The organism is Pseudomonas sp. PSB11 (genome assembly GCF_014596605.1).
Taxonomy (GTDB): domain Bacteria; phylum Pseudomonadota; class Gammaproteobacteria; order Pseudomonadales; family Pseudomonadaceae; genus Aquipseudomonas; species Aquipseudomonas umsongensis.
The window spans coordinates 115,071-169,893 of record NZ_NOIO01000011.1 but is presented as its reverse complement, the minus strand read 5'-3'; the positions used below and the strand labels follow the sequence as shown (position 1 = coordinate 169,893).

The window sequence follows — 54,823 nt, the reverse complement described above, 5'->3', positions numbered from 1 at the left end:
CCAGCAGGTCGTCGATGATCCGCGCCTGGCTGGCGACCGCATCGCAGATGGTGTTCACGGCTTTGATGGCCGGCCCGGCGGATTTGGTCATCGGCAGGCGCCGCAGCAGTTCGGCATTGAGCTGGATGAGATTGAGCGGGTGCTTGAGTTCGTGGGACATCACGGCAAAGAACTCGTCCTTGAGGTGACTGCTGGTCTGGGTCTCGGCCAGTTGCTGGCTTTGTTGGTCGTGCATGCGCTTGTGACCGGTGAGGTCGCGGGCAATCTTCACGTAGCCCTGCAGGTTCTCGCCCTTGAGCAGCGTGACTTCGCCGCTGCAATAGAAGCGGCTGCCGTCCTTGCGCAAGTGCCAGCGTTCGTCTTCGCCGCGGCCTTGCTCACGGGTCAGGCGTAGTTCGGTTTCCGGCACGCCCTCGGCGCGGTCCTCGGGGGTAAAGATCAGGTCGTAATAGGCGCCGAGCACTTCGTCCTTGGCGTAACCGAAAATCAGCTGCGCGCCGGTGTTCCAGTCGGTAATCACGCCATGCTCGTCGAGAATGATGATCGCAAAATCGTGGGTGCTTTCGGCAACCAGGCGCATGCGCTCGTTATTCAAGCGCAACTCATCCTCCGCCGCTCGCCGCTTGGTGATGTCGATAAAGGTCAGCACCGTGCCGTCGATATGATCCTCGCTGGAACGATAGGGCAGCAATCGGGCGATGTACCAGCGTTGGTCGTTGCTGCTGATCTCGCGCTCGATCATGTTCAGCGAGCCGAAAACCGTCTCCGCATCCTCGACCATTTCCGGATAATCGAGACGGTGGGTGATGTCCATCAACGAGCGCCCGGTGTCGACCGGCAGCATGCTGAAGATGTCCGTGGCCCGGGGGGTGAACCAGCGGATGCGCATGTTGCGATCGACGAACACCGTGGCGATGTCGGTGGAGGTAATCAGGTTGGAAAGGTAGTCGTTGATCTTGTCGGTTTCTTCAACCTTGGTCTTGAGCTCGTAGTTGACCGTCAGCAGCTCCTCGTTGATCGACTGCAACTCTTCCTTGCTGGTCTCCAGCTCTTCGGTGGCCGAACGCAGCTCTTCATTGATGGCCTGCATTTCTTCGTTCGAAGCCTTGAGTTCTTCACTGGAGACTTCCGATTGCTCGATGGTTTCCTGCAAGTGCATCTTGGTGCGCTGCAGTTCATGCTCGAGGCTGGCCAGCAGTTGGTTGTCGCTCTCGTTCGAGGCAACATCCAACTGTAGATTCGCAACGATTTCCTGCTCCTCGAGGATCACCAGCACGTACTCGCTGTCGGTCTCTTCATCCTTGTACGGGTGCGCGCTCAGATCCACCTGGTAATACCGCTGTTCGCGTTGGATACGGACCTTGTTCGAGGTGACGGCAGCGCCTGTTTGATGAACCTGGTAGAGCATCGTGCGCAGCTCCAGTCGCAATTCTGGAAGTGCGAGTGCCAGTAAGCTGCGGGTCAGCTCTCCTGCCACATACCGCAGGAAGCGCCCGGCGCCTTCACTCAGGTGCAGGATGTTGCCGTTGACGTCGACAATGATGCTCGGTGGTGCGGTCTTTTCCAGCGCGCGCAGATGGATATCGGCGAAGGAAATCTTGCGATTCGTCTGGGTTTCAAGGGGGCGGGCGCTGATGGCGGTTCGCGCATAGCCGTCGTGAGGCAGGGCCGGGGCGCGCCGAGGCGTGGTCGCAGGGCTCTTGGCGCGGAAGATGCGATTGCGTTTGTCCACCGGGGTAAACAGGTCCGGGCAGCCATCGGCAAATTCGGATGCCCCCAAAAACAGGAAACCGCCCGGCCGCAAGGCAAAATGAAACATCTCGTAGAGGGTGCGTTGTACGTCGCGGTCCAGGTAAATCAACAGGTTCCTGCAGACAATCAGGTCCATCTGCGAGAACGGTGGGTCCTGTAACAGGCTGTGCTTGGCGAACAGCACCTTGTCACGGATCTCCTTGTGCACCCTGAAGTTCTGGCCCTCCTTGATGAAATGCTGACGCAGGCGCTGGGGAGGGACATCGGTGATGATCGCCCCGGGATAAAGGCCCCTGCGTCCAATGGCGATGGCGCGCTCATCGATGTCCGTGGCAAATACCTGCACTTTGGCCGCTGTAGCCTCTAGCGCCAATTGGTCACTGATCAGAATGGCCACGCTGTAGGCTTCCTCACCTGTCGAACAACCGGCGGACCAGATGCGAATTTCCTCACGGTGCGGCTGGGAGTCGCGTAACGATTTCACCAGGTTGGGCACCACTTCGCGTTCCAGCGCTTCGAAGGCTTCGCGGTCGCGGAAAAAGTTGGTCACGCCGATCAGCATATCGCCCAGCAGGGCGTTGTTTTCTTCCGGGTGCGTTTGCAGGTAGTCGTAGTAGGCGGCCAGGTTTGGCTGGGCGGTCACTTGCAAGCGTCGCTCTATCCGGCGCAGGACCGTGGCGCGCTTGTAGTGCTTGAAATCGTGGCCGGTATGGGTGCGCAAGTGCAACAGGATGTCCTGCAGGATACGCTCGGTCTTTGCTGCATCCCGTTCCTCGGGAAGGGCCGTCTTGAGGCCTGGATCATTGGCGCCGGGCAGGGTGATGGTCTGTGCGTTGTGCCAAAGCTCCAGGAGCTTTTGTGGGATTTGCGCTACGGGCATCACCAGGTCGACCATCCGCGTGTCGATGGCCGCGCGCGGCATGCTGTCGAACTCGGCCTCTTCGGGCGTCTGGACCAGGGTGACGCCCCCTTGCTCCTTGATTCGCGACAGACCGACCGCGCCATCGGAGCCGGCGCCGGAAAGCACCACGCAAAAAGCGCGCTCCTTGTGCACATCCGCCAAATCCCTGAAGAACAGATCGATAGCAATGTGGCTTCCCGCCGAGCGCTGTGCAGGAGCGACCGACAGGTAGCCGTCATTCATGATCAGAGCATGGGCCGGCGAAATGACGTAGACGCAGTTTTTCTCGATCGGGATCGTCTCGGTCACCTGGCGCACCGGCATTTGCGTGACGCCCTGAATGATCCGGTCGGCAATGCTTTCATGGTCTGGCGCCAAATGAAGAATGACCACGAAGGCCATGCCATTGTCATTGGGCATGTGTTCAAAAAACGATTTTACCGCGTTGAGGCCGCCAGCGGAGGCGCCAATCCCGACCACCGGAAATGCAAGGTTGCTGGGGGTCAGTTCCTTTCGTTGCGGAACATTGGGTGAGCGGCTGGGAGTAGTTCTCATAGGAGGCACCTTGATCTCCGGGGCAAGCTCTGCCTACAGCTGCCCAGGGTAAACCGCGATTCCGGTCCCTGGCGTGGATATCGGCGGATGACAGCGATTTACAATTTAACGTCGAGTCGAATCAAGCTTGGACCATCTTGTCGTTCTATGTAAACCGCAACGCGGTCGCCAATTCGTTGAAAGCCAAGATCGACGCTGTGTTCATTGATCTGGAGTGTCCGCACTTCCAGACGGTCAATACCAATGGGCAGTCGAGGTTGCCTGATGATCACTCGACAGTCAGCAGCGTCAATGCTGATCCCCAGGCATGCCTGCAAGAGCATGAAAATGGAGCCTGCTGCCCAGGCTTGAGGCAAACAGGCGACTGGATAGGCAACCGGTGCCTCACCCGGACCACGCTTGAACCCGCAGAACAGTTCGGGTAACCGCATCCCGAAAAACGTCGCGGCTTCGAACATCCCGCTGAGGACACGAACGACGCCCGTATACTCGCCATATCGGGCCATACCTGCTGCGCACAGGGCAACGTCATGCGGCCAAACCGAACCGTTGTGATAAGACATGGGGTTGAACCGCACGGCCCCGGTTTCAAGTGTTCGAACGCCCCAGCCGTTATTGAAGATGTTGGTCAGAAATTGCCGGGCAACCGTTTTTCCCCGTTCAGGCATGGGTAATCCGGTGAACAGCAGGTGACCTGCGTTCGAGGCCTTCACCTCGCAACGCTGGCCATTGCCATCGAGCGCCAGTGCGTAAAATTGCTGATCCTCCATCCAGAAGCATTTTTCAACCGCCCGGCGCAGGTTTTCTGCGATGCCTTGCCATCGAACCGCAGCTTGCTCATTGCCTCGTTGCCTGGCCAAGGTGCTCATGCTCAAGAATGCGCGCCAGGCGTAGCCTTGCACTTCTATCAATGCGATGGGCCCAACCGGGGTGCGGCCATCGCGATGAAAAATGGCGTCATGACTGTCTTTCCAGCCTTGATTGGCCAAGCCGGTGACTTCCCCTCGCTGGTAGCTGATAAAGCCTTCGGCATTCTTCGAGGCATTGGTCTCCATCCAGAGCGTGGCCAGTTCCAGTGCCGGCCAAAGTGCTTCAATGAACGCCCGATCGTTGGTGCGTTTTGCATAGGCGCCGGCCAGCATCACGAACAAGGGGGTCGTATCGACGCCTCCGTAATAACGGGCAAAGGGTAATTCGTTGAGTTTCGACATTTCACCCTGACGCGTCTCATGCATGATTTTTCCCGGCTCAGCATCGCTGAAGGTCGAAATCTCCGTGGCCTGATGAGCAGCCAGGTAGGCGAGCACACCTCGGGCAAGGCACGGGTTGAGCCAGAGTGATTGATAGGCTGTGATAATCGCATCGCGGCCAAAAGGTGTGGAGTACCAAGGAACGCCGGCATAGGGGTAGGGGCCGGAGGGAAGATCGGCAGTCAATAAGGCCAGGTCAGCCCGGGATTTGTTTATCCAACCCTGAAACAGCCGGCCGGAAGCCTTGATCCGAGCCCCTCGCTGCTCTTTCCTGCGCATGGCCCGGCAAGCTTGCGCGGCGGCGGACCGATAGCGCGTGCGGCCAGGACTGACAATGCTGGAGCCTACTTCAACATACAACTCGCGGCGCTCGTGAGCGCCGATATCGATCTGAAAACTCGCACTGTCGCCGCTGATGTGTTCTGGCAATCGGGAAAAACTGATCGCCATGCAGCGTCGCTGATGGTCCAGTCCCTGGTAATGAAGCATCACGCCCTGGTCGAGTACTTCAGGTTTGGTCAGCGTGCCACGCAATGGCCGTTTTTGACCACGAACTTCGAACATGTCGAGGAAGTCTCCCCGGAACCGCAGTTCAACCGGTAGTTTGCCGGGTTGCTCGCTGTAGTTGAAAAAGCAGATGCGCTCGAACATTCGCTCTTCCCAAAGAAAGCGTTTGCGCTCGATATGGATGACGCCTTGCGGTGTGTCCTCTTCTCCCAGTACCGGTAGCGGATGGTTGGTCAAATGTGAGCGGAAGTACACGTTGTCGCGGCTGACCGCCGCCGAGAGCAGCGACGGACGCCGACCCGCCACGGTCAATTGATATTCGGATAACAAACGCGTGTCGTGGTAGAACATGCCCACGGCACCGCCGTCGATATCACCGAATGCATTGGCCACCAGGTACGTATTGTGATCGACCAGCACATACAAGGTATGCGCAACGGGTTCGTTCGCACCGGGTTTTGGTTGAGGCTGTTCAGGATTGCTGGACGATGTATTCATGGGCTATGTCCGGCACTGTGTAATCAGACCTGTCGGTGAGTTTCCGATAGAGGTCAACATAATGTTGCGCCATCACCTTGGCTGAAAAACGTCTGACGAATACGTCACGTATCACTTGTCGATCAAGCTCAAGTACCTGACGGGCAGCGAGCACCGCCTCTTGTTCGCTATTGATTATGAAGCCGGTTACACCATGATCAACCACTTCGGGGACAGAACCGCAGCGCCAGGCGATGACCGGCGTACCGCAGGCCATGGCCTCGATCATCACCAGGCCGAAGGGTTCGGGCCAATCAATGGGAAAGAGCAGCGCCCGGGCGTTGCCCAGGAACGCGGATTTGTCGGCATCGCCAATCTCGCCGATGAACTCGACGCCTGGCAGTGTCAGCAAAGGGCGAATCTGCCGTTCGAAGTATTCGCGATCGGCGGCGTCGACCTTGGCGGCGATTTTTAGTGGCAAGCCGGCAGCGTGCGCAATGCGGATAGCCCGGTCGGGACGCTTTTCCGGAGAAATACGCCCCAGGAAGGCGAGGTAGTCACCCGGTCTTGAATGGAACGTCAGACTGGACTGCGGTAAACCGTGATAAACGGTGTCGATCCAATTGGCGTTCGGTAATGGCTGGCGCTGATGTTGCGAAATTGAAACCAGGGGATAGTGAGACCATCGAGAATAGGCTCCCTCCAGATCCTTGATATCAAGGCGACCATGAATAGTGGTCAAGACCTTATGCGCCATGTCTTCGAAAAATGGAAAATGCAACAGGTCTATATGAAAGTGCAGCACATCGAACGCTGCCGCCCGATGTCGCAACTCATACAGCAAACTCAAGTGACTCGCCAACTCGGACTTCAACGGACTACTGTCCAGTCGCAACGCCTGATCCCGGGCTGCGACCAGGTTTGCACAAGTGCGCGATCCCTCGGCGGCAAAAAGGGTGACGTCATGTCCCAGTCCGACTAAAGCATCCGTTAGATGAGCTACGACTCTTTCGGTTCCTCCATAGAGACAAGGGGGCACGGATTCATACAGCGGGGCTATTTGTGCGATTTTCATAGCCGCGATCTCTAAGTAATCAGCGTTTATGGAAAAGACCTGCCGTCAAGTTTTTCGACCTGACCGTAAAGACATTGGATTTATTGCCACGACAAGCGGTTAATTCATAGAGGAAAGCTAAATGTGCAGCGACAGTGATATTGCAAATATATAGTTTTGGGAATGATTTTCGTGGAGGAAATCGTCCGACAAGTGGCGGGTTTCAGTAAGTTGACGCTGTAGATTTGTCGTACTAAATATTTCGTATTGCGTTGGTTTTCATCGAAATTCAAACAAGAGGGAGGCCACGAAGATGATGCGCAGAGGTTCCACGTATTGGCTCTGGGCGGACTGCGAGTTGCATTGTCGATCCCACGATGAATTGCAAAATGATGGCACTCTCATTGATGTTCAAACAAGAGTTTCCAGAAAGGGTAGAACGCAGCTATTCATCGGTGTCTACGACAAAAACGGTTCGCCTTTATTTGAAGAGGCCCACGACTGTTTGCCCCACGATACGATGACCACGGCACTGGCATGGGGGGTATCTCGTGCGCGGGAGATTGCCTCGGGAAACCTGGTAATGAATGCTCAGAGTGACACAAACCACATCGCAGCCAGCGATTCTCAACGAACAACCTTGGGTTGAATCCCCCGTCGAACGCCAGCGCCGCGCCAATCAAGCGCAGGCGCTGGCTGCTTGCGCTAGTTGGGTATTGGAATAGTGATGCCTTCCTTCTCCAAATCTTCGCGTACCGATTGGAACTTCTGGTACTTGGACAATTCGATCGGGCCGTCATAGCTCATGCTTTGCAGTTTGCGAGGAGGGTACTGAACGTAGGTTTTCATCAGCTGGGTGATTGCCATGCTGATTGGCACCATTGTCCAGGTGCGCTCGGTGTAGTTGTTCATGAAAATGTCATAGCGCTCCTGCGGATCCTGCAGCAAGTCGAACACCTGCGGTACGGTCGCTACATACTTGGACGGGCCTTTCCAGCCTTGGTTGCTGTCGACGGCCAGGCCACCGGTCACGGCGCCGTTGTCGCCACGCAGGTTGAACACCGCCTTGTAATTGCCGACACGGGCAGCGCCCGGGGAGAGTTCGTTCTCGGTGAAGTAGAACCACTCCTTGCGCGGATCAGGGCCGGTGCCGAGCAACACAGGGGTCATGTCATAGCTGTCGAACATGATCGGTTTTCCTTCGCGATCCTTGTCCGGCAGCTTGATCCCGGCAACCGAGGCGAACGTCGCCATCAGGTCCAGTCCGCCGATGATGTCGTGGTTTTTTGCGTCCGGCTTGATCTTGCCGGGCCAGGACATGATCGCCGGCACCCGGTTGCCCCCTTCACGCACGGTGCCTTTGGTGCCACGGAAGGGCGTGTAGCCAGCGTCCGGATAAACGTCCTGCCAGGCGCCGTTATCGGTGGTGTAGACCACCAGGGTGTTCTTATCCAGGCCCAGCGCCTTGAGCTTGTCGAGGATGCGGCCAATGTGGGTATCGAGCTCAACCACGGAGTCGGCGTACTTGGTCTTGGAGATCGACTTGTGGACGAACTCCGGCGCTGGCAGGTTGGGCTGGTGAACCTTCATGAAGTTGACGTTGATAAAGAACGGCTTGCCGGATTTGGCCGCGGTGTCGAGAAACTCCAGCGCCGCCTTTTCCACATAGTTGTCGAAGAACGGAATGCCCACGACACCGGGCTTGCCATCCACTACCGGGGTGTCGACGTACTGGCCGTTGATCTTGAACTCTTCAACGGCTTTTTCCCCGGCCTTGCCCGACAACGCGCCCTGGGTCACCTTGGCGAACATGGCACGGGTTTCTTCATCCATGTCCGGGAACCAGGTAGGGTCGGCATAGGTGTAGGCGTTGAGATGATAGAGGCCAACGTACTTCATCACGTCGTAGCCCTGGGCATTGGGCAGTGCGTAATCAGCCTCGCCCAGGTGCCACTTGCCGGTGAAGTAAGTCTCATAGCCGCCGGTTTTCAGCACCGATGCCAATGTCCATTCAGCCGCCGGCAAACCGCCGCCCTGGCCCTGGAACGCCACCGTGGTCATGCCGCTGCGATTGGGGATGCGCCCGGTCTGCATGGCGGCGCGGCCTGGGGTGCAGCTTGGTTGGGCATAGAAGGAGTAGAAGGTGGTGCCCTCTGCGGCGAGCCGGTCGATGCTCGGCGTTGGCATCCCTCGACCCACGCCGCCGCCGTAGGGGCCCAGGTCACCGTAGCCGGTGTCGTCGGAGACGATGAAAAGGATATTGGGTTTTTCGGTTTGGGCAGCTTGGGCAAAGTTGATTGCCATCAACAATGAACAGGCGAGGTAAAACCTGGGGCGGTGCGCGAACTCGTTCATAAGGTTTCCTTTCTCAAGTCCGATACTCGTTGCGGGCCGCTCAAGCATCGAGCGCAAAACAACAAGCATGATCGTTAGTAACCCCCAACGTTTAGCCTGGACAGTTCAAGGTAGCCATCAAACAACGCGATGACATTTCCATTCACTGCTCAAGGCAGTCGTGCAAGATTAGTTCGACAATTCGCGCCCCGCGTGGTCGTAGCTCGTGGATTAGATGTCGTTCGTCGATTATTTGCACTTCGACCATCGATGTTTTTTATTGAACAGGTCATGAAGGTCTCCACTCCATCGCTCTAATCCGGGCCTTGTGCCGCCAATGTCGTAAAACTGTAATGGCAGGAAGAATCGCTTGAACATTACCGGCACGCCTTACGCCAACCTTGACCTGGTAACCGCCAGCCCTGAGCTGTCTGACCTGCAGTCAAAGCTCGAGAGCAAGTTCAAGGTCGACAAGCTGCGCAAGCTGCTGGTGGAACTGTCCGAGTATCCATTCCTGCGGTAACGGCGATTTGTGGTTTCAATTTATTTATATAGCGAGTGAGCCTGTAGGAGCGAGCCTGCTCGCGAAGAAGGTCCTGACAACGTATTCATCCAGACAGGGCGCGTTATCGTTAACGTCCATCGCGAGCATGCTCGCTCCTACAGGGGATTGGGGGGTATCCGCAAAAGACTGGTCGGCTGCCAGGCCGCTCGTTATTGCTGTTTATCCTCAGTGCTCAAATCCGCTTTGCGCCGATCGTTGCCGTTCGGGTTGCCGACGTTGATCAGCCTTCTTTCCAGCAAGATGTTTTGCAACGCTTCGCGGTCTGACGGGGACATTTGGTGTTCTCGCTCCTTGAGTTCAAGCAGGATCGGGCTGGACCACTGGCGGTAGGTTTGCTCGGCATTACGAGTGGATGACATCGCTTCCTCCATGGGGTGATTTCTGCCAATCAACACGCCTTGGTTCTATACGCAAAATGACCCTAGCCGAGGAAGGCCATTGTCGCCAATGCCTCACATCGGAAGGGTTCAGGCGCGTGCTGTAGCGGTGCGTCGGACATTGTTGCGAAAGACCCGGGGGGATGCGTCGATTGTCAGGAACGGGCCGATCAGATCGACCCGATCCTCGTGCCTCTAGACGAAGCCCTGGCCATGAAAGCCCCGTGGCAGCCGTTGCATTCCTGCCATGGCGGTCAGTCGCTCGGTCCAGGCCTGGCGCCAGTCATTGACCACGTGAGCGGTTTTTGCCTTGCGTGCGGCGCGGCGTGCAGCGTTGCGCTCGGTTTTGCGCGCCTCTTTGTAAGCGTCGGTGTTTCGACAGCTTCTGCATTTCACCCGATTCAGTTCCCGGGTGGAGGTGAGGTTGCTGCCCTTGTGACCGCAGGCAAGGTGCCCGCCGATTTTGAAGTGGGTGACCATCAGAACGCCTCCTTCGTAACGAAGTAATCGTTAGACAACCCTGTGTTAGTGATGTTCGCCGCTTGCGGTCGCAAAAAAACCAGCGCCCGGCTGGTTTGAGGGACAAGAATCAGGCAAGCACTCGCTCGGCGACGATAGCGTCGCCGATCATGCGTCCTGCATCAGGTCGTGCCTGCGTATCGGTATCCCGATCTGGATCATCTGAACCGTGGCAGAGGCCGGTCGACTGGCTTGAGCGACGACAGTGTATTGCGGATCAGGGGTGTATCCTTCTCGATGTCGTTCAGACGATCACGGATTCTGAGCGCAGTCGGGTGTCCGCCTTGATGATCGACCCAGTCGGCGATTTCCTTGCACGCGGCGGCCAGGCGAACCTGACGGGAGTCGAGCAGGGTGAGCAGGGTGGTGATGGACTCTTTTTCGGACATGGGGAACACCTCCGTTTAAGAACCTGAAGATTGGCAGTAAAAAGCCCGCCGCAAGCGAGCTTTGTACCGATGGGCGCTGATCCTTCAGCACTTTGTCAGTATAGACCCGCGAATGTTTGTCAGCCTTGCCGGACCATCACTTGTGACCGGGCGTTGAGCTGTCGGCATACCCGCTGGGCATCGTATTCATGATCGTAGCCGTCACCGATGAAACCATTGGTGCGGGTATCGGCGATGCGGTACCAGACGGCGGCTTCAGCGGGTTGATGCACGGTTTCTCCAGCCCGGCGTCCATGAATGATGATCTTGTTGCAGCGCTTGACGACGAAAATGTCTTCCATGGCTTCACCGCAGCTGATTGGCGTACAGATCAACTATAGAAGCCATTTGCAATCGTGCAAAAAATAGGCAGGTCAGTTCGTCGCCTCGGACGCCATTTTCTCCAGCAGCATCGCCAGTGCGACTTCCTCCGCCCGCAGGCCTTTACGAACCCTCGGCTTTGGCAGTTGCGCCAGGGCGCCGAGCAGGAAACCATCGAGTACCGCCGGGTGGATGTAGCACTTGCGGCACACCGCCGGAGTGTTGCCCAACTGTCTGGCGACGTCCTTGACCATCGCCACCACGTGCTGTTTTGCCTGGGACTCGGGTTGCCACTCGAGCTCGCGCAGAACCGCCAGGGCCAGGGCGCTGCCGGCCCAGGTGCGGTAGTCCTTGGCGGTGAAGTCGGCGCCGGTCAGGGTTTGCAGGTAGGCGTTGACGTCGGCGGAAGTGATCGTGTGTCGCTCGCCGTTTTCATCGAGGTATTGAAAAAGGTTTTGCCCGGGAATGTCCTGGCAACGCTTGATGATACGCGCCAGGCGCCGGTCCTTCACGGTGATCTGGTGCTCGACGCCACTCTTGCCGCGAAACTGGAACTGGATCGCACTGCCGTTGACCTCGACATGGCGGTTGCGCAGGGTGGTCAGGCCGTAGGAGCGGTTGTCTCGGGCGTACTGGGTATTGCCGACACGGATCAGCGTTGCGTCGAGCAAGGTGATGACGGTGGCCATGACCTTGTCGCGACTCAAACCCGGCGCCTCCAGCAAGGTTTCCAGTTGTTTGCGCAGCTTGGGCAGGGCCAGGCCGAAATCCCTCAGCCGCGAGTATTTGTCGCTGTCGCGCACCTCGCGCCAGCGCGGGTGATAGCGGTACTGCTTGCGCCCGCGGGCGTCGCGACCGGTGGCCTGCAGGTGCCCGCGCGGGTCGCTGCAGATCCACACGTCGGTATAGGCCGGGGGTACCGCCAGGGCGTTGATGCGCTGGATTTCTTGCGGGTCGACGATGCGCTGGCCAGTGGGGTCGAAATAGCAGAATTTGCCGCGCAGTTTGCGGCGGGTGATGCCGGGCTGGGTGTCATCGACGTAGTGCAGGTCACGGGGCAGTGCATCGGGCATGGCGATTGTCCTGGGCGAGGGATCGAGGGGCCGTTACAGCCATTGACCCCGCGCCGCGCCAGTCGTGCCCACGGCGTTACGCCAGCACGGCCACGGCCTTGATCTGCGCCCAGAGACGTTGGCCCGGGTGCAGGTGCAGGTGGTCCCGGGAATAGCGGGTGATACGTGCAAGCAAAGGGCTGCCCTCGGCGTCCAGGCGCACCAGCACATGGGCGTTGTTGTCGGCGGGCATTTCGCTGACCACCGTCACGGGCAGGCGATTGAGGATGCTGCTTTGGTAATCGCCGAGCAGGCTGAGGCTGACATCCCGCGCCTGGACCTTGCAACGTAACGCCTGGCCCATCGCCATCGGCGTGTGGGTCACGCGAATGTTCAGGTCCGTATCGGGCAGTTGCAGCGTCAACAACTGGTAGTCGGCGTCATAAGCGGCGACATGCCCTTGGATCACTACGCCGGCGTTGTCACCCAGCGCCAGCGGCAAGTCGAGGCGTGCGAGGGTCTGGCCGATGGGGCCGCTGGCGAGCGCCTTGCCGTCGCTGAGCAGCACCAGGTGATCGGCCAGTTGCGCGACTTCATCCTGGGAGTGGCTGACATAGAGCACCGGGATGTCCAGTTCATCGTGCAGCCGTTGCAGGTAAGGCAGGATCTCGCTTTTGCGTTGCGCGTCCAGTGCTGCCAGCGGTTCGTCCATCAACAGCAGTGTCGGGCTGGTGAGCAGGGCGCGCGCCATGCCGACACGCTGCCGTTCGCCGCCGGAAAGGTGCTGCGGATGGCGGTCGAGCAGATGACTGATACCCAGCAGTTCGGTCGCGTGTGCCATGTCGACCCGGCGCTGAGGCTTGGGGATGCGCTTGAGGCCAAATTGCAGGTTGGCCAGCACCGACAGATGAGGGAACAGGCTGGCTTCCTGGAACACGTAACCCAGTGCGCGCTTGTGCGGCGGGACGAAAACCCCCTTGGCGCTGTCTTGCCACACTTCATCGTTGACTTGGATAAATCCCTCGTCGGCGCGTTCCAGCCCGGCGATGCAGCGCAGGCAGGTGGTCTTGCCAGACCCGGAGTGTCCAAACAGCGCCGTTACCCCGCGGCCGGGCAACTGCAGATCGACATCGAGGGCGAACCCCGGATAACTCAGTTTCAGACGCATTTGAATCATCGATCAGCTCCAGCCTGTTTTGGTTTTACGGCTGGAGTACAGCGCCAGCAACACTGCAAATGAGAACACCAGCATGACCCCGGCCAGCCAATGGGCCTGGGCATATTCCATGGCTTCGACGTGATCGTAGATCTGCACCGAGACCACTCGGGTCTTGTCGGGGATGTTGCCGCCGATCATCAGCACCACGCCGAATTCCCCGACGGTGTGGGCAAAGCCGAGGATGGCCGCGGTGAAGAAACCGGGCCTGGCCAGGGGCAGGGTGACGCTGAAAAATGTGTCCCAGGGACCGGCGCGCAGGGTGGCGGCCACTTCCAGCGGACGGGTGCCAATGGCGGAAAAAGCGTTTTGCAGCGGCTGGACCACGAACGGCATCGAATACAGCACCGACCCGATCACCAACCCTGCAAAACTGAAGGTGAGGGTGCCAAGTCCAAGGGATTGGGTTAACTGGCCGACAAACCCGTGGGGGCCGAGCGCCAGCAACAGATAGAAACCGATCACCGTGGGCGGCAGCACCAGGGGCAGGGCGACGATCGCCCCGACCGGGCCGCGCAGCCAGGATTGGGTGCGCGAGAGCCATAACGCCAGTGGAGTACCGACCAGCAAAAGAATGACGGTCGTCAGGGACGCCAGTTTCAGGGTCAGCCAGATGGCGGAAAAATCGGCACTCGATAGCGACATTTAGATCTGGTAACCGTAGGACTTGATGATGGCAGCGGCTTTTGGCCCCTTGAGGTACTCGACCAGTGCCTTGGCGGCTGGATTATCCTTGCCCTTGTTGAGGATGACCGCGTCTTGCTTGATCGGGTCATGCAGGTCGGCCGGGACGATCCACGCCGAGCCGCTGGTGATCTTGCCGTCCTTGTAGATCTGCGACAAGGCAACGAAGCCGAGTTCGGCATTGCCCGTGGACACGAACTGGTAGGCCTGGGTGATGTTCTGTCCTTCGACGAGCTTGTCCTTGACCTTGTCGGCCAGGCCTTTTTTGGCCAGCACCTGGGTCGCTGCAAGGCCGTAAGGCGCGGCTTTCGGGTTGGCGATGGACAGATGCTGATAGGTGTTATCGCCCAGGACGTTGCCCTTGGCATCGACGTAGCCTGCCTTGGCCGACCACAGGGCCAGCGTGCCGATGGCGTAGGTGAAGCGCGAGCCCTTGACGGTGTCGCCTTCGGCTTCAAGTTTTTGCGCGGTGGTGTCGTCTGCCGAGAGGAACACCTCGAACGGCGCGCCATTCTTGATCTGGGTATAGAACTGCCCGGTTGCACCGAAGGCCGTGACCAGTTTGTGCCCGGTGTCCTTCTCGAAGTCAGCGGCGATGGCCTGGATCGGCGCGGTGAAGTTGGCAGCGACAGCGACCTGGACCTCGTCTGCCTGGGCAGAGCCGAAGGCGAACACGGCGAGCAGGCTCGCCAGGCAAGTGGGGGCAAAACGTGAGGCACGAATGGTCATGAAACGGCTCCGTCACAGGCAAGTGCTGCAAGATGGGTGAATCGCTATATATCGGAATATATAGCGAAATGCCGGTAAACGGAATGTGTTGCAGCGCTAACCGTGTTCCCCGCCACCACGGTCAGCGCCGGAGCAACTTCGCCAACCCTTCCTCGGCCAGGCGTCGGGTCAATTCGGCGGTGCCCGACTCAACCCCCAGGGTGAATGCCTGTCCGGCCCAGAGGTTGCTGAAGTCTGCCTCGCCTTTGGCACGCAACGGCAGCAATGCACCGCCTGCGAGGGGAAAACGCGGCGCATGGTCGCTCATCGGCCCGAGCTCGCGCATTACCCGATTGAGTATCCCCCGTGCCGGGCGACCGGTGAAAATGTTGGTGACCGCGGTCTCGCTTTCCCTGGCGGTCCGCAAGGCCTGGTGATGCGCGGCACTGACCTTGGCCTCTGGCGTGAACAGGTACGCCGTGCCCACTTGCACCGCCGAAGCCCCCAGCATGAACGCCGCCGCCACACCCCGCGCATCGGCAATGCCGCCAGCGGCAATCACCGGTACGTTCACGGCATCGACCACTTGGGGCACCAGGGCGAAGGTGCCGACCTGGCTGCTCAGGTCATCACTGAGAAACATACCCCGATGCCCGCCCGCTTCAAGACCCATGGCGATGATCGCGTCGCAACCCTGCTGCTCGAGCCAGATGGCCTCTTCGACGGTGGTGGCCGAGGACAGTACCTTTGCCCCGGTGGCCTTGACCCGATCCAGCAGGGATTTTTCCGGCAGGCCAAAGTGGAAACTCACGACTTCGGGGCGCAATTGTTCGACCACTTCGCAGGCGCCCTGGTCGAACGGCGCGCGATTGGACACCGGTGTCGGTGCATCGAAATCGATACCCAGTTCGCGGTAATAGGGCTGCAGCAGGTTTTTCCAGTCCTGGGCGCGTTGCTCGTCGGCCGCCGGCGGCTGATGGCAGAAGAAGTTGACGTTGATCGGGCGCTGGCACTGTTGGCGAATGCCCTTGAGCTCGTCACGCAATTGCTCGACGCTCAGCATGGCGGCAGGCATCGAGCCGAGGCCGCCGGCGTTGCTTGCCGCAATGACCATGGCAGCGGTGGTGGCGCCGGCCATGGGGGCCTGGATAATCGGGAGCTCGATTCCGAGCAGGTCAAGAATGCGCGTATCTGGCCATTGACTCATTTCAGTTTGTACTCCGACGTTGGAACCGGGCAGGGCTCGATTTTTAACAGCAATGCCTGCGGTTATGCCAGTCATGTTTGCCACAGGCGAATTGGCTTAAAGTCCAATAGGGTAATATTTTGCGAAATGGTATTTAAATCACACCACAACAGGTGATCTCACCAGGAGGCAGCAATGTTCCAAGGTATTTTGATCGACAAAGACGAAAGCGGTTACCGGGCCACACTGCAACAGATCGATGATGACCAGCTGCCCGAGGGCGATGTGACGGTGCGTGTGGCGTACAGCACGCTGAATTTCAAGGATGGCCTGGCGATCACCGGCAGCAGCCCGGTGGTGCGCAAATTCCCGATGGTGCCGGGGATCGACCTGGCGGGGACTGTCGAGATCAGCACGCATCCGGACTACAAGGCGGGTGACAAAGTCCTGCTCAATGGCTGGGGCGTGGGCGAAGGGCATTGGGGTGGCCTGGCGCAAAAGGCACGTCTCAAGGGCGAATGGCTGATTGCGTTGCCCGAGGCCTTCACTGAAGCCCAGGCCATGGCCATCGGCACGGCAGGCTACACGGCGATGCTGTGCATCATGGCGCTGGAGCGCAACGGTGTGACGCCCGACCAAGGCGAGGTTCTGGTCACCGGGGCCAACGGCGGCGTGGGCAGTTTCGCCATCGCATTGCTGAGCAAGCTAGGCTATCGGGTCGTCGCTTCCACGGGTCGCCTGTCGGAACACGAATACCTCAAGCAACTGGGCGCCAGTGAAATCATCGATCGCGCCACCTTATCCGAGCCCGGCAAGCCGCTGGCCAAGGAACGTTGGGCAGCGGTCATCGACTCGGTGGGTAGTCACACCCTGGCCAACGCCTGTGCCAGTACCCGCTCCGAAGGCACCGTCGCCGCTTGTGGGCTGGCCCAGGGCATGGACTTTCCGGCTTCCGTCGCGCCCTTTATCCTGCGCGGCGTGACGCTGGCCGGGATTAACAGCGTGACCCAGCCTAAAGCCAGGCGTGTAGAGGCCTGGAGTCGATTGGCCAAGGATCTGGACTTTAACTTGTTGCCGTTGATCAGCCATGAAATCGCTTTGAGCGAAGCGATCGAAGCCGCCCCGCGCTTGCTGGCCGGACAGCTGCGCGGGCGAGTGGTGGTGGATGTGAATCGCTGATCGACTGTAGGAGCGAGCCTGCTCGCGAAAAACCTGAGAGCGGCGGGGGGGGGGGGCAGGTGCCCAGCGTTATCGTTGACGACCAGCGTCGGAACGCCGCCCGGAGCCTGCTCGCTTCTACAGGGGTTTTTCCCGTTCCAGCAATTGCCGCTTGCGCTCCACGCCCCAGCGATACCCCGACAGGTTGCCGTCGCTGCGTACCACGCGGTGACAGGGGATCGCGACTGCCAGGCTGTTCGCGCCGCAAGCTTGCGCCACTGCGCGCACCGCTTTGGGGTTGCCGATGCGTTGGGCGATGTCGGCGTAGCTGGCGGTGCTGCCGACGGGGATGTCCCGCAGGGCTTGCCAGACCCGCTCCTGAAACGCGGTGCCGCGCACATCCAGTGGCAAGTCCAGCCCAAGAGCCGGGGCTTCGATGAAGCCCACGACCCTGGCGATCAACTGTTCGAAGGCCTGATCGGCACCGATCAGTGTGGCGCGGCGAAACTTGTCCTGCAGGTCGCAAACCAGTTGCTGCGGATCGTCGCCGAGGAGAATCGCGCAGACCCCACGCTCGCTTTGCGCCACCAGGATCGCGCCGAGGGAACACTGGCCAACCGCAAAACGAATGTCATTGTTTTGCCCCGCGGCACGGTAATCAGTGGGTTTCATCCCCAACACCTTATCCGCCGCTTCATAGAAACGGCTGTTGGAGTTGAAGCCGGCGTCGTACAGCGCATCGGTGACCGAGCGGCCATCCGCCAGCCGTTCGCGCATTCGGCGCGAACGATGGGCCGCGGCGTAGCCTTTGGGCGTCAGGCCGGTAACGGACTTGAACACCCGATGGAAATGAAAGCTGCTCAGTCCTGCCGCTTGCGCCAGCTCGTTCAGCGCGGGCAGCGCCTCGGCGGTTTCGATCTGGCGACACGCGGCGGCCACGGTGGCGGCATGTTGCGCGGCGACCGCGCTTTGATCCTTTGCCGCGCGCTTGCTTGGGCGATAACCGGCGGCCTGGGCAAGTTCGGCGCTGTCGAAGAATTCGACGTTCTGCGGTTTCGGCAAGCGCGAGAGGCTGCTGGGGTTGCAGTAGATCCCGGTGGTTTTCACCGCATAGACAAACTGCCCGTCCGCCTGTGGATCGCGGGCGACCACCGCGGCCCAGCGTGGATCGTTTTCGGTGCTGCTTGTTGTCGATTGGCTTGTCATGGCTTTACATCCGTTGACCCGTTTGCCGCAGATTAACCAGCGGCCCGTAGGCCCACACTCCGGCGCTTGCGGTCAAACTCCACGGTCTCACCGCGCGGTACGAAACGTGAAGTTGATCCGCTGCTCGCCCAGGCGTGGGTGGTGGCCATTCTTGATCGGCAGCACACCGTGATAACGCAAGCGATCCACGCCGCCCCAGACCACGATGTCGCCATGCAGCAACGGCACCCGTTGGCTTTTGTCGCTGCGCGCGAAGCCGCCGAACAGAAACATTGCGGGTAACCCCAGCGATACTGAAACGATGGGTGCAGCGTAGGATTTTTCGTCCTTGTCCTGATGCAAGGACATTTTCGCCCCGGGCACATAGCGATTGATCAGGCAGGAGTCCGGCACGAAATCGGCAAATCCTGCTTCCCGTGCCGCCGCCTGCGCCAATTGCAAAAACACCTCGGGCATGGGGGGCCAAGGCAGGCCGGTCCGGGGATCCTCGCGGGTGTAGCGATAACCGCTGCGGTCGGTGGTCCAGCCCCAGGTCCCGCAACTGCTCAGGCCCACCGACATGGTGAAGCCGCCAGGGGTGACCATTTGCCGGAACGGTGCGGCCGCCAGCACGGTCTCCAGTGCCGGTAACAAGCGCGCAAGCCAGGGCAGGGCAAAGCCCCTGAGGACGTAGGACTGTTCGCCGATCTGCTCGCGTCGGCGTTCCTGCTCGGGCTCTACATCGGCAAACAAGTCCAGGGTGGTCGGTTTCATGGTGCTCATGATGCGTCGTGAAAGATGATCCCAAGAGTATGCCGTTTTCCACTGTGCAAGCGACTGACGCCGTGGCGCAGGGTGACCCTGTAGGAGCTGGCTTGCCAGCGAAGGCGTCCTGAAGACCTGCGCAATGTTTAAGCAAACCTTCGCCGGCAAGCCGGGCTCCTACAGGCGACTCGCCGGCCTCATTAATTGTAACCGGGGGCAGGCAGTTGTAATGCTGTGTCCCGTATTGGAGCAACAAAGGCGTCGGACGCTATTGGCCGGCGGCATGACAGCGCTCGAGGAAGGTGGCGTGGCTGTCGGGAAATGTTGTTGCTCCAAACGATGTTACAGCGCTTTGCTGACGCTGATGTCGCTGATGACGTCTTCGCTCTGGCCATGAAGCGCGTCCAGCGCGGCTTTGGCTTCTTCTGCCGTGCCGTTTTCCAGCTGGGCAAATTCGAAGCGGCGTTCGCCATTGAGTTTGTACTTGATGACGTATTTGGTCGTCTGGGCCACGGTCATACCTGTCTGTCTGTGTATTAAGGCGCTGCTCAGCTCAGTTTCGAGTTGGAGCGGCGGATGATCTTGATCGAATGTGTCAGGGTCGGCTTGCGCGTCACACTGATCGGCCGGCGGTTGACCGTATCGATGGTGATGTTCCAGAACCCGGTGCTCGGCGCCGTGATACGGGCCGGGAAGGTGTCGAACGCGCCGCCGTGATAGGTGTGACGACCGCCATTCTTGAAGCTGCGGAAGTTGGCGTCGTTCATCAAGCGAATGTTGCACGTTTGCGAGCATTGAATGACGACGATGTCGTCTTCGTTGAGGTGCTCGCGCTGGTGGATAAATTTCATGAGGCGCCTCCAGAAGGGCTTTTTCTACAAAATCAAAACGATAGCATGGTCGATTGGCGCAGTTTATCAGCCCCGGGGCGTTATTATCCGGCTCTCCGGGCCCGGCTGGACAATAAAAATGCATATATCGCGTGCCGGGGAAGAAAAAAGCAGTCAAGCCCGGAGAAAACCCTTATTTGTGCTGTCCGAGGGTCTTTATTGGAGATTTCATATGAAGTGGGGCATGTTTGGCTTGCCGTGGGTTCTGGCAGTCGGTGGTTGTGCAAGTGTCTCGGACATCAACCAGACGCTGCCGACCATGAATGTGATTTCCGGCAAGAAGCCCCTTGAGTACGCCCAGTGCCTGAGCGAAAAACTCGCCGACAGCCGTGGCGCCTTGCAGGTCGAGAAGCAGAAAGACGGGGTGCGGGTGATCGTGCCGCAGAAGCTTACCTCGGGGCCGGCCGCGGTGTTTGATATCGAACAGCGCTCGGGTGGCAGCAGCATCAAGCTGCACGAGCGCATCTCCAATGTGCCGATACGTCCCTTCGATGTACGCGATGCCGCCACGGCGTGCATTTCCGGCTGATAGACTGTCGACCGTCAGCACCAATGCCGTCAAAGCGCGCCTTTGCCGGCATTGTCATTTCTGGAGTCGAACATGAAGCGAGAGCGGGTACGGGAGCGGCATGCAGAGGGCCAAATCTGCGCCACCCATGTGATTCAGAACCCGGCGAATCCGGGGGAGTGGATCGTTTTTTTCAAGAAAAGCGCCGGGCGCAGTTTTTTCCTTGTAGATGAAAGCGACGAAGTCGAGTCCTTCAGCAGTCTCGACGAACTGGTCGAGACCGTACGCGGCCTGGGGATCAAGTTCGCCGAAATCCACATGTAGGGCACGATGCCCCTATTTGCAGACCACCACGACGCTACGATTCTTGTAGTTGCCAACGTCGACGCCAAGGGTCTTGTCGCTTTCTTTGGGGGCGGGTGAGCCGTCAGTGCCAACGATCCGGTAGCCGGTGCCAGCGCAAGACGCATCGGCCTTTTCGTAGCAGGTCGCCCAGGAATTGGCCTCGCCGGAGCAGTCAATGGCCAGGCCTTGTTCGCCATTGTTCAGGTAAGTGGTTTCGGAGGTGGCGCAGCCACTGAGGGCCAGGACCGCAATCAGCGGCAAAAATTTGGTCATGTCGTTGTCGTCGTCAGGATAAGGGGCAAAGCCTGTGACAGCGCGGTAGGCAAAAGGTTATAGCCAAAGGCCACTTCTTGCGGATATTTGCAAAAAAGCCCTGCACAAGGGCAGGGCGTCAGGCCTGGATCAATTCTTGTCCTTGCCCCGTCGTTTCGGTGCCGGGTGTTCCAGTTGCAACACCGATGCCACTTCGATCGCCATGGCTTCGGAGGGGAAAGGTCCGGCAATATTTTCACCGCCAACGCCGGCTACCCACCACTGGCCATCTTTGGCCTTGTTGATCAAGTACCCGTTGACGCTTTTTGCTTCTGACATCTATTTGCCTCGTTGGCTGGTTCAAGGGCGCCATGATACCGCCAAATGCACCGTTCGGGTGCCGCTGGGCGCGGGTTGGTGCACTTGGCCATGGGTTGACTTGGCGTGCAAACCTGGCGGACTCTGCTATCAATAACAGGCTGCCGGTCCATTCGCGGTGCTCGCTGCGGAACTAACGGCGAGAATATTTCTCTATGATGGCATCGGTTAGCCAGTGCGGGGCATTGTAAGGTGTACGCCGCCTGATTAGACTGCGCCGAAACCCGTACACACAGCCCTTTCAAGGACTTATATGATCAAGAAATGCTTGTTTCCAGCAGCCGGTTACGGCACTCGCTTCCTCCCAGCGACCAAAGCCATGCCTAAAGAAATGCTGCCGGTGGTAAACAAGCCACTGATCCAGTACGGCGTCGAAGAAGCACTGGACGCTGGCTTGACGGAAATCTCTATCGTCACCGGTCGTGGCAAGCGCGCCCTGGAAGACCATTTCGACATCAGCTACGAGCTGGAAAACCAGATCAAGGGCACTGACAAGGAAAAGTACCTGGTCGGCATCCGCAAGCTGCTCGACAATTGCTCGTTCTCCTACACCCGCCAGACCGAAATGAAAGGCCTGGGCCACGCGATCCTGACCGGCCGTCCGCTGATCGGCGACGAACCCTTCGCCGTGGTGCTGGCAGACGACCTGTGCGTCAACCTCGAAGGCGACGGCGTACTGACCCAGATGGTCAAGCTGTACAAGCAGTTCCGCTGCTCGATCGTGGCCATCCAGGAAGTCGACCCGCAAGAGACCAACAAGTACGGCGTGATCGCCGGCGAGATGATCCGCGACGACATCTACCGCGTGCACAGCATGGTGGAAAAACCAAAACCTGAAGATGCGCCATCGAACCTGGCCATCATCGGTCGCTACATCCTGACCCCGGACATCTTCGACCTGATCGAACAGACCGAGCCAGGCAAGGGCGGCGAAATCCAGATCACCGACGCCCTGATGAAACAGGCCCAGAACGGCTGCGTGATGGCCTACAAGTTCAAGGGCAAGCGTTTCGACTGCGGCGGCGCGGAAGGCTACATCGACGCGACGAACTTCTGCTTCGAGAATTTCTACAAGACGGGCAAGGCTTACTGATAGCGCCTCAGCGGCTTGTATCGAAAGCGATCTTCATAAGCATGTAATCATGTTGACGAAGGCCTAAACAAACGCCCCGACTTGTTCGGGGCGTTTGTTTTTGCGCGTTGAAAGAAACCTTTCAAATATTGATTTCGCCCACCGCGCAAGGCGGAAACCTCGCTAGATAAAATAATCTAAGCTAATAAAATTGGTACTGTCCAATATTTATGGCTGAATTTATTTTGTAAGGAGTGCGTCCAGTAGATTATTTGTTCTGTTGAGTACGCGTGTCCGCATAATTGAGAATTGGTATTGCTGAAATATCAATTTCATTTATGGTATTTTTTGTTGTTCTCCTCCTGTTGTCTGAAGGCTTGTTCCTACATTCTGCATATACTTATGTCAATTTGTAACGTGGAAATATCATGAAATAATTCGCATATTGAATTGCGATGTGACGAAGCCTTAGAAATAAATTGTTTCCTGATTAATAATTTATTTCTCCGTTGCTGGTGACGGTTTGAGGTGTACATGGAATTCGATGTTATTGTCGTGGGTGCAGGAGCAATTGGTGGGTCAATTGCATATGAGCTATCAACACGAGGATTAAGTGTATGTCGCGTTGGTGAGACTGATCGCACAAATGCAGCGTCAAAAGCCGCGGGAGCTATGAATGGATGTTTCGGGGAGGTAACAAGCGGGTTACTTTCGAGCGATTATGGTCGATTGAAACTAGATATGGACCGACAAGCCCAACACCTGTGGTCAAGCTGGGCGCAGCGGTTGGCAACTTCTTCAGGTAACTCTAGTTCGTTATTTACCGCTATTGGGACCCATGTGCTGCTTAATACCGCCGGCATGGATGAGGTGGACAGCGTTAACTACGACACCATCGAAAATACCCTTCGTGAGTATGGCGAACCGTTCGAAATTGTTGATCCACGCAAGATGGAGTGGCTTAAGCCCAACCATCTGGTTCGTCCTCTAAGGGGGTTGTACATACCAAACGAACATTCGGTGAATTCTCACCTTTTACTGGAAAAACTGGATGCTGCATTTGTCGCCGAAGGCGGCACTCTGAAAAATGAGAATGCTAAGCGAGTGTTGGCTGAGGGTGGGGTAGCAACGGGTGTCGAGTTGTGCAGTGGGGAGGTTCTCTGGGCAAAGAAGGTTGTGGTTGCCGCAGGCGTTCAATCTCTGGATTTGCTCAGTGATTTCGACGAACTTGTAAAGAAAATTCCACCGCTGTTCAGTGGTTATGGCGTTTCCATTCTCGTAAAGATGCCAGAAGGGGTCGATTTACCAAGTTCGGTCATACGGACGCCAAATCGTGCCTTTGCATGCGGCTTACACTGCGTCCCTCGTGGGGATGGTGTCTTGTATCTGGGCGCAACTAACATTATTTCGGAGCGGCCAAAGCAAAACGCTCTCATATCAGATGTTCAGTTTTTACTTGATTGTGCTGTTGATCAATTGAATCTGGACCTTCATGGCGCTGAAATAATTTCCATACAAGTTGGCAACAGACCAATTCCAGCAGATGGTTTCCCATTGATTGGCGAGTGCTGCATCAAAGGTCTTTGGCTCGCAACAGGTACCTACCGAGATGGCCTGCACCAATCACCATTGTTGGCGCGCTATATAGCTGATTGCCTAACCGATGTAGAGACTCCTGATCTGGATCTCAGCCCTTTCAAACCAGTCCGTGCTCCGTTATCTGGGTTTGCCCGCGAGCATACAGTCAGGGAAACGGTACAGCAGATGTTTGCCACAGGATATGAATATCGTTGGGATATAAAACCTTATTGGTTTCCTCTTCTGGATGAAGGGCTGTCGCGTAATTATGACGAGCTGATAAATGACTTGCATCCGTCATTTACGCCCCCGCCGGAATTGGTGGCGTTCTCTTATCTTTATGAGTCGATCTTGAAAAGACTTTCGCAGTATTACAAGGAGTGGTCATGAGTCTTACTGATCGTGAGTATCTTGCTATTAGTCAAGCGCGGGCCATGTTGCAGGAATCTGGTATCTGGGACTTGGAAGAAGATTTGAGTTGTCTTATAGATCGCTATATCGAACGGGTGGATAAAGGCCGTGCGATCGAAGAATTTATGTTGGCGGTTCAAGAACGCTGTAACCGAATTCCTCTCGGGCATATTGTTGGCATGGTGGAGTTTGACGAAATGCCGCTTGTGGTAGGTACCGGCGTGTTTATCCCCCGTCCTCACAGCCAAATCATTCACAAGTGGCTGGAGACCAACGCTGCGCTGCGATCGGGAGCGAGTGTTCTCGATTTGTGTGCTGGAAGCGGCGCGATTGGCCTGGCGATCGCACGGCGCAGACCAGATCTGAAAGTGACATGCGTGGAGTTTGATGAGATAGCGGTGCAGTACCTCAAGCGCAACATCGACAGGCTTGCCTGCAAGGGTATACGGGTCAATCACTTGCAGGCAGACATTCGCGACGAAAAGGCATTTACGCGATTCACACATGAAGTTGGTTTGATTGTCGCTAATCCTCCGTACGTCCCACAGTCTCAAGAGTTGCTGCCTGAATGGAGTGATCACCATCCACAGGCGTCAGTCTATTCCGGGGTCGATGGTCTTGAACTGATACGGCAAATCATCTCGCTCGCGAACCAGTTACTAAGTCGCGAAGGTTGGTTAGTCATTGAGCATGGCGAGTCGCAGGCCCAAGCGGTACGCGAACTGTTTAAGCAGAGTCAGTTGACGAATATAAAGACGTTAATCGACAAGGAAACGTCCGACGCGTCGGGCAGTTCAGTAATGACCATCGGATGTAAATCTCGTTGATTTTCATAAAGGAGTTTTAGTAATGAATGCGCAAACTAAACAAGACTGGATGAGCGTTCGTCGCGGTAACACTACTGGGGCGCTGGCGAAGGCTTACGAGGAAGGACTGACAGGTTTTACCGTTGCAAGTCGTGTGGGTAAGAACATTACCTTGCAAGATGGAGGTACGTTCACTGAGTTCGTTTCCTGTTCATACTTGGGCTTAGAAACCCATTCGGCATTGATCGACGCCGCACACCGCGCAATGGAAACTTCCGGACTGCACCTGTCGTCTTCTCGAAGTGCAATGCGCCCGAGTTACCTGCCTCAACTGGAAGAGTTGCTTAGTCAGGTTTACAGAGGTAGTGGCGTCGCGGTGTTTACCTCTACCAGCAGTGTCCATTTAGGTGTTTTACCGTTGCTGGGGAGTGGTTCGTTGAGTAGGTATCCGGTCAAAAAACGAATCCACTGGCTAATGGACAAAACCGCCCATGCTTCGATGCAGGTGCTTAGGGGGATTTTGGAGCAGTTCGGTTCTGTTTCTAGAGTTGAGTCCACCAATCCTGAATCGCTGACCACAGTCCTGAAAGACTGCACCGACAAAGGTGAGACTCCTGTGCTTTTGATCGATGGAATTGGGTCGATGAGTGGTCTTGTACCCATCGCCGAGCTCTCTCGGCAGCTAGAGTCGGCGCGGGGATACCTTTACGTAGATGATGCTCATGGTATTTCGATCGTTGGACGTCATGGTGCGGGATATGCCTTTTCAACGGTTGATCACTCGTTACCAGCAAATATTATTCTGGCGGGGTCTCTCTCAAAGGCCTTTGGTGGCTCGGGTGGTTTTGTCGTGGTTTCAGATCCACGGGATATTGAAGTTATCCGAACCCTGGCGAATCCACTGATATTTGGTCATTCCATTATGTTGCCCATGCTGGCGGCCAACGTTGCCTCGGCGAGAATTCATCTCAGTGAAGAACTCGATGTGCTGCAACAGCGACTTTGGGAAAACGTCAGCCTTTTAGATTCCCTCACCGATAACCGGTTGCTCAACGCACGTATTCAGTCACCTGTCAGAGGAGCGTTCTTTGAAACAGAGGAGGCCGGTTTGCAGGCTGCAAGAACCCTACGTGACCAAGGCATGCTGCTCTTCCCGGTGTTTTATCCAATTATTGCTAAAGGAAAAGCGATGTTGCGTTTTGCGGTATCAGCAAGCCACAGCGACAAAGACGTCAGGCTATTAGGGGGGGCTTTGGAGGCTATGACGAGCAATGGGCTATGGACGCCTGCTATCAACGAGCTGGATCACGCCTGACTGACAAGTTTTTTCCAGAAATTGGCTAACGGAGGTGCAAAAGATGAAGCGACACGGACAGTTATCACAGACAGGCACGTCTAGCATTTTGCAGCCGCAGCGGGAGCGGCTTGACTTGATAAATTTGCAAGTTGTCGACCTGCTTTCTGAGCGAATGAAGGTGTGTATGGACATTGCCGAGCTCAAAGCCGTCCATGGCATTGCGATGATGCAACCCGGACGAATTTCCTACGTGCTCGATATGATTAAGACTAGATCGGCGGCGGTGGGATTGAGGCCAGAATACACCGAGTCGATATTCAAACTGATTATAGAAGAGACCTGTATCCAGGAAGACGTCCTGATCAATCAGTGTCTGGCCCCGAGGCAACCCTCATGAAAATATTGCTGATTGATAACTTCGACTCCTTCACCCAGAACATTGCTCAGTATTTGTATGAGGTGACAGGCATTTGCGCAGATGTAGTCAAAAATACCATTCGGTATGATGCATTGGGCATCGAAAAATACGACGCTGTAGTGCTGTCGCCTGGCCCAGGGCACCCCGGAGATGAGGGGGATTTCGGTGTTTGCGGTGACGTCATCCTCCATTCCCCTGTCCCGCTGCTCGGTATTTGTCTGGGACACCAAGGTATCGCTCAATTTCTTGGGGGGACCGTGGGGCACGCTCCCCACCCTGTGCATGGCTATCGCAGTCGTATTACTCATTCAGGTAAAGGGCTCTTTCGCGATTTGCCGGATCAGTTCGAAGTGGTCAGATACCATTCGTTGATGTGTACAAGCCTACCAGCAGAGCTCCAATGTACGGCCTGGACGTCTGAAGGTGTGGTTATGGCAATCGAACACGTCACCAGACCGGTTTGGGGGGTCCAGTTTCACCCTGAATCCATCGATTCAGAATATGGCCATGCGCTATTTAGCAATTTCATACGCATGGCGCTAGAACATAACGACAGCATTAGAACTCGCTTAGAGTCCGGCATGGAATGTACGTCGTCAAAAAACGCATACGTCGCAGTAGGGGGGATGCTGAATATGCAGCTTGCCTATCGCGAGTTTTCCGAATGCACGGATCCACAATCAGTATTTTCGTCGCTCTATGCAGATGATCATTATGCTTTTTGGCTAGACAGCGAGAAGTCGGAAAGACCTAATGCCCGCTACTCGATCATGGGTAGTGGGGAGGCTCAAGGAGCGATAAGGCTTGAGTACGATGTCAACGATGAGTGCCTGAAGCTTGAGGGCCCCAAAGGTAAAAAAAGTATCAAAGGAGACTTTTTTACGCTGACTGCACAGATCTTCGAAGCCGTGCAGGTGGCAACCCCTCAGTACTTGCCGTTTGTTTTCAAGGGTGGTTTTGTCGGCTACCTCGGTTACGAGTTGAAAGCACTGGCGGGTGGACACAAAACCTATCGTTCGGTTTATCCGGATGCTTCATTCATGTTTGCACCGCATTTCTTTGTCTTTGATCATCATGAAGACAAGACCTATGAATGCATGATGACTGCGACTGGCGATGCTGTTGTTTGGCCGTCCTTACCTGATTTTCTTGATCGTAATGATGAGTCAAATGGTCATTGCAGTACGTTTATTCCAGGTGCTGTAGATCAGCTGAAGCTCTCGCTCGAGGATGGGCCAGGTGATTACATCAGTAAGATCAATCAATCTCTCAAGTACATCACTGATGGAGAGTCGTATGAGATCTGTCTGACCAACAGGGCAAAAATGGCGTACGGTGGTGCGCCTTTGGGTGCTTATCGGCGAATGCGCCAGGCCAGCCCAGTCCCCTACGGCGCCTACCTCTCGTTTGCAGGATTTTCAGTATTGAGCGCTTCGCCCGAAACCTTTCTCAGAATTGACGACAGCGGATTGATAGAGTCCAGACCGATCAAGGGGACCAGGCCGCGTAGTGAACAATTCACAGAGGACCAAATACTGCGGGAAGAGCTATGCAGTTCGGCCAAGGACAGGGCCGAAAACCTGATGATTGTCGATTTGGTGCGCCATGATTTGAATCAAGTGTGTCGTCCAGGGAGCGTTCATGTTCCTGAGATTTTCTCAGTGGAAAGCTTTTCTTCGGTTCACCAACTGGTCTCAACGGTTCGTGGGCACCTTCGCTCGGATGTTTCAACGATCGAAGCTATTCGAGCCTGTTTCCCGGGCGGCTCAATGACGGGAGCTCCGAAGAAACGCACGATGGAAATCATTGACGTATTGGAGTCTTCTGCCCGCGGTGTCTATTCAGGTGCATTAGGCTGGTTATCTTTTAGTGGTGGAGCAGAACTGAGTATCGTCATCCGAACAGCAGTGCTGCAGGGTAGCGAGGCGAAATTTGGAATTGGTGGCGCAATTGTTGCCCACTCCGATCCACAGCAAGAGCTTGAAGAAACTTTGGTCAAAGCTAGCGTGCCTTATTACAGTTTTGTCGCAGGGAGCGAATCATGATGAGCGAAACGGTTGTTGTATTGGGTGGGGCGGGTTTGGTTGGTTCGTTGATCAGCCGCATTCTTATGCAATATGGATACGATATTCGGGTGGTGGATCGCAGGCCTTCGGAACAGGAAATTGGCTTCTATGAAGTTGATGTCACAAGCCCGTTCAGCAACACCGAGCACATCTTCCAAGGGGCAGTTGCAGTGGTCTTTGCGCTGCCCGAAAGCGTGGCTATACGGGCAATACCATGGGTAGTTGGTTCCGTTTCGAGCGATGTTGTGTTCATACCGACTTGCTCTGTTCAGGAGCCATTTTACAGAGCATTGAAGGATACCTCGTCTCAGCAGCCTTTCGTCGGTGTCAATCCGATGTTTTCACCTAAGCTCTCCGTTCAGGGGCGCACCGTCGCAATTTGCCTAGAAGACGGCGACTCGCCTTCGACCTTCATTGAGCAACACCTGATGGGGGCTGGGATGAAGGTAAAACGAATGACGCCGGTGGCCCATGATGAACTCATGGCGCTCTGTCAGGCGCTGCCCCATGCCGCAATTCTCGGGTTCGGTTTAGCGTTGGCAAGGTCTTCGCTAGATCTGGAAAGCGCTCTTGAGGTGATGCCGCCTCCAATGCGCACAATGATGGCGTTATTGTCCCGGGTTCTGGTGAATCCACCTGAAGTCTACTGGGACATACAGTTAGAAAATGACCAGGCCAGCCATCAACGCGCTGCGCTGATGGAGGGGATGGAACGCTTGATGAAAAATGTCCGTAATCAGGATTACGACGAGTTCAGACGTGACCTACAAGGCGTTTCAAGTACATTGGGCAGTCGTTTGAATTCTGGATCCGTCGATTGTCAGCACATTTTTTCATTGCTGAACTGATTAAATCCTCGCCAAGGAAGTGCGTAGGAAACGCTTCACGGGTGCAACGAAAAATGTCCCGTGAATTTTTTGTGTGCAGTAAGGAGTTTTACTCATGGCATTAATAAATGAGGCGGCTCACCGCGGAGCGAGATCAAAGCGTTGGCTAGGCCTAAGCGTGCTGATGCTGCCTGTTTTGCTGGTGACAGTTGACAATACGGTGCTTGGATTTGCGCTGCCAAAGATTGCCGGGGCCCTGCGTCCGAGCGCTAGCCAGCAGTTGTGGATGATCGATGCTTATTCGCTGGTATTGGCGGGGTTGCTGGTGTCGATGGGTAGTCTGGGAGATCGAGTCGGTCATCGTAAGTTGTTGCTGGCCGGGTCCTTGGGTTTTGCGATTGTGTCGGTGCTAACAGCGTATTCCGATACCTCCATGCAACTGATTGCCGGGCGAGCTTGTATGGGCGTTTTCGGTGCGATGTTGATGCCCTCAACGTTAGCGTTGATACGATCGGTGTTCGAGGACCGAGAAGAACGCAGACTGGCAGTCGCGATCTGGGCAACGACATTGACGGTCGGTTCGGCACTCGGTCCTTTGGTGGGTGGAGTGTTGCTGGAATTCTTCAGTTGGGGGTCGATTTTTCTGTTGGCGGTGCCCGTGTTGGTGCCATTGCTGGTGTTGGGGCCACTGTTGTTGCCCGAATCCGGGCGAGATGCTTCAGGACCGTTGGATCCGATAAGCATCCTGCAATCGATGTTCGCGCTTGGTGCCATTGTTTATGGCATCAAACACAGCGCCAGTAATGGCATCGACTGGATGGCGCTGACCGCATTTGCAGTAGGCTCAGTAGCGGGCTGGATGTTTGTGCGTCGACAGTTAAGTCTGCCAATGCCGCTGATGGACCTGAGTCTGTTCCGCAGTGGCACCTTTAGCGGCTCTGTCGCGATCAATTTGATGAGTCTCGCGTTCCTCGTTGGCTTCGTATTCTTTACCACTCAGTTCTTGCAGATCGTACTTCAGATGTCGCCCTTGAGTGCCAGTCTCGCGTTGGTTCCTGGTCAGGTCGTGGCGATTGTCGTGGGGATGGCGGTCGTGCCTGTCGCGCAGCGAATACAAGTGCATGTGCTGATACCAATTTTGATGGCGTTTGCTGGGTCGGCGTTTTTGCTGGTCGCCATCATGGGCAGTAGCCTGACCGTTCTAGTGGTGGCTTTTGCCTTGCTGAACATTGGCGTGGGCGCGATCGCGACGGTGTCCAATGATGTGATTTTGTCAGCTGCACCACCGGCGAAGGCGGGCGCCGCGTCGGCCATTAGCGAAACGGCCTATGAAGTGGGCGTAGTTTTGGGGACGACAGTGCTCGGCGGTGTCGTCACCGCCTACTATCGTGATGCACTGCAGCTTCCGGGGTTCCTGAGCGAAGTGCAGATGCTGCTGGCAAGTGAGACGCTGTCTGGCGCTTATCATGTGGCGGCACACTTGTCGGCTGATCAAGCAAGGGAATTGATGGCGCAGGCGGGAAGGGCATTCGAAGGTGGAATCGGTTTGATTTCGTGGGTGACCTTCGGCTTGGCACTTATGGCCATTTTGATTGCTTGGCGCACTCTGCGAACAGCGAAAACGCAATCTGCAGAGGGGTATGGATCGAAAACGTAGTAAGAGTTAATGATTAAGTTGCGGAGAGTACGTCATGGACAGAAAGGCATTTTTTTTTTGGATGGTTCAGGAAGGTGATTTACCCCCACCGAAGGCTGCTGAAACACTAGGAATAAAAGTATTGAATATTGATGAGAGCGAAGGAAGTATTGAGCTCTCGCTTGAGGCTACCGAGGCCTTTACTAACCCCGTGGGCAATGTACAAGGTGGGTTTCTCGCGGCGATGCTTGATGACACGATGGGTCCAGCGCTAGCCGCAACGCTTAAAGAAGGTGAGTTTGCGCCAACCTTGAGCCTAAACGTGAATTTTCATGCTCCAGCGAAGGTTGGGGTGCTTATTGGTAGGGGGTGTGTGGTTAGGCGGGGAGGGCAGGTTTGCTTTCTCTCTGGTGAGCTTGAGCAGGGTGGACATGTTATTGCGACCGCGACTGCAACTGCTCTGGTCCGAAAACCGTAGGAGTTCCAGAAGATTCCAGGCGTTGGCAAATACCCGGATCACAGCAATTAATTGAAAATCAGGTCGGAGGGCGGATCGCTGGAGTATTTTTTCAATTTCGGCCTCAGATCCAACGCAGCACTTGCCCCGGGAGTGTCTATGGGTATGCTGTTTGCCTGCCGAGGAGATTGAAAATGGCCTACGATTTTGACCTTTATGTGATTGGCGCTGGTTCTGGCGGTGTGCGGGCGGCCCGGTTTGCGGCCGGCTTCGGCGCGAAAGTGGCGGTAGCCGAGAGTCGCTACCTGGGCGGTACTTGCGTAAACGTCGGCTGCGTGCCGAAAAAGCTGCTGGTGTACGGCGCGCATTTCGCCGAGGACTTCGAGCAGGCTTCGGGTTTTGGCTGGAGCCTGGACGAGGCGCAGTTCGACTGGGCGACGCTGATCGCCAACAAGGATCGCGAGATCAATCGCCTCAACGGCATTTACCGCAACCTGCTGGTCAACAGTGGCGTGACGCTGCACGAAGGCCACGCCAAGATCGTCGACCCGCATACGGTCGAGATCAATGGCGAGCGCCACACGGCTAAAAACATTCTGATCGCAACCGGTGGCTGGCCGCAGATTCCGGAGATTCCGGGGCACGAGCACGCAATCAGTTCCAACCAGGCGTTCTTCCTCAAGGAACTGCCCAAGCGTGTGCTGGTGGTGGGCGGTGGTTACATTGCCGTCGAATTCGCCGGCATTTTCCACGGCCTGGGTGCGCAGACCACGTTGTTGTATCGCGGTGAACTGTTCCTGCGGGGCTTTGACGGTTCCGTGCGCAAGCATCTGCAGGAAGAGCTGACCAAGCGCGGCATGGACCTGCAATTCAATGCCGACATCGAGCGTATCGACAAGCAAGCCGATGGCAGCTTGAAAGTGACGCTCAAGGATGGCCGTCAGTTGGAGGCCGATTGCGTGTTCTATGCCACCGGTCGACGTCCGATGCTGGACAATCTGGGGCTGGAAAATACCGCGGTGAGGCTCGACAACAAAGGCTTCGTCGAGGTGGACGACCTGTACCAGACGGCCGAGCCTTCGATCCTGGCCCTGGGCGATGTGATCGGCCGGGTGCAGCTGACGCCAGTGGCGCTGGCTGAAGGCATGGCGGTGGCGCGGCGCTTGTTCAAGCCTGAACAGTATCGCCCGGTGGACTACAAGATGATCCCAACGGCGGTGTTCAGCCTGCCCAATATCGGCACGGTCGGCCTGACCGAGGAAGAAGCGCGTGAGGCCGGCCACGAGGTGCAGATCTTCGAAAGCCGCTTCCGGCCGATGAAGCTGACCCTGACCGAATGCCAGGAGCGCACGCTGATGAAGCTGGTGGTGGATGCCCAGACCGACAAGGTACTGGGCTGCCACATGGTGGGGCCGGAAGCTGGCGAAATCGTCCAGGGCCTGGCTATCGCCTTGAAGGCCGGCGCCACCAAGCGCCACTTCGACGAAACCATCGGTGTGCACCCGACGGCCGCCGAAGAGTTTGTCACCCTGCGTACACCGGTCGGCGCTTAATCGACCCTGGCGACGTCTGGCGCTGCTGCATTGGCAGCGACCAGGCGTAGGCTTTTTTCGAGGTCGGCCCGGGCTTTCTGCAGTTCGATTTCCAGCGCCTTGTTGAGCTGCGCTTGTTCCTCGACGCTCTGCTTGAGCGCCTGGCTTTCCAGCATGGCTACGCGCAGGCGTTCCTGGAGGAGGGTGCGTTCGCTGTCGACACGCGTGGCCTGGTCGAGTAGTTGATCCTGGCGGGTGTTGCTTTGCTTGAGCTGCTCTTGCAGCAGGCTCAGCTCGCGCAGCGTGCCGCGATTTTCCGTCAGCAGGCGTTCGTTGTCGCGGTGCAGCTGGGTAATTTCGTCTTGGCGCACCAAGGCGCTTTGCTGGGCTTGGCGCAACTCCATCTGCAGTTGCTGTACCTGGCCTTCGTGGCGGCTTTGCTCTTGCTCGCGCTGCTCGTTGATCGCGTTGCGGTAGTGCTCCAGGGCATCACGACTGTGCAGGTGTTTCTCTTCGAGCGAGCGAATCTGCTCGTCTTTGTCCTGCAGGCGCAGCTCAAAATCAGCCAGTGCCTGAGTCTGCCCGGCGTTGCGCGTTTGTTCACCCTGCAGCAGGATGCGCGTGCTTTGCAGTGCCTCGGATTCCTGGGCCAGTGCCAGGCTCTGCAGCTCGTAGTGTTGCTGCAGTTGCGTATTGGCTTGTTCGGCTTGCTGCAGTTGCGTTTCCAGCGCCTTGCGTTGTTGCTCGTACTGTTCGCGGGCCTGGTCAATGGGTTCCTGCGCCTGCTCTTTAAGGCGCTGCGCGAGGCGTGTTACCAGCGCCAGCAACTCTTCGTCGATCGGCTCGGAAGGGGCTTCGTCAGGGCCCGGGGTGCTATCATCGAGCTCCTTCATGTAGCGATGGATCGTGGTTTTCGAGCCGGTATTGCCCATTTCGATCCGAACGGCATCGATGCTGGGGTTTTCGCCGCGGGCCAGGATCGCCAATCGCGCCGCTTGCACCACTTGTTTGTTCACGCCGCCACGGGCCATGGGATCTCCTGCTGTTTTGCTGTGTGGTACGTACCACGAAAAAACGCATTCTAGCATTTGTCCGGGGTAAATTCGGTTTTCTTCTATCAATACAGTCGGCTAATAGCGAAAGCCAATCAGCGGCATGAGGTTTGCCAATGAGCCAACCGTCCGTCGAGTGGGTAAAGTTCTCTCCATCAACTTCTTAACCCCTGACGGAGAGTCAACGATGCCTATCATCAACAGCCAAGTTAAACCGTTCAAAGCTGACGCATTCAAAAATGGCGATTTCGTAAAAGTCTCGGACGCTGACCTCAAAGGCAAGTGGTCGGTGGTGTTCTTCTACCCGGCCGACTTCACCTTCGTCTGCCCGACCGAGCTGGAAGACCTCGCTGACAACTACGAGGCATTCCAGAAGCTGGGCGTCGAGATCTACAGCGTTTCCACTGACACCCATTTCGCCCACGCTGCCTGGCACAACACTTCGCCAGCCATCGGCAAGATCCAGTACACCATGATCGGCGACCCGACCCACGCCATCTCCCGCAACTTCGACGTACTGATCGAAGAAGCAGGCCTGGCTGACCGTGGCACCTTCGTGATCAACCCTGAAGGCCAGATCAAGATCGTTGAACTGAACGACGGCGGTGTAGGCCGTGACGCCAGCGAGTTGCTGCGCAAGATCAAGGCTGCCCAATACGTCGCCGCTCACCCAGGCCAGGTTTGCCCGGCCAAGTGGAAGGAAGGCGAGGCCACTCTGGCGCCGTCCCTGGACCTGGTTGGCAAGATCTAAGTCTGTGACGCGCTTCATCAGGGCGGACTTCCGCACCTTCTAAGCAAGCTGCACCGCCCAATAAAAACGCCCGGGCGAGATTCGCTCGGGCGTTTTTTTATGTCTTCGTCTCTTCACCAAACAGCATGGAAATCGCCCGTATGTTGGACGCCAATCTTAAAGCCCAGTTGAAATCGTACCTGGAACGGGTCACCCAGCCGATCGAGATCGTTGCCTCCCTCGACGACGGTGCGAAATCCCAGGAAATGCTCGCACTGCTCAAAGACGTTGCCAGTCTTTCCAGCCAGATTACCTTGCTCGATAACGGTGACGATGCACGCAAGCCATCGTTCTCGATCAACCGCCCCGGCGCGGATATCAGCCTGCGTTTCGCTGGCATCCCCATGGGCCATGAATTCACCTCCCTGGTGCTGGCCTTGCTGCAAGTCGGCGGCCACCCCTCCAAGGCCAGTGTCGAAGTGATCGAACAGATCCGTTCGCTCAAGGGCGAATTCAACTTCGAGACGTATTTCTCGCTGTCCTGCCAGAACTGCCCGGACGTGGTCCAGGCGTTGAACCTGATGGCAGTACTCAACCCCAATATTCGCCATGTCGCCATCGACGGCGCGCTGTTCCAGGCTGAAGTCGATGAGCGCCAGATCATGGCGGTACCGAGCATCTACCTCAACGGCGTGAACTTCGGCCAGGGCCGCATGGGCCTGGAAGAAATCCTCGGCAAAATCGACACCAGCGGCATCGAGCGTCAGGCCGAGAAGATCAGCGCCAAGGAAGCCTTTGACGTACTGGTGGTGGGTGGTGGCCCGGCCGGTGCTGCAGCGGCCATCTATGCCGCGCGCAAAGGCATTCGCACCGGTGTTGCTGCCGAACGCTTTGGTGGCCAGGTGCTGGATACCATGGCCATCGAAAACTTCATCTCCGTGCAGGAAACCGAAGGGCCAAAACTGGCGGTCGCGCTGGAAGAGCACGTCAAGCAGTACGACGTGGACATCATGAACCTGCAGCGCGCCGACAAACTGCTGCCGGGCAAAGACGGCGAGCTGCACGAAGTCCACTTCGCCAGCGGCGCGAAACTCAAAGCCAGGACGGTGATTGTGGCCACGGGTGCACGCTGGCGCGAAATGAACGTGCCCGGTGAGCAGGAATATCGCAACAAGGGCGTGGCCTACTGCCCGCACTGCGATGGCCCGTTGTTCAAAGGCAAGCGTGTGGCGGTGATCGGCGGCGGTAACTCTGGCGTCGAAGCGGCCATCGACCTGGCCGGTATCGTGGCCCATGTCACCCTGCTGGAGTTCGATGTGCAACTGCGTGCCGATGCGGTATTGCAGCGCAAGTTGCACAGCCTGCCGAACGTGACCGTGATCACCCATGCGCAAACCACTGAAGTGATGGGCGATGGGCAGAAGGTCAACGGCTTGCGCTACAAGGATCGCCAGAGTGACGAAGTGCGCAGCGTGGAACTGGAAGGGATCTTTGTGCAGATCGGACTGTTGCCCAACACCGATTGGCTCAAGGGCACCATCGAGCTGTCGCCGCGTGGCGAGATCATCGTCGATGCTCGTGGCGAGACATCGATACCGGGCGTGTTTGCGGCAGGCGATGTGACCACCGTGCCCTACAAGCAGATCGTGATCGCGGTGGGCGAGGGCGCCAAGGCTTCCCTCAGCGCATTCGACCACTTGATTCGCACCTCGGCCCCGGCGTAAACCGGGCGCTGAAAACACAAAACCCCATGAATGATCATGGGGTTTTTTTTTGCTGATCGTTACCACGCGGAGCTTGGGAACGATCAAGCCAGATTTTTTACAGTGGGGCTGGCTGGATGATTTCGACCCAGTACCCATCCGGGTCCTTGATAAATGCCAGGCTCTTCATGCGGCCATCGTTCAGGCGCTTCTGGAAATCGCAGCCCAGCGCTTCGAAGCGTTCGCACGCAGCCACGATGTCCGGCACCGAGATGCAGATGTGGCCGAATCCGCGCGGGTCGGTATTGCCGTTGTGATAGGCGAAGTCCGCATCGTTCTCGGTGCCGTGGTTATGGGTCAGTTCCAGAATGCCCGGAATCGACTTCATCCATTGCGTGCGCTCGGCGGCATCGGCCGGAATCTGACGCTTGTCGACCAGGGCGAGGAAGTACAGGCTGAATTCGGCTTCCGGAAAATCGCGTTTCTCCACCAGCGAGAAGCCGAGAACGCGCGTGTAGAAGTCCAGGGACTTGGTGATGTCCTTGACCCGCAACATGGTGTGGTTGAAGACAAATTTCTGGGTGGCGGTGTCAGGCTGTGCGGTCACGCCGGGGAAGGTGTTCAGATCTTGCAGGCTCATGGGCCCTCCGGAAATTAAATGGGGATGCCGACAATGATACGCATGGCTTGCGACATCACCAAACCCAAAGCGTCTGCTATTGCCTGACCGCCGGCCGAAGATCAAACTTCAGGGCTAACTGGCTGAGTGTTGATGGCAATGATTCGATTGTGCAGGTCGTTGATTATCCTGAGTGGTGTGCTTTCTGTGTTGGCCCGGGCTCACGCCGATGAGCCCGTCGTGACGTGGCCGCCGGGCTGGGAGGTCGAAGCCGTTGCCCAAGGCGAAGCCGGCTCTGGTGTCAGTCGCCAGCGCGCGGTCAAGAACGATGCGCAAGGCATGCCGTTGATGGTGATGGAATTGACCGTGAGCCGGGTGCAGGCCGGTCACCAGGTGAACCTGGAAGCTGTGTTGCTGGAGATGCGCAAATCAGTGCAGAAAGACTTTTTCCGGGGTGGTTATCAAAGTGTTTGCAACCGGATTCACGCGGCCACCTTGAGTCGCTTGCCGGCGCTGGAAACCACTTGCACCATCACGCAAAACGGCCGGCATGTGCTGTCTCAAACATTGGTTGCCGCGGTGGATGCCGATAAGGCCTACGTATTTTCCTACGCCGGGCAGGCCGAAGCTTATAAGGCCAGTCAGAATGAAATAGAGGCGGCTCGTAACGGCTTGAAACTTTAGTTGAGGCCTTCAATGGGCACCGATTTCATGTCTGTGCCGACAGCGTTAGATAGCCAAAAGGATTAAGCACAAAGTTGCCGGGAAAGTGCCGGTCAGCCTTGCCTTTAGATGCCATCAATGAAAAAAAAGCCCTGCAGGTGCAGGGCTTGGTTTTTCAGTGCGAGGGTTTAGCTGCGCAGCCAGGAGTCAACGGTAGCGGCACCGTATTGTTCCTTCCAGGCCTTCAGTCCACGGTGGTTGCCGCCCTTGGTTTCAATCAGCTCGCCGGTATGCGGGTTCTGATAAACCTTGACCACGCGGGCGCGGCGGGTCTTTGGAGCGGCCTGTTGCAGACCGGATTTTGCCGGGTTCGGGTCGAGGATGGCGATGATGTCGCGCAGGCTCTTGCCGTAGGTTTTCATCAGCCCCTGGAGCTTTTCTTCGAATTCGATTTCTTTCTTGAGCCCGGCATCGTTCTTCAGGGATTCAAGCTGCTTGAGCTGCTCTTGAAGGGCCTTTTCAGCTGCACGAAATTCAGCGAGTCTGGACAATATCTTTACTCCAATAGTGTGTTTGGCTGATACCAACCGCAAACAAAGCTATAAGCCAAGAGCCTTGAAGCGACTCGGGGATTAGATGGCTCACCTGCCAATCTGATGCAGGCATGAAAAATTGTAGTAGTTAATGGGTCAAGAGTAAATCATGACTTTTTGTTCATGTAACAAGAGTTGTACTTGATTCAAATGGAGGAGTGCGGTGTGTCGTTGAATTGCTGCTAAAGGCCACTAGTTAATCATCACTTAATGCATTAATGAATTCGGCGGCGGGCATCGGCCGACCAAACAGATAACCTTGCAGGTAGTTCACGTTGTGGGCCGCCAGGTAGTCACTTTGCTCCTGGGTTTCCACACCTTCGGCAACCATTGCCAGGTCGAGCTTGGCCGCCAGCTCGATGATGCTTTCCAGAATGTGGCTGGAGAGGGTATCGATGCCGATCATGGCGACGAAGCTCTGGTCGATTTTCAGGAAATCCACGTTGAACTGGCGCAGATAACCGAGGCTTGAGTGGCCGGTGCCGAAGTCGTCGATGGCGATCATCACGCCAAGCTCATGCAGTTGCTCGAACAGTTGAAGGGTGATGGCCGAGGGCTCGATCAGTTTGCGCTCGGTCAATTCCAGCACCAGGTGAATGGAGCCCGGGGCAAAGGCGGCGAGGAATTGCCGGCAATCCTCGACCAGCGCAAGATCCTGGCAATGATTGGCGGTAATATTGATGCCCACATGGAACGGCTCATCGAACGACGCCGACTTCGGTGCCAACAGCCTGGCGGTTTGTTGCATGATCGAGCGCGTCATCGGCACGATCAGCCCGCTGTGTTCGGCAAACGGAATGAACAGATCAGCGCTGACCAAACCTTCCTTGGGATGGTTCCAGCGCATCAGTACCTCGACCCCCGTGCATTTTTTGCTCAGCGCATGCACCACTGGCTGGAAGTACGGAACGAACTCAGCCGCGTCCAGTGCGCGCTGCATCTCAAGGGTTGGCGACGAGGAACGCTTCTGTATGGCGTGCCCGATAAAACCGGCAATCACGCCGAAGAACAGCAACAAACTGAACAGTGGCGGATATTCACTGCTCATGTAGCGCCACACTTCGCCTTCGGGGAAACCGGCCGTTACGCTGAAGGGATAACGCGAAGATGCCAACGTGTTTTGTGCGACGGGGAACTCGGGTGGATCGCCTTCGTGATAACTGCCGTCTGCGGACAACCAGTGCGGCCCGACTTGCAACAACAACAATGTCTGGTGCCCGATCAGGCGCAGGAGATTACTCAGGTGGTACCCGTCCAGCGTGCTCATGGCGCCCCGTTTACCGTCGCTGAGTCGATAAACCAACAACGCGGTGTCGGGCGTCACCGGGTTGCCCTTCATCAGCAACAACTGGCCGTTGGCAAAATCTCCGGAAGCCATTTTTTCGTGATAGTCACCGAACAGGGAACTGCAATAGACAGTGTCGTCCCATAGCAGGTTGGTCGAGCGCACGAATGGACGCCGTGTCACCTGCTCGCGCAACGCCAGGTTGACGTCAATGCAACTCTGGCCAGCCAACGGCAGCAACTCTCGCGCCGCCTGGGCGGTGTTGTCGAGCATCAGTTCGAATTGGCGAGTCGCTTCTTCGGCGGTGTGCTGGCTGCTGAGCCTGAGTACGCGTTCGGCCTGCATGTACAGAATGACGAAACCCAGCAGGATCGGCAGCAGTCCACTCAACAAGGTTACAGCGAGCTTGATGCCTCTGGGGTGGGCGTTGGTTTTCAGTGGCATTCGCGAAACCTGTATCGCTGGAGTGGGGCTCTCAACGCCTGGCGGGAAGTGATGCCTGCCATCGAGCGTTCAAGCAAGAGGCAGGATAGTTGGCCCTTGGCACTTGTGCCGAGGGATCATTCCGGGGGGGATTTTCTTGTGTAACAAAGCCCTTGCGCGCCATGGGGAAAAGGGGATTTGATACAGAAGGCGGACAAATTGATTTACGCTGTGTAGAATCAGGTTACGCATACAATAATAATCGTCTTCTGGCAGCAGAAGCCTCGCCCTCAGAGCCTTGGGTCGACAATGAAGATATTCGGGTTTCAATTGATCTACGGTGATTTCCTCGCCCGCAGCGTGCGGGGCATCTCCTGTGCGCCACCCACCGCTCTCAGCATTGCTAGCAACTAACGCTCGTTAATTTCAGCGGTTAATTCTTAAAGCATGATGAGGCGCCAACCATGGCAGATTTATACGAAAACCCAATGGGCCTGATGGGCTTCGAGTTCATCGAACTTGCATCGCCGACCCCCAATACCCTGGAGCCGATCTTCGAGATCATGGGCTTCACCAAGGTCGCGACCCATCGTTCCAAGGACGTGCACCTGTATCGCCAGGGCGCGATCAACCTGATCCTCAACAACGAACCCCACAGCGTCGCCTCGTATTTTGCCGCCGAGCACGGTCCATCGGTGTGCGGCATGGCGTTTCGCGTCAAGGATTCGCAAAAGGCCTACAAGCGTGCCCTGGAACTCGGCGCCCAGCCGATCCACATCGAGACTGGCCCGATGGAGCTGAACCTGCCGGCGATCAAGGGCATCGGCGGTGCGCCGCTGTACCTGATCGACCGTTTCGGTGAAGGCAGCTCGATCTACGACATCGACTTCGTGTTCCTCGACGGCGTTGACCGTCACCCGGTCGGGGCTGGCCTGAAGATCATCGATCACCTGACCCACAACGTGTACCGCGGTCGCATGGCCTACTGGGCGAACTTCTACGAGAAACTGTTCAACTTCCGCGAAATCCGCTACTTCGACATCAAGGGCGAATACACCGGCCTGACCTCCAAGGCCATGACCGCGCCAGACGGCATGATCCGCATTCCGCTGAACGAAGAATCGTCCAAGGGCGCCGGGCAGATCGAAGAATTCCTGATGCAGTTCAACGGCGAGGGCATCCAGCACGTGGCCTTCCTCAGCGATGACCTGATCAAGACCTGGGATCACCTGAAAAGCATCGGCATGCGCTTCATGACCGCGCCGCCGGACACCTACTACGAAATGCTCGAAGGCCGTCTGCCCAACCACGGGGAGCCGGTAGGCGAGTTGCAGGCGCGCGGCATTCTGCTGGACGGTTCGTCCGAGTCGGGCGACAAGCGCCTGCTGCTGCAGATATTCTCGGAAACCCTGATGGGGCCGGTGTTCTTCGAATTCATCCAGCGCAAGGGTGATGACGGCTTCGGTGAAGGCAACTTCAAGGCGCTGTTCGAATCGATCGAGCGCGACCAGGTTCGTCGTGGTGTGTTGTCCACTGACTGATTGGTTGTAAAGATCAAAAGATCGCAGCCTGCGGCAGCTCCTACACGGTCCACCTGTAGGAGCTGCCGCAGGCTGCGATCTTTTACTTTCAAGGGCGGCGATGGCGCACCAGGTGCTTGAACCCTTCAAACACCAGCACCAGTACCGCCATCCAGATCGGAATATAGGTCAGCCATTCACCGGGCTTGATGCTTTCCCCCAGCAACAACGCCACGCCCAGCAACAGCACCGGCTCGACGTAGCTCAACAACCCGAACAGGCTGAACGGCAGCAAGCGACTGGCGATGATGTAGACAACCAGCGCCGACGCGCTGATCAAGCCAAGCAGGGGAATCAGCCAGGTCAATGCCGGGTGCTGCTCGAAGACCCCAAAGCCCTGCTCACCACTGCTCACGAACCAGAATGCGATCGGCAGCATCAGGGTCATGTCGACCCACAGTCCGCCGAGGTTGTCAGTCTTCAGCCATTTGCGCACCACGAAATACAGCGGATAACCCACGACCACCACCAAGGTCGCCCAGGAGAAGCCGCCGACCTGGTACAGCTCATTGACCACACCCAAGCTTGCAAAGAACACCGCGATCTTTTGCAAGTACGACAGGCGTTCACCGTAGGCGATGCGCCCTGTCAGCACCATGGCCAGCGGCAACAGGAAGTAGCCCAGCGACACATCGAGGCTGTAGCCGTTGAGTGGTGCCCACATGAACAGCCAAAGCTGGACGCCCAGCAGCGCCGCCGAGACGAACAGGATGCCGATCAATCTGGGTTGGGTGCTGAACCGACGCAACAAGTCGGCCACGCGCCGCCATTCTCCCGACACCAGCATGAACAGGGTCATGCACGGCACGGTCAACAGCATGCGCCAGCCGAAAATCTCCACACCGCTCAACGGCTTGAGCAGTGAAGTGTAGTAATACATGACGGCAAACAGCACCGAGGCTGAAACCGATAAAGCGATACCTTTTGACAAGCTGTCCTCGCGAGGTTGAACGTGAAACGGGGTGCGGAGGATACGTGGTTTTACTGTCGAATATTGTCCAATCGATCAATAAAGATCCCCTGTAGCAGCGAGCATGCTCCGGGCGGCGTTCCGACGATGAACGACTAGACACCGCGGGCATTCAGGCACCCCGCGTTATCGTTGACCACCATCGTCGGAACGCCGCCCGGAGCATGCTCGCTCCTACAGAGGGGTGTGTTCATTCAGTTACGCGTTTTACGGCCGGACACGAAATGGCTCACATCATTGAACCCCGGCGTCGATGCATGTCCCGGCGTCACCAACGAATCGATGAAGGCTTCATCCTCAATGCTGATCTTCACCGCCTGCGCCCTGGTGTAGGCATCCCACTGTTCTTCGGTGCGCGGGCCGACGATGGCCGAGGTCACGGCGCTGTTGTTCAGCACCCAGGCAATGGCGAACTCGACGATGCCCACGCCGCGTTCCTGGGTGTATCGCTGGATCTGCTGGGCGATGCGCAAGGACTCGACACGCCATTCGGTTTCCAGAATGCGTTTGTCGGCACGTCCCGCGCGGCTGTTGGCATCCGGCTTGACGTCCGGCGCGTACTTGCCGCTGAGCACGCCGCGGGCCAACGGACTGTAGGGCACCACACCCAGGCCATAATTCTGCGCGGCAGTGATCTGCTCGGTTTCGGCCTGGCGGTTGACGATGTTGTACAGTGGCTGGCTGATCACCGGCCGGTCGACACCGAGCTTGTCGGCCACGCGAATCACCTCGGCGATACGCCAGCCCCGGTAATTCGACAGGCCCCAATAGCGGATCTTGCCTTGGCGAATCAGGTCGCCAATGGCCGACACCGTGACCTCAAGCGGCGTGTTGTGGTCTTCGCGGTGCAGGTAATAAATATCGATATAGTCAGTGCCCAGGCGCGTAAGGCTGGCATCGATACCGTTGAAGATGTGCTTGCGGCTCAGGCCGCTGCGGTTCGGCACACCGTCCACCGGGCCAAAACCGACCTTGGTCGCCAGTACCCATTCGTGGCGGTTACCGGCAATCGCTTCGCCGACGATTTCTTCAGAACGGCCATTGGTGTAGACGTCGGCGGTGTCGATGAAATTGATGCCCTGGTCCCAGGCCTTGTCGATGATCCGCAGGGAATCTTCGGTGTTGGTCTGCTCGCCAAACATCATGGTGCCCAGGGTCAGGGTCGACACCTGCAGGCCCGAGTGACCCAGCGTGCGGTAGCTCATGAGGAAATCCTTTTGCCGGTGGGAAAGGCTCAATCAAATACCACAATGGCACAGCGGGGCAAAAGCTCTGTGACAGGCAAGTTCGCTTTATCATGATTTCTGGCGATGCAAAGGGTAACGTTGATCGACCTGTGAGTCTCGACCACCCCGTTTCAAGGAACCCCGTTATGTTCGAACTCGATCACGACCTGGCCCAGGACATCGTCGACCGGGCAATGGCCATCCTGCCTTACAACGTCAACGTCATGGACAGCCAGGGCCTGATCCTCGGCAGTGGCGAGCCGGAGCGGGTCAACACCCGGCATGAAGGCGCGCAACTGGTGTTGGCCAACAGCCGCGTGGTGGAGATCGACGCACAGACCGCGATCCACCTCAAGGGCGTGCAGCCGGGCATCAACCTGCCGTTGATGCTCGACCAGCGCTTGATCGGCGTGCTGGGCATCACCGGCGATCCCGAACAATTGCGCACTTACGCGCAGCTTGTGCGCATGACCGCCGAGATGCTGGTGGGCCAGCGCAACCAACAGGCCGAGAAACAGTGGCGCAGCCAGCGTTGCGATGACCTGCTGGCCTTGCTGCTCAGTGATGGCGGCCACTCGCCGCGCTTGATCGACGAAGCGCAACAGCTTGGGCTTAAACCGCAATTGACGCGGGTGCCTTACCTGTTCGAACTGGGCCAGGAGCAGGGGCCGGGGCACTCCGTCGAAGCGCTCAGTGCCTGGCTGACCAGTCGTTACCCGGACAGTTGGTGCGTGAGTTCGGCCAAGTCTTCGTTGCTGTGGTGCCGACCGACGAACCAGGCCGTCGACAACGAGCGATTGCTGGAAAAACTCGACGGCCTGGGCTGGAACATCCTGCGCATGGCCGTGGGCGGGCAGGCGGATGGGCTGACAGGATTGTGCCGCGGCTATCGTCGGGTCGGCGACTTGCTGGCCTATGGGCGCGAGGTGTTGCCTCAATCCCGTTTGCTGACGCTTAACCGCTATCGGCTACCGGTGTTGCTGTGGCGCCATCGCAACGACGATGCACTGGACGAGCTGCTCGACCCGTTGCGTAAAGTCATTGCCAGGGACAACAACGGCCAGTTACTGGCGACCCTGCGCAGTTGGTGCGAACACGATGGCCAGAGCCAGGCCTGCGCCGATGCGCTGGGCATCCATCGCAACAGCCTGCGTTACCGGATGGAGCGGATTGCAGAACTCAGTGGCGTTGATCCGTTGCGCCTGGACGGCATGCTCGCCCTTTACCTGGGCGTACAGCTGTTCTGCGAAACCGCTCCAACTCCCTGACCAAGACCCGCCCCCCTGTAGGAGCTGCCGCAGGCTGCGATCTTTTGACTTTGCTTTTCAAGGTCAAGATCAAAAGATCGCAGCCCGCGGCAGGTCCTACATGGAAAGTATAAGATTTGTGGGAATGAACAATAATCCTCGATGCCCGTTGTGCAGCGGCCCGGCGTTATTGTTCATGCCGGCTGGCAGCATGGATAGCATTGGAACTGGAGAATCCCCATGAAAATCGTCATCGCCCCCGACTCGTTCAAGGACAGCCTCAGCGCTCAAGGCGTGGCCGACGCCATTGCCCTCGGTCTGGCAGAGGTGTGGCCCGATGCGCAATTGATCAAATGCCCGATGGCCGACGGCGGGGAAGGGACGGTCGAGTCGGTGCTTGCCGCGTGTGCTGGCGAGCTGCGTCGCACGACGGTTCGCGGGCCGCTCGGCGTAGCCGTCGATGCTGCCTGGGGCTGGTTGCCCCACAGCCACACGGCGATCATCGAAATGGCCGAAGCCAGTGGTTTGCAGCTGGTTCCGGTCGAGCGCCGCGATGCCTGCATCAGCAGCACTTTCGGCACCGGTGAATTGATTCGCGCTGCCCTCGATGCCGGGGCCCAGCGCATCATTCTGGCCATCGGCGGCAGCGCGACCAATGACGCCGGCGCAGGGGCGATGCAAGCCTTGGGCGTGAAGTTGCTGGACGCGCAGGGGCAAATCCTCGCTCCGGGCGGCTTGGCACTGGCACGGCTGGCCCGCATCGATATGAGCGATATCGACCCTCGCCTGGCCGAGGTGCGCTTCGACATCGCCGCCGACGTGAACAATCCACTGTGCGGGGCTCACGGCGCGTCGGCCATTTTCGGCCCGCAAAAAGGCGCGACGCCTGCGCAGGTCGAACAACTGGATCTTGCCCTCGGGCACTTTGCCGATCACTGCGCAAGCGCCTTGAACAAAGACGTGCGCGATGAGCCTGGCAGCGGCGCAGCAGGCGGCCTGGGGTTTGCCGCCAAGGCGTTCCTGGGGACGCAGTTCAAAGCCGGGGTGGAAGTGGTCGCCGAGCTGGTGGGGCTGGCCGATGCGGTTGCCGGTGCTGATCTGGTGATCACTGGCGAAGGCCGCTTCGATGCACAGACATTGCGCGGCAAGACGCCCTTTGGCGTGGCGCGCATTGCTCGTGATCGCGGTGTTCCGGTCATCGTCATTGCCGGCACGTTGGGCGAGGGCTATCAAGCCTTGTATGCCCATGGGATCGACGCCGCGTTTGCCCTGACGAGCGGACCGATGACATTGGCGCAGGCGTGCAGCGAAGCGCCGCGTCTGTTGCGTGAGCGGGCGGGTGATGTGGCGCGGGTTTGGCGGACGGCAACGACGTCTTTATCGTCCTGACCGACTCCGCCTAGAGGTGTCTCCCCATCCCAAAAAATGCGCAACACCTGTCAACTTTGACAGTATCACGTTTTGAGAAACCGGCGCTTAATCTGCCCAGGTCTTTTGACCGGGCAGAACGACAGGGTGCTCTGCAGTGTTGAGCCATGGGTTGGACTGCCAAATAAGTTTTGCAAGCCATGAAGCTGCTCATGGCTTAACTGAAACGGATTTGGAGAGACAAGCAATGGCAAGTTCATACCAGAAGCTGACTGCTGAGCAGGTGCGGGCTCGATACCATCAACGGTTCCTGGCAGACGATCTGCAGCCCCCTCGGATCGTGGATGCCCTTGATGCTGACGGCTTGATACACAGCAGCAAGCGTGATGCACCGTTGAAAGTGCATATTCCATTGTGGGATGGGCGCCCACCATTTCCAGGTGCGGATCCAAATGTACTGAGGATGGAGTGGAGGCCTTCCAGTTCAGAGCAATGGTTGCCTGTCGGTAATCCAGAGGAGGTTCCAGGTCCTGATGGCTTGCCTGATGACCGTTTCCCCCTGGAAAGGGAGATCCCACTTTTGATTTTCCGGGATTATGAAGGGGTATTTGAATTTCGTTACCGTGTGAAAAACTGGAATGACGGGAGCGAAAGAGAATCCCCAGAGGTCCCGGTCACTATCGACAGAACGGGGCCGGTCTGGGTAGATCCGCTAAAAGCCATGATCGATATCGTTGAAAAACCCGTGATCACTGATGCTGTTTTAGCACGCGATAACGGTGTCTTTTGCATCATCCCGGATTTTATAGAAGCGAACAGGCCTGAGGTATCGGTTAGCGTTGTCTGGATGACCAGGCCGCCTTTGCCGACGGAGGATATTACCGATTTTATCGTGTATACCGGTCTGCTTCCCGCAGATCGCGAAGTGCTGGTGCCCGCAGACGTCGTCAGGGGGTATGGCTCGACCACCCAGTACGCGGTGGCCATCCTGTTCGACAAGGCAGGTAACCGTGGTGAAAGGTCGCTACCCGCTACGGTGCCGGTTGCGTTGGGTTCACTGCCTACAGGACTCCATCCTTGCACCGTGCCTCTGGCCGAAGACGCCGAAAGGCTGATTGATCGGGCCGATGCGGCTTTTCCAACCAGGGTACATATCGAGGAATACACCGGGTGGCTCCACAACCATGGCGTCCAGATCCGCTGGGGGGGGCAAATCCTCGCCCGGACGTCCGTCGGCTCACACGGCGGGTTCCCATTAAAAATTGCGGTGCCCTGGCCCCGCATGTCACAAGAATACGACTTTGATTCGGCCACGCATGTGCAACCTGTCGCTGTCGATTACAAGATTCTGGTAGGCGATTAACCTGTTCGACAAGCCCGACCGTATCGTGCGCATCAACCTGGCCGGTGAGACCATCAGCGAACACACCTACTATTACGATGGCATGGGGCGTTTGGTCGAGGAATACGACGCTGCAAACAACCGTACACGCTATGAGTACGACGCTTTCGACCGGATGATAAGGACAATATTGCCGGACGGTAGCGTTGTCGAACGCGAGTACGCGCCGCACAGTAGTGAAGACTTGCCGGTGAAGATCAGTGTCAACGACGCCGTACTGGGCACGCGAAGATACGACGGAATCGATCGCTTGGTCGTGTCGATCACCGGCGGGAGGCAAACTGACTACAGTTACGATCCGGGCCAGAGCCAACCCAGTAAGGTCAAGCGCCCCACGGGGCTGGAAACCGGCTATGTCTACGTGCCCGCCCTGGGCGAAGATCCGCAGAAGCGCATCGCACAGGAAAGCACCGCCATCTTCGATTACGATCCCCAGAACGCGCGTCTGAGCAAAACTGAAGAAGTGGACCCGGACGGTATCATGCATACCCTCAAACGTGAGTATTTCAGTACGGGTGAAATCAAGAGCGAAAGCCGCGGACAGGGTGACGAAGTGCCGCTGGAAATGTTTTATGAATACAGTCGTCAGGCGCGCCTGCTCAGTTACAAAGACGTCCTGAAGCAAGTCCAGGAGTATGAGTACAACGAACGTGCGCAGTTGATTTGCACAAGCCTGGGCACAACGCGCTCGACGTTCGCCTATAACGACCAGGCGCAGCTCGAGTCCATTTTAACCATTGATGGATCGCAGCAACTCAAGACCGACCTTGAGTACGATGATTTTGGCCGCGAGATACTGCGTAGGTTCGACCTGGGCAATCAGGTCATTCAAATCTTGGAGCAGACCTATGATGAAGTCGACAGGCTTGTTCAGCGCACGCTGATGCAAGGCGTGCAAACGTTGCGGGACGAACGCTACGGTTACGACGAGCGCGGGCGGCTGGTCGATTACAGCTGCACCGGCAGCCAATGCCCCGAAGACCCTTATGGGAAGATCATCAAGGGGCAGATTTTTGGTTATGACGCGTTTGATAACATGGACTTCGTCGAGACCACGTTCGAGGGGGGGCGACATACCATCTATTTCGAGTATTTGAACGAGCTGGACCCTTGTCAGTTGACGGGCTTGACCAACCATTTGAATCCCGCCCTGCCAGACGATCCACTTTACCCAGCCAGAATCGACTTTTGCTATGACGCCGACGGTAACCTGCTGCGAGACGAAGTCGGTCGGAAGCTGGAGTATGACAGCCTGGGACGACTGATCAGGGTCTGTGCTCCATCCGGCGAATCGGGCACAGACTATCAATATGACTCGCTTGACGAACTGGGCGGGCTCGAAACGTCCAGCGGGAGCGAGCAGCGTTACTATAACCAAGGTAAATTGACCAACCAGATCAAATCCAAATCAGGCGACTCCAGTACGTTCTTCCACGCCGAGGGGATTGCGCTTGCAGAGCTCAAGGAAGGTGCTGGCCCAAAGTCCTGATGCTGGCCAATGATCAACAGAACACGGTGTTGTGTGAGTTGAGCCAGGATGGACGTAAAGAAAGCGCGTATTCAGCGTATGGCCATCGTGCCGATGATGCGGCGATCCATAGTCGGCTTGCTTACAACGGCGAACTACGTGAACCGCAAAACAATTGTTATGTGTTGGGCAATGGCTACCGGGTGTTTAACCCGGTGTTGATGCGGTTTCACAGCGCGGATAGTTGGAGTCCGTTTTGGTTGGGGGGATTGAACGCTTATACCTACTGCCGCGGGAATCCGATCAGCTTCAGGGATGATTCAGGGCATGTCTCATTTTCAAAATTCTTGTTGGTGTTCATGAGCGGCGTCGGTGACGATATGGCTCGGACGGGCATGAATCCGCGTCCTGGTGGATCCGTTGGCTCCTTAGGACGACCTGTTCAGTCCGGTAGCTTGTTTTCGGGAAGCAGAGCACCAGCCAGCGGCGCTATGGAAAATGTCACAGAAAACTTGGGGGCGCTTAAGTTGTCTGGTCGCACTTCAAGGACACCTCCTCGGCAAACGGCAAAACCGCGTGACCCGGCGCCGGACTACAGTTCTGATGAATCTGTCACTGGGGCTTCTGTAAATAAAGCACCTTCTGATGTACCCCGGCGGGCGAAGAGCAAGAAGCCGAGACTGATAGAGAATAACTATGAGCATAATAGGAAACACTTTCCAGAGGCTTATGACCGGGCGCTACAGCAGAGTATTCCAGGCGCAATTATAGAAAAACATAGAGACAAACCAGGAGCGTTCTGGGTGGCAGGTCCTAGGCAAACCGGGGTCGATCCGTTTTTTGGTGTGGCCAAGCGCAACATAATCGTACGTCTGCCTGATAGTCCCAGAGGGCCTAGAGACCGTTTCGGTTATAATGTGTAAAGGATGCTTGATCGACAGAGGCTTGAATGTATCCGCATTTCATGCGGATACATTCTAATCAACTACTTCGCAACCCACTCACCCGCGCAAACTCCACCAACCCACCGTCATGCACGAGCCCCAACTTGTCCATGGCGGTGCGTTTTTGCCTGCTGATGGTTTTTTCGCTGCGGTTCAGTCGCGCGGCAATCTGTCGTCCAGATAGTCCTTGGGCGAACAACCGGACTACTTCGATTTCCCGGTTCGACAGGTTTACTGATGGCGTGTTGGGGCCAAGGGGCGGCAAGGCGTGGGCATCGAGAATCCGGGCAAAAGCCGGGCAGAGGTATCGACGCCCGTTGGCGGTGGAAAAAACCGCCCGTTTCAACTCGCTCAAGGCACTGCGCTTGTCGAACAGGCTATCCACACCGATGTTGAGCAAGGCTTGCAACAAGGCAGGGTTGCGCAACATGGTTATCACAATCACTGGCAGGGACGCGAATCGCCGCTTGAGATAACCCATCAATGCCAGCCCATCGGGAAGGCGCCCATAAGGCATCGCGTAGTCGCTGATCACCAGGTCACAGGGCGTGTGGTGCAGATGATGAATCAGCTCATCGGCATTTTCAGCCCTGGCGACAACTGAGCATGTGAAATCGGCGAAGGAGGAGAGAACCATTTCGATACCCGTCAATACGACCGGATGATCGTCGGCAATGATGATTCGCAGCCCTTTGTTTGGTCGGTGCCCATGGGACACTGGCGCATCGTCACAGGCACTGGCGTGGTAGAGGTCAAGCGGTCGTGATCGAGGTACGGGGTCCAAGCTCATGAATAGTCTCAACAGGGGTCAATGAAAGGCCGACCGCTGGAGAGACAGGGTTCAAGGTGACTGGATAAGACCTTGTTCCAGTGCCTTCACCATGGCAAGCCAGCGCGATCTCACGCCAAATTTCTTGCGAATGTTACAAAAGTGATAATTCACACCTGCCTCGCTGCATTGGCAGATTTGCGCGATTTCCCATGACGATTTGCCCATGGCTGTCCACTTCAAGCACTCCTGTTCCCGAGCCGTCAGCTTGATCGCTTCAGGTTGAGGGCACTCCGGCGATTGGAAAGTGGCCTGTGTGGGCGTTGATCGAACTGATCCGGTATTGGCACGGTACATAGTTGAATCTCCCATTCATCATCATTGACGGCGTGGGCGCGGCGGAATCTTCCTACATCTAGAAGGCATGGTTCGCGCGGCCGTCCTTCAGGCACCTGATTCAGGGCTGGAGGCTCGACTTCCTTATAGCTCGAATCACCCCACTTGAAACCTGTCACAAATTACAGGTGGTGGACTTTAATCGGACTGCGCCGAGTTGGCTGTCAGCAAAAGAACCCAGTCATGTAGGAAGAGTTGCTGATTTCTGTTGCCTAACCCGTTCGTCGATTTCATCGAGGTAGTGGCGCGTGGCGCGATTTGAGATAGGGTTGACTCAGGAACTCGCGCGATTGGAGAACTACATGCGCTATTCAGGCTTGACCCAACGCATCGCCGGAGATGGCGCTGCGGCCTGGCAGATTCACGACCGCGCACTGCAAATGCGCGAACAAGGCGTCGACGTACTGCTGCTGTCGGTCGGCGACCCGGATTTCGATACACCCAGCCCCATCGTCCAGGCCGCCATCAACAGTTTGCTGGCGGGCGACACCCATTACTCGCAGGTGCGCGGAAGTCGGGGTTTGCGCGACAGCATTGCCCGCCGTCATCAGCGTCGAAGTGGTCAAGTGGTGGATGCCGATCACGTGATCGTGATGCCCGGTGCGCAATGCGCGGTGTACTCCGTCGCGCAGTGCCTGCTCGATCCAGGCGACGAAGTGATCGTTGCCGAGCCGATGTACGTAACGTATGAGGGCGTATTCGGCGCGTGCGGGGCCACCGTGGTGCCGGTAGGGGTGCGTCCGGAGAACGGCTTTCGGGTCGATCCGGCGGATGTGGCGGCCCGCATCACCCCCAAGACCCGCGCGCTGTTGCTCAACAGCCCGAACAACCCTTCCGGAGCCAGTTTGTCGCTGATGATCTGGCAGGAGCTGGCCTTGCTGTGTGTGCGTCACGATCTTTGGTTGATCAGCGATGAGGTCTACGGTGATCTGCTGTACGAGGGCGAACACATCAGTCCGGCCAGCCTGCCGGGCATGGCCGAGCGCACCGCGACCATCGACAGCCTGTCCAAATCCCACGCCATGAGCGGCTGGCGAGTGGGTTGGGTGATCGGGCCGAAAACCTTGAACGACCACCTGGAACATCTTTCGTTGAGCATGCTGTTTGGCATTCCGGAGTTCGTTCAGAAGGCGGCGCAACTGGCGCTGGATGCAGACCTGCCGGAGGTGGCGTTTATGCGCGATGAATATCGCCGGCGCCGCGACCTGGTGTGTACCAGCCTGAACCAATGCCCGGGTATTCGGGCCATTCGCCCGGACGGCGGGATGTTCGTAATGGCCGACGTGCGCCAGACCGGGTTGTCCGCCCAGCATTTCGCCGAGCGACTGCTGGAGGGGTATGGTGTGTCAGTACTGGCGGGTGAGGCGTTCGGACCGAGTGCGGCAGGGCATATTCGTATTGGCCTGGTGGTGGATCAGCGCAAGCTGGCGGATGCCTGTCGGCGGATTGGGCAGTGCGCCATGGACCTTCTGGAGGCGCGGCGGGCCTGACAGTTTTTTGTTGTTCGGGCCGGCCCCTTCGCGGGCAAGCCCGCTCCCACAGAGTATCTGCGGTGGTAAACAGACCCCCTGTGGGAGCGGGCTTGCCCGCGAAGACTGCCTGACTGACAACTAATTTCTCAAGCCTTCCACGCCCGCCCATTCACCAAATTAGCCGGCCGTTCACCCGCCAACGCCGCCAACAGATTATCCACCGCGCACCGCGCCATCGCCTCCCGTGTTTCATGGGTCGCCGAGCCCATGTGCGGCGTTGCCACCACGTTGTCCATCTGCAACAACGGCGAGTCGAGGTGCAGCGGTTCACGCTCGAACACATCCAGCCCCGCCGCGCGAATCTGCCCCGTATGCAATGCCTGAATCAGCGCCGCTTCATCCACCACCTTGCCTCGTGAAATATTGATGAAGATGGTCTCGGGACGCATCAGCGCAAACTGGTCAGCGCCGATGAGCCCTTCGGTATCCGAGGTCAGCGGCAAGGTCAGGCATACGAAATCGGCCTGCTGCAGCAATTCCGGCAGGCTGCGGTACTGAGCGTTGAAGCGCTGTTGCGCTGCCGGTTTCGGCGAGTGGCTGTGATAGATCACCGGCATGCCAAAGCCGAAATGCCCACGCTGGGCCAGTGCCTCGCCGATACGGCCCATGCCAATGATGCCCAGGGTTTTGCCATGCACGTCGCTGCCGAAATGCGCGGGGCCGAGATTACGGGTCCAACGGCCTTCGCGAACCATATTGGCCAGTTCCACCACGCGTCGAGCGGTGGCGAGAATCAACGCAAAACCGGTATCGGCGGTGGTTTCGGTGAGCACGTCCGGTGTGTTGCTGAGCAGGATGCGGCGCTCGGTCAGGTAGTCGATGTCGTAGTTGTCGACGCCCACCGAGACGCTGGCGATGGCTTCAAGGTCGGGGGCCAGGTCGAGCAGTTCGGCATCCAGCTTCAGACTGGCACCGAGCAGGCCGTGAGCGCGGGGCAGGGCATCGCGCAATCGGGCCAGGCCATCGGCGTCGAGGTTCTCGATGAGCGTCACTTCGGCCTGCTCGTGCAAGCGAGCCATCAGCAGCGGCGAGAGTTTCTTGTACAGAACAACCTGCTTTTTCATTGTCGTCATCCAATTCAGGAATGTGCAGCGGGGCGGGTTAATGCGACCGTGGGCCGTTCCCGGTCGCTGGCGCCGGGCTTGAGGCAAATCGTCAGCACCACCGAGAGCATCAGCGCGCCGCTCATCAACAGGTAAGACGCGCCGGGCGAGCCGGTGGAGCTGTTCAGGTAACCGACCAGGTAGGAGCCGCCAAAGGAACCGAGGGCGCCCATGCTGTTGATCAGCGCCATCGCACCGCCGGCGACGTTGGCTGGGAGGATCTCCGGGATGATCGCGAAGAACGGTCCGTAAGGTGCGTACATGCAGGCCCCGGCAATCACCA

The 54,823-nt window shown here is 57.3% G+C and carries 52 protein-coding genes and 2 pseudogenes (1 of these 54 running past the window's edge); 24 read left to right on the top strand and 30 right to left on the bottom strand.

Annotated elements, in window-relative coordinates; translation table 11 throughout:
* The 4 genes from CGA21_RS15550 to CGA21_RS15535 form a co-directional block, all read right to left on the bottom strand.
* Positions 1 to 3,208 (bottom strand): CheR family methyltransferase (locus CGA21_RS15550; protein ID WP_188264540.1); only part of this gene is annotated, 3,208 nt, incomplete at its 3' end.
* A gap of 98 nt (positions 3,209 to 3,306) precedes the next feature.
* Positions 3,307 to 5,463 carry an amylo-alpha-1,6-glucosidase gene (locus CGA21_RS15545; RefSeq protein WP_188264539.1) on the bottom strand — a complete coding sequence of 719 codons (2,157 nt, stop codon included), beginning with the start codon at positions 5,461 to 5,463 and terminating at the stop codon, positions 3,307 to 3,309.
* Complete coding sequence (locus CGA21_RS15540; protein WP_188264538.1) at positions 5,438 to 6,517, bottom strand: glycosyltransferase family 4 protein; 1,080 nt, start codon at positions 6,515 to 6,517, stop codon at positions 5,438 to 5,440. Before CGA21_RS15540 ends, CGA21_RS15545 begins: the two co-directional genes overlap by 26 nt.
* A gap of 684 nt (positions 6,518 to 7,201) precedes the next feature.
* Entirely contained in the window at positions 7,202 to 8,800 is a 1,599-nt protein-coding gene (locus CGA21_RS15535) for an arylsulfatase (protein ID WP_411157073.1), read from the bottom strand.
* Between the two features lie 385 nt (positions 8,801 to 9,185).
* Here CGA21_RS15535 and CGA21_RS15530 point away from each other — a divergent pair.
* Positions 9,186 to 9,335, top strand: a pseudogene (locus tag CGA21_RS15530) (ParA family protein); the annotation flags it as partial.
* A gap of 209 nt (positions 9,336 to 9,544) precedes the next feature.
* On the opposite strand, the gene CGA21_RS15525 reads toward CGA21_RS15530, so the two are convergent.
* The 9 genes from CGA21_RS15525 to CGA21_RS15485 form a co-directional block, all read right to left on the bottom strand.
* Positions 9,545 to 9,754: a hypothetical protein gene (locus CGA21_RS15525; protein WP_188264537.1), complete on the bottom strand. Its 210-nt coding sequence runs from the start codon at positions 9,752 to 9,754 to the stop codon at positions 9,545 to 9,547.
* 213 nt (positions 9,755 to 9,967) lie between these two features.
* Positions 9,968 to 10,252, bottom strand: a complete 285-nt coding sequence (locus CGA21_RS15520) for a hypothetical protein (RefSeq protein WP_188264536.1) — start codon at positions 10,250 to 10,252, stop codon at positions 9,968 to 9,970.
* A gap of 197 nt (positions 10,253 to 10,449) precedes the next feature.
* On the bottom strand, positions 10,450 to 10,680 hold the full coding sequence (locus CGA21_RS15515) for a hypothetical protein (RefSeq protein WP_056852777.1): 231 nt from the start codon (positions 10,678 to 10,680) through the stop codon (positions 10,450 to 10,452).
* Positions 10,681 to 10,799: 119 nt separating this feature from the next.
* Positions 10,800 to 11,021 (bottom strand): hypothetical protein, encoded by a 222-nt coding sequence (locus tag CGA21_RS15510; protein ID WP_188264535.1) that lies wholly within the window; start codon positions 11,019 to 11,021, stop codon positions 10,800 to 10,802.
* A gap of 72 nt (positions 11,022 to 11,093) precedes the next feature.
* Complete coding sequence (locus tag CGA21_RS15505; RefSeq protein ID WP_188264534.1) at positions 11,094 to 12,113, bottom strand: DNA topoisomerase IB; 1,020 nt, start codon at positions 12,111 to 12,113, stop codon at positions 11,094 to 11,096.
* A 76-nt stretch (positions 12,114 to 12,189) separates the two neighbouring features.
* Entirely contained in the window at positions 12,190 to 13,269 is a 1,080-nt protein-coding gene (modC, locus tag CGA21_RS15500) for a molybdenum ABC transporter ATP-binding protein (protein WP_188264533.1), read from the bottom strand.
* 3 nt (positions 13,270 to 13,272) lie between these two features.
* Positions 13,273 to 13,953 (bottom strand): molybdate ABC transporter permease subunit, encoded by a 681-nt coding sequence (gene modB / locus CGA21_RS15495; RefSeq protein ID WP_179057188.1) that lies wholly within the window; start codon positions 13,951 to 13,953, stop codon positions 13,273 to 13,275.
* A complete protein-coding gene (gene modA / locus CGA21_RS15490) occupies positions 13,954 to 14,721 on the bottom strand; it encodes a molybdate ABC transporter substrate-binding protein (protein ID WP_223194143.1) in 768 nt (255 codons plus the stop codon). It lies immediately after the preceding gene.
* Positions 14,722 to 14,842: 121 nt separating this feature from the next.
* Positions 14,843 to 15,907, bottom strand: a complete 1,065-nt coding sequence (locus tag CGA21_RS15485; protein WP_188264532.1) for an NAD(P)H-dependent flavin oxidoreductase — start codon at positions 15,905 to 15,907, stop codon at positions 14,843 to 14,845.
* A 174-nt stretch (positions 15,908 to 16,081) separates the two neighbouring features.
* Here CGA21_RS15485 and CGA21_RS15480 point away from each other — a divergent pair, with 174 nt between their 5' ends.
* Entirely contained in the window at positions 16,082 to 17,065 is a 984-nt protein-coding gene (locus CGA21_RS15480) for an MDR family oxidoreductase (protein ID WP_188264531.1), read from the top strand.
* Between the two features lie 117 nt (positions 17,066 to 17,182).
* Here CGA21_RS15480 and ada read toward each other — a convergent pair whose 3' ends face one another.
* The 5 genes and pseudogenes from ada to CGA21_RS15455 all read right to left on the bottom strand — a co-directional run bounded on the left by ada (position 17,183) and on the right by CGA21_RS15455 (position 19,845).
* On the bottom strand, positions 17,183 to 18,250 hold the full coding sequence (ada, locus tag CGA21_RS15475) for a bifunctional DNA-binding transcriptional regulator/O6-methylguanine-DNA methyltransferase Ada (protein ID WP_188264530.1): 1,068 nt from the start codon (positions 18,248 to 18,250) through the stop codon (positions 17,183 to 17,185).
* 87 nt (positions 18,251 to 18,337) lie between these two features.
* A complete protein-coding gene (gene alkB / locus CGA21_RS15470) occupies positions 18,338 to 19,003 on the bottom strand; it encodes a DNA oxidative demethylase AlkB (protein ID WP_188264541.1) in 666 nt (221 codons plus the stop codon).
* 5 nt (positions 19,004 to 19,008) lie between these two features.
* Positions 19,009 to 19,316: pseudogene (locus CGA21_RS30405) on the bottom strand (2OG-Fe(II) oxygenase); the annotation flags it as partial.
* A gap of 20 nt (positions 19,317 to 19,336) precedes the next feature.
* Complete coding sequence (locus CGA21_RS15460) at positions 19,337 to 19,507, bottom strand: hypothetical protein (RefSeq protein ID WP_177411560.1); 171 nt, start codon at positions 19,505 to 19,507, stop codon at positions 19,337 to 19,339.
* Between the two features lie 35 nt (positions 19,508 to 19,542).
* A complete protein-coding gene (locus CGA21_RS15455; RefSeq protein WP_110747780.1) occupies positions 19,543 to 19,845 on the bottom strand; it encodes a DUF1883 domain-containing protein in 303 nt (100 codons plus the stop codon).
* Positions 19,846 to 20,056: 211 nt separating this feature from the next.
* Between CGA21_RS15455 and CGA21_RS15450 the strand changes: the two genes are divergently transcribed.
* Complete coding sequence (locus CGA21_RS15450; RefSeq protein WP_110747863.1) at positions 20,057 to 20,413, top strand: hypothetical protein; 357 nt, start codon at positions 20,057 to 20,059, stop codon at positions 20,411 to 20,413.
* 72 nt (positions 20,414 to 20,485) lie between these two features.
* Positions 20,486 to 20,716 carry a hypothetical protein gene (locus CGA21_RS15445; protein WP_110747777.1) on the top strand — a complete coding sequence of 77 codons (231 nt, stop codon included), beginning with the start codon at positions 20,486 to 20,488 and terminating at the stop codon, positions 20,714 to 20,716.
* A 12-nt stretch (positions 20,717 to 20,728) separates the two neighbouring features.
* Here the strand turns inward: CGA21_RS15445 and CGA21_RS15440 are convergent, their stop codons facing one another.
* Complete coding sequence (locus CGA21_RS15440; RefSeq protein WP_033040807.1) at positions 20,729 to 21,010, bottom strand: lipoprotein; 282 nt, start codon at positions 21,008 to 21,010, stop codon at positions 20,729 to 20,731.
* A gap of 129 nt (positions 21,011 to 21,139) precedes the next feature.
* A complete protein-coding gene (locus tag CGA21_RS15435) occupies positions 21,140 to 21,328 on the bottom strand; it encodes a hypothetical protein (RefSeq protein ID WP_110747774.1) in 189 nt (62 codons plus the stop codon).
* 292 nt (positions 21,329 to 21,620) lie between these two features.
* Here CGA21_RS15435 and galU point away from each other — a divergent pair, with 292 nt between their 5' ends.
* The 10 genes from galU (at position 21,621) to gorA (ending at position 33,488) form a co-directional block, all read left to right on the top strand.
* Positions 21,621 to 22,460 (top strand): UTP--glucose-1-phosphate uridylyltransferase GalU, encoded by an 840-nt coding sequence (gene galU / locus CGA21_RS15430; protein WP_008065368.1) that lies wholly within the window; start codon positions 21,621 to 21,623, stop codon positions 22,458 to 22,460.
* A gap of 513 nt (positions 22,461 to 22,973) precedes the next feature.
* Positions 22,974 to 24,407, top strand: a complete 1,434-nt coding sequence (locus CGA21_RS15425; RefSeq protein WP_110747771.1) for an NAD(P)/FAD-dependent oxidoreductase — start codon at positions 22,974 to 22,976, stop codon at positions 24,405 to 24,407.
* Positions 24,404 to 25,255, top strand: a complete 852-nt coding sequence (locus tag CGA21_RS15420; protein ID WP_110747768.1) for a HemK/PrmC family methyltransferase — start codon at positions 24,404 to 24,406, stop codon at positions 25,253 to 25,255. Before CGA21_RS15425 ends, CGA21_RS15420 begins: the two co-directional genes overlap by 4 nt.
* Positions 25,256 to 25,277: 22 nt before the next feature.
* Positions 25,278 to 26,549 carry an aminotransferase class I/II-fold pyridoxal phosphate-dependent enzyme gene (locus CGA21_RS15415; RefSeq protein ID WP_110747765.1) on the top strand — a complete coding sequence of 424 codons (1,272 nt, stop codon included), beginning with the start codon at positions 25,278 to 25,280 and terminating at the stop codon, positions 26,547 to 26,549.
* 43 nt (positions 26,550 to 26,592) lie between these two features.
* Positions 26,593 to 26,928 carry a chorismate mutase gene (locus tag CGA21_RS15410; RefSeq protein WP_110747762.1) on the top strand — a complete coding sequence of 112 codons (336 nt, stop codon included), beginning with the start codon at positions 26,593 to 26,595 and terminating at the stop codon, positions 26,926 to 26,928.
* On the top strand, positions 26,925 to 28,994 hold the full coding sequence (gene pabB, locus CGA21_RS15405; protein WP_110747759.1) for an aminodeoxychorismate synthase component I: 2,070 nt from the start codon (positions 26,925 to 26,927) through the stop codon (positions 28,992 to 28,994). The genes CGA21_RS15410 and pabB overlap by 4 nt, the downstream gene beginning before the upstream one ends.
* Positions 28,991 to 29,863 carry a prephenate dehydrogenase dimerization domain-containing protein gene (locus CGA21_RS15400; RefSeq protein ID WP_110747756.1) on the top strand — a complete coding sequence of 291 codons (873 nt, stop codon included), beginning with the start codon at positions 28,991 to 28,993 and terminating at the stop codon, positions 29,861 to 29,863. The genes pabB and CGA21_RS15400 overlap by 4 nt, the downstream gene beginning before the upstream one ends.
* Before the next feature lie 94 nt (positions 29,864 to 29,957).
* Complete coding sequence (locus tag CGA21_RS15395) at positions 29,958 to 31,499, top strand: MFS transporter (protein ID WP_110747753.1); 1,542 nt, start codon at positions 29,958 to 29,960, stop codon at positions 31,497 to 31,499.
* 34 nt (positions 31,500 to 31,533) lie between these two features.
* Positions 31,534 to 31,956 carry a PaaI family thioesterase gene (locus CGA21_RS15390; protein WP_188264529.1) on the top strand — a complete coding sequence of 141 codons (423 nt, stop codon included), beginning with the start codon at positions 31,534 to 31,536 and terminating at the stop codon, positions 31,954 to 31,956.
* Between the two features lie 173 nt (positions 31,957 to 32,129).
* On the top strand, positions 32,130 to 33,488 hold the full coding sequence (gene gorA / locus CGA21_RS15385) for a glutathione-disulfide reductase (protein ID WP_188264528.1): 1,359 nt from the start codon (positions 32,130 to 32,132) through the stop codon (positions 33,486 to 33,488).
* Here the strand turns inward: gorA and CGA21_RS15380 are convergent.
* Positions 33,485 to 34,498 carry a DNA-binding protein gene (locus CGA21_RS15380; RefSeq protein WP_188264527.1) on the bottom strand — a complete coding sequence of 338 codons (1,014 nt, stop codon included), beginning with the start codon at positions 34,496 to 34,498 and terminating at the stop codon, positions 33,485 to 33,487. The two genes, gorA and CGA21_RS15380, sit on opposite strands and share 4 nt — an antisense overlap.
* Positions 34,499 to 34,706: 208 nt before the next feature.
* On the opposite strand from CGA21_RS15380, the gene ahpC reads away from it, so the two are divergent.
* Together ahpC and ahpF are read left to right on the top strand one after the other, a co-directional pair.
* Complete coding sequence (gene ahpC, locus CGA21_RS15375) at positions 34,707 to 35,270, top strand: alkyl hydroperoxide reductase subunit C (RefSeq protein WP_110747742.1); 564 nt, start codon at positions 34,707 to 34,709, stop codon at positions 35,268 to 35,270.
* A gap of 140 nt (positions 35,271 to 35,410) precedes the next feature.
* A complete protein-coding gene (gene ahpF, locus CGA21_RS15370; RefSeq protein WP_188264526.1) occupies positions 35,411 to 36,973 on the top strand; it encodes an alkyl hydroperoxide reductase subunit F in 1,563 nt (520 codons plus the stop codon).
* A gap of 97 nt (positions 36,974 to 37,070) precedes the next feature.
* Here the strand turns inward: ahpF and gloA are convergent, their stop codons facing one another.
* Positions 37,071 to 37,592 (bottom strand): lactoylglutathione lyase, encoded by a 522-nt coding sequence (gene gloA, locus CGA21_RS15365; RefSeq protein WP_020797214.1) that lies wholly within the window; start codon positions 37,590 to 37,592, stop codon positions 37,071 to 37,073.
* A gap of 138 nt (positions 37,593 to 37,730) precedes the next feature.
* Between gloA and CGA21_RS15360 the strand changes: the two genes are divergently transcribed.
* Positions 37,731 to 38,255, top strand: a complete 525-nt coding sequence (locus tag CGA21_RS15360; RefSeq protein ID WP_110747860.1) for a DUF4946 domain-containing protein — start codon at positions 37,731 to 37,733, stop codon at positions 38,253 to 38,255.
* A gap of 167 nt (positions 38,256 to 38,422) precedes the next feature.
* Here the strand turns inward: CGA21_RS15360 and CGA21_RS15355 are convergent, their stop codons facing one another.
* Complete coding sequence (locus CGA21_RS15355) at positions 38,423 to 38,785, bottom strand: histone-like nucleoid-structuring protein, MvaT/MvaU family (protein WP_046820067.1); 363 nt, start codon at positions 38,783 to 38,785, stop codon at positions 38,423 to 38,425.
* A 238-nt stretch (positions 38,786 to 39,023) separates the two neighbouring features.
* The gene (locus tag CGA21_RS15350; protein WP_188264525.1) at positions 39,024 to 40,556 is read right to left on the bottom strand and encodes an EAL domain-containing protein; all 1,533 of its coding nucleotides are present in this window, start codon (positions 40,554 to 40,556) and stop codon (positions 39,024 to 39,026) included.
* A gap of 443 nt (positions 40,557 to 40,999) precedes the next feature.
* Between CGA21_RS15350 and hppD the strand changes: the two genes are divergently transcribed.
* Positions 41,000 to 42,076 carry a 4-hydroxyphenylpyruvate dioxygenase gene (gene hppD / locus CGA21_RS15345; protein ID WP_110747733.1) on the top strand — a complete coding sequence of 359 codons (1,077 nt, stop codon included), beginning with the start codon at positions 41,000 to 41,002 and terminating at the stop codon, positions 42,074 to 42,076.
* 88 nt (positions 42,077 to 42,164) lie between these two features.
* Here the strand turns inward: hppD and rarD are convergent, their stop codons facing one another.
* Together rarD and CGA21_RS15335 are read right to left on the bottom strand one after the other, a co-directional pair.
* On the bottom strand, positions 42,165 to 43,046 hold the full coding sequence (rarD, locus tag CGA21_RS15340; protein WP_110747730.1) for an EamA family transporter RarD: 882 nt from the start codon (positions 43,044 to 43,046) through the stop codon (positions 42,165 to 42,167).
* Positions 43,047 to 43,279: 233 nt separating this feature from the next.
* Positions 43,280 to 44,290 carry an aldo/keto reductase gene (locus CGA21_RS15335; RefSeq protein ID WP_110747726.1) on the bottom strand — a complete coding sequence of 337 codons (1,011 nt, stop codon included), beginning with the start codon at positions 44,288 to 44,290 and terminating at the stop codon, positions 43,280 to 43,282.
* 167 nt (positions 44,291 to 44,457) lie between these two features.
* On the opposite strand from CGA21_RS15335, the gene CGA21_RS15330 reads away from it, so the two are divergent.
* The 5 genes from CGA21_RS15330 (at position 44,458) to CGA21_RS15310 (ending at position 50,719) form a co-directional block, all read left to right on the top strand.
* Positions 44,458 to 45,579, top strand: a complete 1,122-nt coding sequence (locus tag CGA21_RS15330) for a sugar diacid recognition domain-containing protein (RefSeq protein ID WP_188264524.1) — start codon at positions 44,458 to 44,460, stop codon at positions 45,577 to 45,579.
* 219 nt (positions 45,580 to 45,798) lie between these two features.
* Positions 45,799 to 46,947: a glycerate kinase gene (locus CGA21_RS15325; protein ID WP_188264523.1), complete on the top strand. Its 1,149-nt coding sequence runs from the start codon at positions 45,799 to 45,801 to the stop codon at positions 46,945 to 46,947.
* 226 nt (positions 46,948 to 47,173) lie between these two features.
* Complete coding sequence (locus CGA21_RS15320; RefSeq protein WP_188264522.1) at positions 47,174 to 48,289, top strand: hypothetical protein; 1,116 nt, start codon at positions 47,174 to 47,176, stop codon at positions 48,287 to 48,289.
* Between the two features lie 25 nt (positions 48,290 to 48,314).
* The gene (locus tag CGA21_RS15315) at positions 48,315 to 49,817 is read left to right on the top strand and encodes an RHS repeat protein (protein WP_188264521.1); all 1,503 of its coding nucleotides are present in this window, start codon (positions 48,315 to 48,317) and stop codon (positions 49,815 to 49,817) included.
* Positions 49,817 to 50,719 (top strand): RHS repeat-associated core domain-containing protein, encoded by a 903-nt coding sequence (locus CGA21_RS15310; protein WP_110747677.1) that lies wholly within the window; start codon positions 49,817 to 49,819, stop codon positions 50,717 to 50,719. The genes CGA21_RS15315 and CGA21_RS15310 overlap by 1 nt, the downstream gene beginning before the upstream one ends.
* 58 nt (positions 50,720 to 50,777) lie before the next feature.
* Here the strand turns inward: CGA21_RS15310 and CGA21_RS15305 are convergent, their stop codons facing one another.
* Together CGA21_RS15305 and CGA21_RS15300 are read right to left on the bottom strand one after the other, a co-directional pair.
* Positions 50,778 to 51,530 (bottom strand): response regulator transcription factor, encoded by a 753-nt coding sequence (locus CGA21_RS15305; RefSeq protein WP_110747674.1) that lies wholly within the window; start codon positions 51,528 to 51,530, stop codon positions 50,778 to 50,780.
* Positions 51,531 to 51,581: 51 nt separating this feature from the next.
* Positions 51,582 to 51,866, bottom strand: coding sequence for a helix-turn-helix transcriptional regulator (locus CGA21_RS15300; protein ID WP_110747671.1), 285 nt, complete (start codon positions 51,864 to 51,866; stop codon positions 51,582 to 51,584).
* 341 nt (positions 51,867 to 52,207) lie between these two features.
* On the opposite strand from CGA21_RS15300, the gene CGA21_RS15295 reads away from it, so the two are divergent.
* On the top strand, positions 52,208 to 53,395 hold the full coding sequence (locus CGA21_RS15295) for a pyridoxal phosphate-dependent aminotransferase (protein ID WP_110747669.1): 1,188 nt from the start codon (positions 52,208 to 52,210) through the stop codon (positions 53,393 to 53,395).
* Positions 53,396 to 53,523: 128 nt separating this feature from the next.
* Here the strand turns inward: CGA21_RS15295 and CGA21_RS15290 are convergent, their stop codons facing one another.
* Both CGA21_RS15290 and CGA21_RS15285 read right to left on the bottom strand, forming a co-directional pair.
* A complete protein-coding gene (locus CGA21_RS15290) occupies positions 53,524 to 54,501 on the bottom strand; it encodes a 2-hydroxyacid dehydrogenase (RefSeq protein WP_110747666.1) in 978 nt (325 codons plus the stop codon).
* 14 nt (positions 54,502 to 54,515) lie between these two features.
* On the bottom strand, positions 54,516 to 54,823 hold the final stretch of the coding sequence (locus CGA21_RS15285) for an MFS transporter (RefSeq protein WP_110747663.1). It continues 988 nt past the right edge of the window; only the last 308 of its 1,296 coding nucleotides appear in the window; the start codon falls outside the window, past its right edge; it ends in the stop codon at positions 54,516 to 54,518.

Excerpts from the sequence above, each read along its gene's own strand:
- CGA21_RS15545 (WP_188264539.1), bottom strand. The coding sequence starts at position 5,463 with ATGAATACATCGTCCAGCAATCCTGAACAGCCTCAACCAAAACCCGGT.
- CGA21_RS15540 (WP_188264538.1), bottom strand. The coding sequence starts at position 6,517 with ATGAAAATCGCACAAATAGCCCCGCTGTATGAATCCGTGCCCCCTTGT.
- CGA21_RS15535 (WP_411157073.1), bottom strand. The coding sequence starts at position 8,800 with ATGGCAATCAACTTTGCCCAAGCTGCCCAAACCGAAAAACCCAATATC.
- CGA21_RS15525 (WP_188264537.1), bottom strand. The coding sequence starts at position 9,754 with ATGTCATCCACTCGTAATGCCGAGCAAACCTACCGCCAGTGGTCCAGC.
- CGA21_RS15520 (WP_188264536.1), bottom strand. The coding sequence starts at position 10,252 with ATGGTCACCCACTTCAAAATCGGCGGGCACCTTGCCTGCGGTCACAAG.
- CGA21_RS15515 (WP_056852777.1), bottom strand. The coding sequence starts at position 10,680 with ATGTCCGAAAAAGAGTCCATCACCACCCTGCTCACCCTGCTCGACTCC.
- CGA21_RS15510 (WP_188264535.1), bottom strand. The coding sequence starts at position 11,021 with ATGGAAGACATTTTCGTCGTCAAGCGCTGCAACAAGATCATCATTCAT.
- CGA21_RS15505 (WP_188264534.1), bottom strand. The coding sequence starts at position 12,113 with ATGCCCGATGCACTGCCCCGTGACCTGCACTACGTCGATGACACCCAG.
- modC (WP_188264533.1), bottom strand. The coding sequence starts at position 13,269 with ATGATTCAAATGCGTCTGAAACTGAGTTATCCGGGGTTCGCCCTCGAT.
- modB (WP_179057188.1), bottom strand. The coding sequence starts at position 13,953 with ATGTCGCTATCGAGTGCCGATTTTTCCGCCATCTGGCTGACCCTGAAA.
- modA (WP_223194143.1), bottom strand. The coding sequence starts at position 14,721 with ATGACCATTCGTGCCTCACGTTTTGCCCCCACTTGCCTGGCGAGCCTG.
- CGA21_RS15485 (WP_188264532.1), bottom strand. The coding sequence starts at position 15,907 with ATGAGTCAATGGCCAGATACGCGCATTCTTGACCTGCTCGGAATCGAG.
- CGA21_RS15480 (WP_188264531.1), top strand. The coding sequence starts at position 16,082 with ATGTTCCAAGGTATTTTGATCGACAAAGACGAAAGCGGTTACCGGGCC.
- ada (WP_188264530.1), bottom strand. The coding sequence starts at position 18,250 with ATGACAAGCCAATCGACAACAAGCAGCACCGAAAACGATCCACGCTGG.
- alkB (WP_188264541.1), bottom strand. The coding sequence starts at position 19,003 with ATGAAACCGACCACCCTGGACTTGTTTGCCGATGTAGAGCCCGAGCAG.
- CGA21_RS15455 (WP_110747780.1), bottom strand. The coding sequence starts at position 19,845 with ATGAAATTTATCCACCAGCGCGAGCACCTCAACGAAGACGACATCGTC.
- CGA21_RS15450 (WP_110747863.1), top strand. The coding sequence starts at position 20,057 with ATGAAGTGGGGCATGTTTGGCTTGCCGTGGGTTCTGGCAGTCGGTGGT.
- CGA21_RS15445 (WP_110747777.1), top strand. The coding sequence starts at position 20,486 with ATGAAGCGAGAGCGGGTACGGGAGCGGCATGCAGAGGGCCAAATCTGC.
- CGA21_RS15440 (WP_033040807.1), bottom strand. The coding sequence starts at position 21,010 with ATGACCAAATTTTTGCCGCTGATTGCGGTCCTGGCCCTCAGTGGCTGC.
- CGA21_RS15435 (WP_110747774.1), bottom strand. The coding sequence starts at position 21,328 with ATGTCAGAAGCAAAAAGCGTCAACGGGTACTTGATCAACAAGGCCAAA.
- galU (WP_008065368.1), top strand. The coding sequence starts at position 21,621 with ATGATCAAGAAATGCTTGTTTCCAGCAGCCGGTTACGGCACTCGCTTC.
- CGA21_RS15425 (WP_110747771.1), top strand. The coding sequence starts at position 22,974 with ATGGAATTCGATGTTATTGTCGTGGGTGCAGGAGCAATTGGTGGGTCA.
- CGA21_RS15420 (WP_110747768.1), top strand. The coding sequence starts at position 24,404 with ATGAGTCTTACTGATCGTGAGTATCTTGCTATTAGTCAAGCGCGGGCC.
- CGA21_RS15415 (WP_110747765.1), top strand. The coding sequence starts at position 25,278 with ATGAATGCGCAAACTAAACAAGACTGGATGAGCGTTCGTCGCGGTAAC.
- CGA21_RS15410 (WP_110747762.1), top strand. The coding sequence starts at position 26,593 with ATGAAGCGACACGGACAGTTATCACAGACAGGCACGTCTAGCATTTTG.
- pabB (WP_110747759.1), top strand. The coding sequence starts at position 26,925 with ATGAAAATATTGCTGATTGATAACTTCGACTCCTTCACCCAGAACATT.
- CGA21_RS15400 (WP_110747756.1), top strand. The coding sequence starts at position 28,991 with ATGATGAGCGAAACGGTTGTTGTATTGGGTGGGGCGGGTTTGGTTGGT.
- CGA21_RS15395 (WP_110747753.1), top strand. The coding sequence starts at position 29,958 with ATGGCATTAATAAATGAGGCGGCTCACCGCGGAGCGAGATCAAAGCGT.
- CGA21_RS15390 (WP_188264529.1), top strand. The coding sequence starts at position 31,534 with ATGGACAGAAAGGCATTTTTTTTTTGGATGGTTCAGGAAGGTGATTTA.
- gorA (WP_188264528.1), top strand. The coding sequence starts at position 32,130 with ATGGCCTACGATTTTGACCTTTATGTGATTGGCGCTGGTTCTGGCGGT.
- CGA21_RS15380 (WP_188264527.1), bottom strand. The coding sequence starts at position 34,498 with ATGGCCCGTGGCGGCGTGAACAAACAAGTGGTGCAAGCGGCGCGATTG.
- ahpC (WP_110747742.1), top strand. The coding sequence starts at position 34,707 with ATGCCTATCATCAACAGCCAAGTTAAACCGTTCAAAGCTGACGCATTC.
- ahpF (WP_188264526.1), top strand. The coding sequence starts at position 35,411 with ATGTTGGACGCCAATCTTAAAGCCCAGTTGAAATCGTACCTGGAACGG.
- gloA (WP_020797214.1), bottom strand. The coding sequence starts at position 37,592 with ATGAGCCTGCAAGATCTGAACACCTTCCCCGGCGTGACCGCACAGCCT.
- CGA21_RS15360 (WP_110747860.1), top strand. The coding sequence starts at position 37,731 with ATGATTCGATTGTGCAGGTCGTTGATTATCCTGAGTGGTGTGCTTTCT.
- CGA21_RS15350 (WP_188264525.1), bottom strand. The coding sequence starts at position 40,556 with ATGCCACTGAAAACCAACGCCCACCCCAGAGGCATCAAGCTCGCTGTA.
- hppD (WP_110747733.1), top strand. The coding sequence starts at position 41,000 with ATGGCAGATTTATACGAAAACCCAATGGGCCTGATGGGCTTCGAGTTC.
- CGA21_RS15335 (WP_110747726.1), bottom strand. The coding sequence starts at position 44,290 with ATGAGCTACCGCACGCTGGGTCACTCGGGCCTGCAGGTGTCGACCCTG.
- CGA21_RS15330 (WP_188264524.1), top strand. The coding sequence starts at position 44,458 with ATGTTCGAACTCGATCACGACCTGGCCCAGGACATCGTCGACCGGGCA.
- CGA21_RS15325 (WP_188264523.1), top strand. The coding sequence starts at position 45,799 with ATGAAAATCGTCATCGCCCCCGACTCGTTCAAGGACAGCCTCAGCGCT.
- CGA21_RS15320 (WP_188264522.1), top strand. The coding sequence starts at position 47,174 with ATGGCAAGTTCATACCAGAAGCTGACTGCTGAGCAGGTGCGGGCTCGA.
- CGA21_RS15310 (WP_110747677.1), top strand. The coding sequence starts at position 49,817 with ATGCTGGCCAATGATCAACAGAACACGGTGTTGTGTGAGTTGAGCCAG.
- CGA21_RS15305 (WP_110747674.1), bottom strand. The coding sequence starts at position 51,530 with ATGAGCTTGGACCCCGTACCTCGATCACGACCGCTTGACCTCTACCAC.
- CGA21_RS15300 (WP_110747671.1), bottom strand. The coding sequence starts at position 51,866 with ATGTACCGTGCCAATACCGGATCAGTTCGATCAACGCCCACACAGGCC.
- CGA21_RS15295 (WP_110747669.1), top strand. The coding sequence starts at position 52,208 with ATGCGCTATTCAGGCTTGACCCAACGCATCGCCGGAGATGGCGCTGCG.
- CGA21_RS15290 (WP_110747666.1), bottom strand. The coding sequence starts at position 54,501 with ATGAAAAAGCAGGTTGTTCTGTACAAGAAACTCTCGCCGCTGCTGATG.